General features: G+C 41.9%; 55 protein-coding genes (1 of these 55 running past the window's edge). 34 read left to right on the plus strand and 21 right to left on the minus strand.

What is annotated here, in order from left to right; genetic code table 11:
* A partial coding sequence (locus tag F8S12_RS25315) for a hypothetical protein (RefSeq protein ID WP_196519060.1) occupies positions 1–395 on the minus strand: 395 nt, incomplete at its 3' end.
* Positions 396–952: 557 nt separating this feature from the next.
* On the minus strand, positions 953–1,849 hold the full coding sequence (locus F8S12_RS25320) for an alpha/beta fold hydrolase (protein WP_196519061.1): 897 nt from the start codon (positions 1,847–1,849) through the stop codon (positions 953–955).
* A gap of 452 nt (positions 1,850–2,301) precedes the next feature.
* On the opposite strand from F8S12_RS25320, the gene F8S12_RS25325 reads away from it, so the two are divergent.
* Together F8S12_RS25325 and F8S12_RS25330 are read left to right on the plus strand one after the other, a co-directional pair.
* Positions 2,302–2,910: a hypothetical protein gene (locus tag F8S12_RS25325; protein WP_196519062.1), complete on the plus strand. Its 609-nt coding sequence runs from the start codon at positions 2,302–2,304 to the stop codon at positions 2,908–2,910.
* Between the two features lie 249 nt (positions 2,911–3,159).
* Entirely contained in the window at positions 3,160–3,921 is a 762-nt protein-coding gene (locus F8S12_RS25330; RefSeq protein ID WP_196519063.1) for an armadillo-type fold-containing protein, read from the plus strand.
* Positions 3,922–4,077: 156 nt separating this feature from the next.
* Here F8S12_RS25330 and ftsE read toward each other — a convergent pair whose 3' ends face one another.
* Both ftsE and F8S12_RS25340 read right to left on the minus strand, forming a co-directional pair.
* A complete protein-coding gene (gene ftsE / locus F8S12_RS25335; RefSeq protein ID WP_196519064.1) occupies positions 4,078–4,827 on the minus strand; it encodes a cell division ATP-binding protein FtsE in 750 nt (249 codons plus the stop codon).
* Positions 4,828–5,351: 524 nt separating this feature from the next.
* Positions 5,352–6,107 (minus strand): WecB/TagA/CpsF family glycosyltransferase, encoded by a 756-nt coding sequence (locus F8S12_RS25340; protein WP_196519065.1) that lies wholly within the window; start codon positions 6,105–6,107, stop codon positions 5,352–5,354.
* 661 nt (positions 6,108–6,768) lie between these two features.
* On the opposite strand from F8S12_RS25340, the gene F8S12_RS25345 reads away from it, so the two are divergent.
* From F8S12_RS25345 to F8S12_RS25355, 3 genes are all read left to right on the plus strand, one after another.
* On the plus strand, positions 6,769–7,488 hold the full coding sequence (locus F8S12_RS25345; protein ID WP_196519066.1) for a response regulator transcription factor: 720 nt from the start codon (positions 6,769–6,771) through the stop codon (positions 7,486–7,488).
* 131 nt (positions 7,489–7,619) lie between these two features.
* Positions 7,620–9,293: a SpoIIE family protein phosphatase gene (locus tag F8S12_RS25350; RefSeq protein WP_196519067.1), complete on the plus strand. Its 1,674-nt coding sequence runs from the start codon at positions 7,620–7,622 to the stop codon at positions 9,291–9,293.
* A 3-nt stretch (positions 9,294–9,296) separates the two neighbouring features.
* On the plus strand, positions 9,297–9,722 hold the full coding sequence (locus F8S12_RS25355; protein WP_196519068.1) for an ATP-binding protein: 426 nt from the start codon (positions 9,297–9,299) through the stop codon (positions 9,720–9,722).
* Positions 9,723–9,826: 104 nt separating this feature from the next.
* Here the strand turns inward: F8S12_RS25355 and F8S12_RS25360 are convergent, their stop codons facing one another.
* On the minus strand, positions 9,827–10,258 hold the full coding sequence (locus tag F8S12_RS25360; protein WP_196519069.1) for a ketosteroid isomerase family protein: 432 nt from the start codon (positions 10,256–10,258) through the stop codon (positions 9,827–9,829).
* A gap of 236 nt (positions 10,259–10,494) precedes the next feature.
* On the opposite strand from F8S12_RS25360, the gene queG reads away from it, so the two are divergent.
* Together queG and F8S12_RS25370 are read left to right on the plus strand one after the other, a co-directional pair.
* Positions 10,495–11,442, plus strand: coding sequence for a tRNA epoxyqueuosine(34) reductase QueG (gene queG / locus F8S12_RS25365; protein ID WP_196519070.1), 948 nt, complete (start codon positions 10,495–10,497; stop codon positions 11,440–11,442).
* A 202-nt stretch (positions 11,443–11,644) separates the two neighbouring features.
* Complete coding sequence (locus F8S12_RS25370) at positions 11,645–12,289, plus strand: HAD-IA family hydrolase (RefSeq protein ID WP_196519117.1); 645 nt, start codon at positions 11,645–11,647, stop codon at positions 12,287–12,289.
* Between the two features lie 104 nt (positions 12,290–12,393).
* Here the strand turns inward: F8S12_RS25370 and F8S12_RS25375 are convergent, their stop codons facing one another.
* Positions 12,394–12,768, minus strand: coding sequence for a hypothetical protein (locus F8S12_RS25375; protein ID WP_196519071.1), 375 nt, complete (start codon positions 12,766–12,768; stop codon positions 12,394–12,396).
* A gap of 219 nt (positions 12,769–12,987) precedes the next feature.
* On the opposite strand from F8S12_RS25375, the gene F8S12_RS25380 reads away from it, so the two are divergent.
* The gene (locus F8S12_RS25380; protein ID WP_196519072.1) at positions 12,988–13,518 is read left to right on the plus strand and encodes an orange carotenoid protein N-terminal domain-containing protein; all 531 of its coding nucleotides are present in this window, start codon (positions 12,988–12,990) and stop codon (positions 13,516–13,518) included.
* An 84-nt stretch (positions 13,519–13,602) separates the two neighbouring features.
* Here F8S12_RS25380 and F8S12_RS25385 read toward each other — a convergent pair whose 3' ends face one another.
* The gene (locus F8S12_RS25385) at positions 13,603–14,367 is read right to left on the minus strand and encodes an ABC transporter ATP-binding protein (RefSeq protein WP_230968263.1); all 765 of its coding nucleotides are present in this window, start codon (positions 14,365–14,367) and stop codon (positions 13,603–13,605) included.
* Between the two features lie 1,058 nt (positions 14,368–15,425).
* Here F8S12_RS25385 and hepC point away from each other — a divergent pair.
* The 9 genes from hepC (at position 15,426) to F8S12_RS25430 (ending at position 26,010) form a co-directional block, all read left to right on the plus strand.
* Positions 15,426–16,157 (plus strand): heterocyst development glycosyltransferase HepC, encoded by a 732-nt coding sequence (gene hepC / locus F8S12_RS25390; protein WP_196519073.1) that lies wholly within the window; start codon positions 15,426–15,428, stop codon positions 16,155–16,157.
* 130 nt (positions 16,158–16,287) lie between these two features.
* Complete coding sequence (gene hepA, locus F8S12_RS25395) at positions 16,288–18,138, plus strand: heterocyst formation ABC transporter subunit HepA (RefSeq protein WP_196519074.1); 1,851 nt, start codon at positions 16,288–16,290, stop codon at positions 18,136–18,138.
* Between the two features lie 149 nt (positions 18,139–18,287).
* A complete protein-coding gene (locus tag F8S12_RS25400; RefSeq protein ID WP_230968264.1) occupies positions 18,288–19,436 on the plus strand; it encodes a glycosyltransferase family 4 protein in 1,149 nt (382 codons plus the stop codon).
* Positions 19,437–19,500: 64 nt separating this feature from the next.
* Positions 19,501–20,493 carry a glycosyltransferase family 2 protein gene (locus F8S12_RS25405; RefSeq protein WP_196519076.1) on the plus strand — a complete coding sequence of 331 codons (993 nt, stop codon included), beginning with the start codon at positions 19,501–19,503 and terminating at the stop codon, positions 20,491–20,493.
* 133 nt (positions 20,494–20,626) lie between these two features.
* Positions 20,627–21,829 carry a glycosyltransferase family 4 protein gene (locus F8S12_RS25410; protein WP_196519077.1) on the plus strand — a complete coding sequence of 401 codons (1,203 nt, stop codon included), beginning with the start codon at positions 20,627–20,629 and terminating at the stop codon, positions 21,827–21,829.
* Positions 21,747–22,691 (plus strand): glycosyltransferase family 2 protein, encoded by a 945-nt coding sequence (locus tag F8S12_RS25415; protein WP_196519078.1) that lies wholly within the window; start codon positions 21,747–21,749, stop codon positions 22,689–22,691. Before F8S12_RS25410 ends, F8S12_RS25415 begins: the two co-directional genes overlap by 83 nt.
* 118 nt (positions 22,692–22,809) lie before the next feature.
* Positions 22,810–24,252, plus strand: a complete 1,443-nt coding sequence (locus tag F8S12_RS25420; RefSeq protein WP_196519079.1) for an O-antigen ligase domain-containing protein — start codon at positions 22,810–22,812, stop codon at positions 24,250–24,252.
* Positions 24,253–24,366: 114 nt separating this feature from the next.
* Positions 24,367–25,488: a glycosyltransferase family 4 protein gene (locus F8S12_RS25425; protein WP_196519080.1), complete on the plus strand. Its 1,122-nt coding sequence runs from the start codon at positions 24,367–24,369 to the stop codon at positions 25,486–25,488.
* A gap of 60 nt (positions 25,489–25,548) precedes the next feature.
* On the plus strand, positions 25,549–26,010 hold the full coding sequence (locus tag F8S12_RS25430) for a GMC family oxidoreductase (protein ID WP_196519081.1): 462 nt from the start codon (positions 25,549–25,551) through the stop codon (positions 26,008–26,010).
* Between the two features lie 102 nt (positions 26,011–26,112).
* Here the strand turns inward: F8S12_RS25430 and F8S12_RS25435 are convergent, their stop codons facing one another.
* The 3 genes from F8S12_RS25435 to F8S12_RS25445 all read right to left on the minus strand — a co-directional run bounded on the left by F8S12_RS25435 (position 26,113) and on the right by F8S12_RS25445 (position 27,395).
* The gene (locus F8S12_RS25435; RefSeq protein WP_196519082.1) at positions 26,113–26,310 is read right to left on the minus strand and encodes a type II toxin-antitoxin system HicA family toxin; all 198 of its coding nucleotides are present in this window, start codon (positions 26,308–26,310) and stop codon (positions 26,113–26,115) included.
* Positions 26,311–26,556, minus strand: coding sequence for a DUF1902 domain-containing protein (locus F8S12_RS25440; protein ID WP_196519083.1), 246 nt, complete (start codon positions 26,554–26,556; stop codon positions 26,311–26,313).
* A 104-nt stretch (positions 26,557–26,660) separates the two neighbouring features.
* The gene (locus tag F8S12_RS25445; protein WP_196519084.1) at positions 26,661–27,395 is read right to left on the minus strand and encodes a DCL family protein; all 735 of its coding nucleotides are present in this window, start codon (positions 27,393–27,395) and stop codon (positions 26,661–26,663) included.
* Between the two features lie 494 nt (positions 27,396–27,889).
* Here F8S12_RS25445 and F8S12_RS25450 point away from each other — a divergent pair, with 494 nt between their 5' ends.
* Positions 27,890–28,810, plus strand: coding sequence for a DUF928 domain-containing protein (locus F8S12_RS25450; RefSeq protein ID WP_230968265.1), 921 nt, complete (start codon positions 27,890–27,892; stop codon positions 28,808–28,810).
* A 63-nt stretch (positions 28,811–28,873) separates the two neighbouring features.
* A complete protein-coding gene (locus tag F8S12_RS25455) occupies positions 28,874–29,158 on the plus strand; it encodes a hypothetical protein (RefSeq protein ID WP_196519086.1) in 285 nt (94 codons plus the stop codon).
* 79 nt (positions 29,159–29,237) lie between these two features.
* On the opposite strand, the gene tsaB is transcribed toward F8S12_RS25455, so the two are convergent.
* On the minus strand, positions 29,238–29,894 hold the full coding sequence (tsaB, locus tag F8S12_RS25460) for a tRNA (adenosine(37)-N6)-threonylcarbamoyltransferase complex dimerization subunit type 1 TsaB (RefSeq protein ID WP_196519087.1): 657 nt from the start codon (positions 29,892–29,894) through the stop codon (positions 29,238–29,240).
* A gap of 359 nt (positions 29,895–30,253) precedes the next feature.
* Positions 30,254–30,892, minus strand: a complete 639-nt coding sequence (locus F8S12_RS25465; protein ID WP_196519088.1) for a 6-aminohexanoate hydrolase — start codon at positions 30,890–30,892, stop codon at positions 30,254–30,256.
* 675 nt (positions 30,893–31,567) lie between these two features.
* Here F8S12_RS25465 and F8S12_RS42450 point away from each other — a divergent pair.
* Positions 31,568–31,699, plus strand: a complete 132-nt coding sequence (locus F8S12_RS42450) for a hypothetical protein (RefSeq protein WP_442946829.1) — start codon at positions 31,568–31,570, stop codon at positions 31,697–31,699.
* 537 nt (positions 31,700–32,236) lie between these two features.
* Here F8S12_RS42450 and F8S12_RS25470 read toward each other — a convergent pair.
* On the minus strand, positions 32,237–32,485 hold the full coding sequence (locus F8S12_RS25470; RefSeq protein WP_196519089.1) for a Ycf34 family protein: 249 nt from the start codon (positions 32,483–32,485) through the stop codon (positions 32,237–32,239).
* A gap of 86 nt (positions 32,486–32,571) precedes the next feature.
* On the opposite strand from F8S12_RS25470, the gene F8S12_RS25475 reads away from it, so the two are divergent.
* The 4 genes from F8S12_RS25475 to F8S12_RS25490 all read left to right on the plus strand — a co-directional run bounded on the left by F8S12_RS25475 (position 32,572) and on the right by F8S12_RS25490 (position 36,989).
* A complete protein-coding gene (locus F8S12_RS25475; RefSeq protein ID WP_196519090.1) occupies positions 32,572–33,849 on the plus strand; it encodes a CCA tRNA nucleotidyltransferase in 1,278 nt (425 codons plus the stop codon).
* A gap of 83 nt (positions 33,850–33,932) precedes the next feature.
* The gene (locus F8S12_RS25480; protein WP_230968266.1) at positions 33,933–35,141 is read left to right on the plus strand and encodes a carbonate dehydratase; all 1,209 of its coding nucleotides are present in this window, start codon (positions 33,933–33,935) and stop codon (positions 35,139–35,141) included.
* Between the two features lie 645 nt (positions 35,142–35,786).
* Positions 35,787–36,269 carry a tetratricopeptide repeat protein gene (locus F8S12_RS25485; protein ID WP_196519091.1) on the plus strand — a complete coding sequence of 161 codons (483 nt, stop codon included), beginning with the start codon at positions 35,787–35,789 and terminating at the stop codon, positions 36,267–36,269.
* A gap of 21 nt (positions 36,270–36,290) precedes the next feature.
* Positions 36,291–36,989 carry an ABC transporter substrate-binding protein gene (locus F8S12_RS25490; protein WP_196519092.1) on the plus strand — a complete coding sequence of 233 codons (699 nt, stop codon included), beginning with the start codon at positions 36,291–36,293 and terminating at the stop codon, positions 36,987–36,989.
* Between the two features lie 134 nt (positions 36,990–37,123).
* Here F8S12_RS25490 and F8S12_RS40950 read toward each other — a convergent pair whose 3' ends face one another.
* Positions 37,124–39,178, minus strand: a complete 2,055-nt coding sequence (locus F8S12_RS40950; protein WP_230968267.1) for a DNA adenine methylase — start codon at positions 39,176–39,178, stop codon at positions 37,124–37,126.
* A 106-nt stretch (positions 39,179–39,284) separates the two neighbouring features.
* Between F8S12_RS40950 and F8S12_RS25500 the strand changes: the two genes are divergently transcribed.
* The 6 genes from F8S12_RS25500 (at position 39,285) to F8S12_RS25525 (ending at position 44,122) form a co-directional block, all read left to right on the plus strand.
* Positions 39,285–39,488 (plus strand): ABC transporter permease subunit, encoded by a 204-nt coding sequence (locus tag F8S12_RS25500; RefSeq protein ID WP_230968268.1) that lies wholly within the window; start codon positions 39,285–39,287, stop codon positions 39,486–39,488.
* A gap of 90 nt (positions 39,489–39,578) precedes the next feature.
* Positions 39,579–40,919, plus strand: coding sequence for an FAD-binding oxidoreductase (locus F8S12_RS25505; protein WP_196519093.1), 1,341 nt, complete (start codon positions 39,579–39,581; stop codon positions 40,917–40,919).
* Positions 40,920–41,000: 81 nt separating this feature from the next.
* The gene (rtcA, locus tag F8S12_RS25510) at positions 41,001–42,047 is read left to right on the plus strand and encodes an RNA 3'-terminal phosphate cyclase (protein ID WP_196519094.1); all 1,047 of its coding nucleotides are present in this window, start codon (positions 41,001–41,003) and stop codon (positions 42,045–42,047) included.
* Between the two features lie 65 nt (positions 42,048–42,112).
* On the plus strand, positions 42,113–42,781 hold the full coding sequence (locus tag F8S12_RS25515) for a DUF488 domain-containing protein (RefSeq protein WP_196519095.1): 669 nt from the start codon (positions 42,113–42,115) through the stop codon (positions 42,779–42,781).
* Positions 42,765–43,211, plus strand: a complete 447-nt coding sequence (locus F8S12_RS25520; RefSeq protein WP_196519096.1) for a DUF488 domain-containing protein — start codon at positions 42,765–42,767, stop codon at positions 43,209–43,211. The genes F8S12_RS25515 and F8S12_RS25520 overlap by 17 nt, the downstream gene beginning before the upstream one ends.
* On the plus strand, positions 43,199–44,122 hold the full coding sequence (locus F8S12_RS25525; protein ID WP_196519097.1) for a dual OB domain-containing protein: 924 nt from the start codon (positions 43,199–43,201) through the stop codon (positions 44,120–44,122). The genes F8S12_RS25520 and F8S12_RS25525 overlap by 13 nt, the downstream gene beginning before the upstream one ends.
* Before the next feature lie 355 nt (positions 44,123–44,477).
* Here F8S12_RS25525 and F8S12_RS25530 read toward each other — a convergent pair whose 3' ends face one another.
* Entirely contained in the window at positions 44,478–45,929 is a 1,452-nt protein-coding gene (locus tag F8S12_RS25530) for an MFS transporter (protein ID WP_196519098.1), read from the minus strand.
* 98 nt (positions 45,930–46,027) lie between these two features.
* Between F8S12_RS25530 and F8S12_RS25535 the strand changes: the two genes are divergently transcribed.
* Positions 46,028–46,546, plus strand: a complete 519-nt coding sequence (locus tag F8S12_RS25535) for a phosphoribosyltransferase (protein WP_196519099.1) — start codon at positions 46,028–46,030, stop codon at positions 46,544–46,546.
* A gap of 64 nt (positions 46,547–46,610) precedes the next feature.
* Here F8S12_RS25535 and F8S12_RS25540 read toward each other — a convergent pair whose 3' ends face one another.
* Complete coding sequence (locus tag F8S12_RS25540; protein WP_196519100.1) at positions 46,611–46,874, minus strand: hypothetical protein; 264 nt, start codon at positions 46,872–46,874, stop codon at positions 46,611–46,613.
* A gap of 205 nt (positions 46,875–47,079) precedes the next feature.
* On the opposite strand from F8S12_RS25540, the gene F8S12_RS25545 reads away from it, so the two are divergent.
* From F8S12_RS25545 to F8S12_RS25555, 3 genes are all read left to right on the plus strand, one after another.
* The gene (locus F8S12_RS25545) at positions 47,080–49,119 is read left to right on the plus strand and encodes a GAF domain-containing protein (RefSeq protein WP_196519101.1); all 2,040 of its coding nucleotides are present in this window, start codon (positions 47,080–47,082) and stop codon (positions 49,117–49,119) included.
* Positions 49,120–49,216: 97 nt separating this feature from the next.
* Positions 49,217–49,600: a response regulator gene (locus F8S12_RS25550; protein ID WP_196519102.1), complete on the plus strand. Its 384-nt coding sequence runs from the start codon at positions 49,217–49,219 to the stop codon at positions 49,598–49,600.
* Positions 49,601–49,749: 149 nt separating this feature from the next.
* Positions 49,750–50,340, plus strand: a complete 591-nt coding sequence (locus F8S12_RS25555) for a Uma2 family endonuclease (protein WP_196519103.1) — start codon at positions 49,750–49,752, stop codon at positions 50,338–50,340.
* 22 nt (positions 50,341–50,362) lie between these two features.
* On the opposite strand, the gene cheB is transcribed toward F8S12_RS25555, so the two are convergent.
* From cheB to F8S12_RS25580, 5 genes are all read right to left on the minus strand, one after another.
* Positions 50,363–51,493, minus strand: coding sequence for a chemotaxis-specific protein-glutamate methyltransferase CheB (gene cheB / locus F8S12_RS25560; RefSeq protein ID WP_196519104.1), 1,131 nt, complete (start codon positions 51,491–51,493; stop codon positions 50,363–50,365).
* Positions 51,494–51,551: 58 nt separating this feature from the next.
* Positions 51,552–53,861 carry a hybrid sensor histidine kinase/response regulator gene (locus F8S12_RS25565; RefSeq protein ID WP_196519105.1) on the minus strand — a complete coding sequence of 770 codons (2,310 nt, stop codon included), beginning with the start codon at positions 53,859–53,861 and terminating at the stop codon, positions 51,552–51,554.
* Positions 53,862–53,921: 60 nt separating this feature from the next.
* A complete protein-coding gene (locus tag F8S12_RS25570) occupies positions 53,922–55,502 on the minus strand; it encodes a HAMP domain-containing methyl-accepting chemotaxis protein (RefSeq protein WP_196519106.1) in 1,581 nt (526 codons plus the stop codon).
* Between the two features lie 21 nt (positions 55,503–55,523).
* Positions 55,524–56,930 (minus strand): HAMP domain-containing methyl-accepting chemotaxis protein, encoded by a 1,407-nt coding sequence (locus F8S12_RS25575; protein WP_230968269.1) that lies wholly within the window; start codon positions 56,928–56,930, stop codon positions 55,524–55,526.
* Between the two features lie 600 nt (positions 56,931–57,530).
* Positions 57,531–57,671: the 3' end of a CHASE3 domain-containing protein gene (locus F8S12_RS25580; RefSeq protein ID WP_196519107.1), read on the minus strand. It continues 1,314 nt past the right edge of the window; the window shows 141 of its 1,455 coding nt (coding positions 1,315–1,455); the start codon falls outside the window, past its right edge — the gene reads right to left on this strand; its stop codon occupies positions 57,531–57,533.

Genomic DNA, 57,671 nt, shown 5'->3' on the forward strand with positions numbered 1-57,671 from the left:
ATAGCGTTGTCTACCGATCCATCGAGATCACGTAGTTTGTATGAAACATTTATATTTGTTACACCCGTAGTATTCAGATGAATTAGCAGAAAGGGTGCATCTGCTGTACCTGAACCATTAAGGGCAACTACTGGGTTAGAGAGTTCAAACTCCGCAACACCACCAGTGTTAAAAGTATTGGGATTAGTTTGGCCAGCATTGACATCTACAGGACTAGATGTGCCATCAGCAACAACTGTTTGCGGATCTACACCTGTAGCAGATGTTAAAGTGTCTCCACGATAGCCAATAATGCTGGAAACACCGCTCCAATCATCATCTATTGTGATTAGTGCTGTATCTGTCCAATCTTGTGTAAAGGCACCTTCAGCCAAGTTATGGTATTGATTCCCCATTTTGGTAAATCTCCAAGTATTTAAAACTTTGTCAGGATAATGCTTGTTTCGGTTCTTTAGTTGGTTAATAACACCATCCATTCTCTAGAGCAGTTAAGCTGTACTTAACTTCCAACACTTATTGCTGAAAACACTAATGCAGCACGGCGTAATTCATAATTCAAAATGAATACAGCGCAAGCGTTTCATTAATTTTGAATAGGTGGTTTATTTGTACCGTAACTTAACTAGTCAAAGAGTTTTGGAGCGGATTCATAATTTCTGCAAAAGTTATGCTCTGTATCCTTTACAAAAAGTGATTTTCATGCACAGCATAATTATTTAGATTTTTAGCTACTTGCTTTTTAAGTATACATAAGTCAACTATAAGTAAGTTTAAGATTCGATAAAGGGCGTTGAAAAATCTAAATATGATTTAGCAACGCCCTTTATTGAATTTAGTTAAGCCTCGACACTGAAAAATCCAGTTACACAATTATGGTTGAAATTAGATGAGTGAAAAAGACAGCTATGCAGAAGGCAGGAAATTAGATGAGCTTTAACTACTGAAGAAAATACTAATTCAGCAAAGGCAAAAATTGGCGAATTAACCCAATTGTCACTGCTGGTAATTCCAACTGCGGTGTTAGCCCCACATTTTCCAACTGTTGAAAAAATCGGATCGCTTGAGGATTCATTTCGGCGAGGCGACGACCAATTGAGGGGCCTGTAAATTCTGACTTTTTTCCCCAAATAATAGCAGTGGGAGTTGTTAGTTGTTGAATGTAAAGGGATAAATCGAAGCACAAATCACCACGGACAAAAGACAGTGCTGCATACTCAGCATTAGGCTGTTGGGCAGATTCTAGGTAAGCATCTACAATTTCTTGGTAGACTCGATTAGACTGGGCAAATTGCCGTTGTTCTAAAAAGCTGCGAATACCGCCACTGGTGGCTACTCCAGTGCTGTATAATAAGCGGTCAACAATGGGAACACTGACTAACTGGGCAAAAAAGCTGCGGGAGTAGTCTTCTCCAAAGTCGGAAAGTCCGGCGGGGGTAGTGAGAATTAAAGACTTGAATAAATCAGGATGAGCGATCGCTACTCGAATTATAAATGCTGCGGTCAGAGAAGAAGCGATCGCTGTTACGGGTCCCGTACAAGTCTGCTCAAAAAATTCCCGAATCGTTGTCAAATAATCTTCAATCTTATAACTTTGCGCCGGATGCTCAGACCTACCCCAACCGATCAAATCTGGCGCAATAACCCTATATTCGGCGGCAAAGGCCGGATAAACTTTCGACCACTCATAAGCAGAAGATCCACCACCAAAGCCGTGCAAGAATACCAAAGTTTCTTGGTCATCTTTGGCACTCACATCATCCTGCCAAGGTGAACCAGTGGCAGTATAGTACACCATTTTACCTAGTGAGGTCATTACGGATCGTTGTTCAAATCCCAATGGCTGAAACATAAGTATTTTTTGTTCCCTGTAGTGATTAATTGGCATCAGTGACACTCGCATCACCTTGGAATGATTACTTGTTTAGTTCAAACTCTCCACTCATTGATTATTATCGGCGAACTAATCACTCTAAGACATCTCACTATCGTCATATTAAGTAGATATAAAATCACTGGATTGCTTGTAAAGATTTGGTGATTTTTTCTCACAGAAAACAGTGGATTAACGTTACAATTACTGTTTTTTAAGGTTTTTACGTGGTAACGGGTATCACTCAAGCGTGCATCTAGGATGAGTTTTTATGATAATCTATGAAGAAAGTCATAAATACTTTTTAACGTCAAAAATAATCAAAACGCTAATTTTAATGAGCTATTAATTGTAGTTATACATATATAAAAAATAGCTGTTGATGTATTATTAATCTGATTCTTTTCTAAGTAATAGTAAGGCGGGATGTCATGGTAAAGCAGGCTATTCTTCAATCAAACAAAGTACCAAGGATTGGAGACGCTAAATTTGCGCTTGACAACTTTAATATACAAAACGAAATCACAACTTCAGCTTGGCGTGGCCAGTCTGAGTCAGCGATTGAGGCTGCCGGAGTGACTGTACCTACTTGTATTAGTTTAGACTTAGAAGACTTAAAGTGTTTTGAGGCAGTAGAGCGTCAGTATGAGCGCTGGGGAGTCATTTTTCATAATTGTCTAGCAATAGAGCCATCAAATCCAGCATTTCCAACTCATTCAGGGCTAACAGTTTTAATAGGAGCGCCCAAAAGCGGATTTTTAGAAGCTACTTTCTTGCATCCGGTTAACTCGGTTGGTGTCTTTGTCACCAGTTCGCAACGGCTAGTACTTTCCGCCTACGATAGCGATCGCCAATTGCTGGGACAAAGTATACTACCAGGCGCTAATCTTGCCAATTCTGACTCGGCAATTTCCCCCAATACCTTATTATCTATAACTGCGAATAACATCCACAGCGTTACCTTCTGTGCTTTTGATGGTCAATTCACCCTCAATAACTTTCGTTTTTGTCTTGAACTTAAAACGTTAAAAACTCAGTGATAAAATTGAGCCTACTCGCCCCAGTCCTAATAGGGTTCAGTTAAGGCTAAAAGTCTCCGACTTTACTCAAAAAGTCTTTATTCCCTTGCTCTGAGCAATTTAAAATGGTATCTTAGTTTCCGTTATCATGTACCAGCCTAATCTACTGTCCGTGAAAACCGAGCATATCGTGGCTTCAGCCTTCATATTTTCATGATCTCTGGTAAAACTTATACATTAAGTAGTTTCATCATCAAGAAGCTAAACACTGTGGCACAGGCTTCGTCTCCTTGGCAGAAATTGATCAACCAGATCCCCAACTGGTTCCTTCCCAAGTTCAAGACAAAAGGAGCTACAAAGCAGCAAACTTTTAAGCGCTTCTCTGGGACTGGGGGCTTTTTTGGCTTTCTGACAATTGTCGTTGCTATGCTGTTGTGGAACTGGAAACTGCTATTAGCTCTGTTAATCGGCGTTGGGGTAATGCTATTAATTTACTCAATGCAGGAGTGGGACTGGCAATTACGCTGGTCTAATATACGCAAGTTTTTAAAGGGTTCAAACCGTCGGTTAGCTTTAGCGGTCGTCAGTGGTGGTATTGCTACTGTCAGCAGTTACATGGCAGCTACAATTTGGGTGGAATCTCACAGTCCTTGGATTGCTGCTGGTGCTATTGTGCAAGGTATGGTAACACTATTAACTTTAATGTTATTGGTATGGCAAATTGTCAACTTCTATGGAAATCGAGAAGAAGACCACCTCGATCAGTTGTTGGTCAATTTAACAGAAAAAGATCCATTGAAACGGTTGATTGCCCTACGTCAACTAACTAAATTCATCACCCATAAGCGAGTTGATTCTTCAGTGCAGCAAGATGTAGTCGAATGCTTGCAACTCCTAGTCAGTCGAGAAGAAGAAGTTGTGATTCGAGAGGCAGCTTTTAAGAGTTTGCAAGCTTGCGATCGCCTACAAATGCTACCACTCAAAACAGCAGCAACTTTCGTACCCGTATCCGCAAAAGTTAACCACACTTAGGTGAGTTATGAGTGCTGAGTTATGAGTGCTGAGTGCTGAGTGCTGTTAGCGGTAGCGGGGCGTTTAGCCCGTACCGAGTAGAGAACCTCACTTTTTTACTCAGAACTCTGAACTGTTTTGCCCAATGCCCAATGCCCAATGCCCAATGCCCCATGCCTATTTTCGAGACAGCCGTCCATTGCAAACTTGCACTACTGGATGATTGCACCGCCGCACCAGTTGTTCATCGTGGGTGGTAACAATTACCGTAGCCCCAAAGGTATTTAACTTCTGGAGAATCTGTATTACTTGCCAGGAATTATCTGGATCGAGATTTCCAGTAGGCTCATCCGCCAAAAGTAGTGGTGGTGTACCGACGATCGCACGGGCAATACTCACCCGTTGTTGCTCTCCTCCAGACAGTTGATCTGGAAAGCAGTCAGCCTTATTCAGCAAACCCACTAGTTTCAACGTTGGTTCTAAACGTCGTTGAATTTCTTTACGGGTATACCCTTGAGCTTGCAGCACAAAAGTCACATTTTCCGCTACTGTCCGTTGGGTAATAAGTTTGTAATCTTGAAATACAATACCAATACGTCGCCGCAATAATGACAAGCGATCGCCCCGTAAACCCGCTACATTACATTCATCAACAATTACTTCTCCCTGTGTGGGTAACTCCTGTCCATACAGTAATTTCAAAAGCGTAGATTTACCAGAACCGCTTGGCCCTGTGATAAAGAGAAATTCTCCCTTTTTTACCTCAAGGTTTGCATTCAACAAGGCATGAGTGCCATTAGCATAGGTTTTGGTTACAGATTGCAATTGCACTTTTATAGCAGTATTGCTAGTGTGCTGTTGAGTTTCACAATCCTTTGTATGAAAAGATTTGTCTGTCTTTGCTTGAGTTTTGATGGCGGTTGTCATTTGAATAAGATACGAACTGGGTTATGACACACTAAGCTCTGAGCTAAATATCTAATTAGGGTTCTAATTTTAGGAAAGCTACTTTGTATTGATTCCTATTAGGGATAGGAATGACGCAAAACTACACCCTGTAAAGACAATTCATGAATTGCCTCTACCTAAAAATCAGAGTTTCGGCTATTGTTTACAAACTCAGTGCTGAGTGCTGAGTCCTGAGTGCTGAGTGAAGAAAAGTACTCAGCACTGATGTACTTGGGTTTTAGCCCCGCCCCTTGTGGGCGGAATCTTCTTATAGGGAGAAGGTTGATACCCGCAAGAGTCTGGGCGGTCTTTCAACTCAGCACTCAGCACTTGTAACTCAGCACTCTTCATGTAAGTCCTGAGAGATAGAAATGAAATTTAGATTTGATATACCCCCCAAAATAAGAATTCCCAGGTTTTGCCTGGGAATTTCAAATCCAACAAAGAAAAATTAAGATTTTTTGAAGACCTTAGTATCAACTAAGTAATAACACCCAACACTCTTAACTAATTGCTCCCCTTGCAGTCAACCGATAAACAAAAGCTTTCACGGCAAAAGCTGGCAAAGCCAACATCCGCCGCCAACGCCAAGGTTCTTGATACAACCGATACAACCATTCCAAATTATTATTTCCCAGCCAAGCAGGAGCGCGAGTTTTAGTTCCCGACCAAATATCAAAACTACCACCAACGCCAATCCAAATTGCTTGGGGACACAAATGTCGGTTTTCGGCAATCCATAACTCTTGACGTGGCACTCCCAAACCGACAAAAATCACTTGTGGCTGCAATTGGGCGAGAGTTTGCCGCAATTGTGCTTCTTCTTCTGGGGAATGGTAGCCGGAGTGAGTGCCTACTATACTCAAATCTGGAATTTGCTGCTGCCAAAAATCTGCCACTTTTAAAGCCACTCCAGGCGCCGCTCCATAGAAAAATACTTTTGCCCCTGTCTTCTTTTGCCCAAGTTCTTGCAAAAGTTTTTCTGCTAATTCAATCCCCGGAAAACGCTGCACTTTTTGCCATAACAGCCAGCGCAAATACAGAACAACCCCGGCTCCATCTGGAATCACTAGTTCAGCATTTTTAATCACCTGAGCTAGGAGTTTATTTTGCTCTGCCTGCATAGTCATTTCTGCATTGAGCGTTACCACATGAATTCCTTTGCCTTGTTGGAGGCATTCTATCAACCAGCCTGGATAGTTAGTCATCACATGAACTGGTATTCCCAACACCGAAAATGCTTGATTGCGTTCAGACATAGCCTATTCTTAATCAACCTCACACCACATTTCCTTGATCGTTAAGTCTATCAAATTTTTTATATTAGGATTTACACAGAAGAGATTCATTAATGGTAAATTCATTCACAAACTCACAAATATCGAGTGTGGTTTTTGCAACCTCGCTATATAAAGTTGCAAGAGCTGCAACAAGAGAAAGCATAACTAAACTAATTAGTCTTGGCACTTGTATTTGGGCTGAACCAGTCCCAATTTTATTGTTTAAGAATTGTTCACAAGGCAAGTGAATGGCAGTGGTAATGCGCCTATATGTTAGCTTTACTTAAACTGGATTTGTACAAATGTCTTTAATCTGCGCCTCTTAGAGGATGTTTGAAAAGTCCTCTTGTCGGTATCAAAAGTTTTAGATCCCTCTAAATCTCCCGATAAATTGGGAGACTTTGATTCCGGTTCCCCCCTTTTTTAGGGGAGCCACTGCGGTCTTCTCCCAAGGGGAGACGCTAAAAGCGATAGCGAGTCATCGAGCGTCTGGGGTCTCCCCAAGTTGAGCAAGTGGCGTGGGTTAGGGGGGATCTAAAAGTGCCCAAAGTCACAGCGAAACACTTTTCAAACAACCTCTTAAAACTTTTTAGAAAACTCGACTTTACAGTTAAGGTAGTGTAACGGGCTGAAGTTGGCTATGAGTAAAATTCGGATTGCGCTAATTGAAGATCATGACCTGACTCGTGTGGGTATTCGGACAGCACTACTGCAAAAGGATGAAATTGAAATTGTAGGGGAAGCTGGTAATGCTACTGAGGGATTAAAAATGTTAAAAATGGTACAACCAGATATCGCTATCGTAGATATTGGTTTACCAGATAAGGATGGCATTGAGTTAACACGGGAGGTAAAATCTACTACTAAAGGCCAGGAGCTAGCCACAAAGGTGTTAATTTTGACGCTGCGGGATAACAAAGAAGCTGTGTTAGCAGCTTTTGCTGCTGGTGCAGACTCATACTGTATGAAGGATATCAAATTCGATAATTTGCTGGAAGCAGTGCGAGTAACTTACAATGGCAACGCTTGGATCGATCCCGCGATCGCCAGAATTGTATTACAACAAGCACAACAAAATCCCCAAAAGTCGGAATCGGCTTTTGTAAATATCAAGACTGTTGGTTCTAACCATGATTCTCTGGGGAATTTGGAAGGAATTCAACCCTACACCCTGACAGAAAGGGAATTAGAAGTGCTACAGTTGATTGTCGAAGGTTGTAGCAATGCAGTAATTGCGGAAAAACTTTATATCACTGTTGGAACTGTTAAAACTCACGTTCGCAACATTTTGAATAAGCTATGTGCTGACGACCGTACCCAAGCGGCAGTTCGCGCCTTGCGTTCTGGGTTAGTGGGATAAAGTTAAATTTAGTAAACAGTGATTAGTAACTAATAACTGTTGAGAATAATTACTTCCTAATTTGTTTGCTTGTCAGGTCGGATAAATATCACATTATCTTCTCATTCAAGTAGCTAAAAATTAAGTCAAATATGGCTGAGATAGGAGTTGAGAAACTTAAGCTCATGGTGGTAGATGATGAGCCGGATAACTTAGATCTACTCTACCGCACTTTTAGGCGAGATTTTCAAGTATATAAAGCCAATCATGCCTTTGGCGCTCTGGAAATCTTGGATCAATTTGGCGAAATGGCGGTGATTATTTCTGACCAAAGAATGCCAGAAATGAATGGCACCGAATTTTTTAGTCGCACTGTAGAGGGCTTTCCAGACACGATTCGGATTTTGTTAACTGGTTTTACTGATGTTGAAGATTTGGTAGATGCAATTAATTCCGGTCAGGTATTTAAGTACATCACCAAACCCTGGAATCCAGAACGGCTCAGGGCGTTAGTTGAGCAAGCCAGTGATACATATCGCATAGTTAAGAAGCGCACGCAAGAATTGCGTCGGGCTTTACGGCGAGAATCTTTGTTTAATGAGGTAACGACGGCAATTAGGGAGTCTCTAGACTACGATAGTATGCTGCAAAAGATTGTAGCAACTATTGGACAAACATTTGAAGCTACCAGTTGTTTGCTCAGACCAGTAGAGGGCGATCGCCTCATACAAGATCAGTTCTTCTACCACGATCCTCAATCAGATGTATTAGATTCTTTCTTCGACCCCAGTCTTTTAATTGAAAAAGTTCTGGAAACCCGTCATTATCAACTCGCTCAAGAAACACACGACGGCAACCTCAGTCACCACCTGGTTGTGCCACTTAGCTACCAGCAGCATCTGCTCGCTGTGCTAGCCCTCCACCAATGGGGACGCGATCGCCCTTGGCAAGACGAAGACATCCAACTGATTGCAGGTGTTGCTGAACAAGCAGCCTTAGCCCTCTCTCAAGCAAAATTCTACCAGCGCCTCCAAGAACAGCAACAGCAGATTCACAATGAGTTGGAAGTAGCCCGCCAAATTCAATACAATTTGCTACGCCAAACTTTACCTGACATCAAAGGTGTGAAGGTGCAAGCCTGCTGCTACCCAGCGCGGGAAGTAGGAGGTGATTTTTTTGAAGTGTTTGTCCATCCCAAAGGCGATTTGTGGTTAGCAGTGGGTGACGTTTCCGGCAAGGGTGTGCCAGCTGCTTTATTTATGGCTAGTATTATTTCAGTTTTGCGCCGGGAATTATCTCAAGAAACACCAGCCGAGCCAAATGTGGTCATGCAAAACCTTAACCACGCTCTCAGTGAAGACTTGATCAGCAACAATTATTTTATCACCCTTGTCTTAGTTTGTTATACCCCTAGCACTAAGGAACTCGTCTACACTAATGCCGGTCATATCTATCCACTGTTATGGTCACGCCAAGGTGCTTTAGCCGACAATCCCAATTACCTCAAAGTCCGTAGCATTCCTTTAGGAATCTTGCCTAAGTGGCAGGCACAGTCTGGTCGCTTAGTTCTTGATGCTGGAGATACATTGTTACTAGCCAGCGATGGCATTACAGAAGCAATGGTATCAAATAATTTAAATCCATCAGTAAAAACCGTGTCTGGCGGTGAGCCACTCAACCGTTCTATGCTGAATCAGGATGGTCTTTGGCAACTGCTACAAGAAGAGGAACAACCACTTTCTCTTAACCATTTACTCAGTCGCATCCAGGCAGATAACCACATTCAAGAAGACGATCAAACTATACTCTCGCTGGAGATTTTGTAAGTAATGAAAAGTGAGCTTCATGTACCAAGTGATTTGGATTATCTTAATATTGTTGAAAACTGGTTGCTAGGATGTTTGAAACTCCAGCTAGGAGAATCTGTAGATTGGTCGCGGCAATCAAGTCGTTTGAGACTGGCTTTGGTAGAAGCCTACTCAAATGCAGTCCGTCATGCCCACAAGGACAAACCAAATTTACCGATTTTACTGCGTTTAGAACTGAAAGACCGGGATCTTGCGATAGAAATTTGGGACTACGGCGAAGGCTTTGATATCTCTAACTACTACGCTCCAAACCCTTTGGAAAAACAAGAAGGTGGTTATGGCTGGCTAATTATGAGTCGTCTCATGGATAAAGTAGATTACCAGTTGCAGATTAATGGCGCTAACTGTCTCAAGTTAGAAGCTACTTTACCCGAATTAGTCAAATAAATAAAAGTTACTGTTTTTCAAGTAATATGATTTATCTGGATTTTAGATGAGTATATTTTGTTTTGGGTATTATTCAGATAGTGCCTAAGTATTATACTTATTTACTACTTTTCCTGACGTAAAGAAAGTAACTCTTGAGGAGAAGCTAAAAGTTTGATTCTAGTGTATAAAATTTGCTGCTGTTGGTTGAGGATAAATAACCACAAGACATTGACACCACACCATGAGGTTTGTGCTTTGCCTGTCACTTGGACTTGAATTGTAGCATTTTCCAAAGTCTCGCTTATTCCAGCATTGGGGTAAGCTTTAATGTTTTGGGCTTCTTGTTTTAAGTAGGCTGCGATCGCATCTGTCCCAACAATATCAGATTCAAATGGTGGACGCATCACACCATCTTTGGCAAATAAAGCAGCAGTTACCTCAAATTCTCCAGCATTTAACGTTTCAAAATAGCGCAGTACACTTATTTCTGCAATTCCCTCAATCTGAAATTCTTCTTTCGGCTGGGCTGGGGATATAAATTCAGTAGAAGTCATATAATTACCTGTATTATGTTAACTGAATATTAATTTCAATACAAAAATAAGTAAAAAGAAAGCTGCTGTTGATATAGATTGCTACAGATCTACAAATCTTCCTCACGATGGAAGTTTTAATTGGTATCTTCTAAAAAACTTATATATATAAAGTAATTAACAAATGTTAATAAAAAGTGTTGATTACGTAATGTATAATTGAGATGCCTTTAGGTAGGCAAAATCTAGATAAAAAAATGAATCAGTATTCCGTAACCAGCAGCAGTGTAGTGAAAGAAAGAGCCAGCGAGTTGGGCTTTCACAAAGTTGGAATTGCTGCTGTAGATAGAGTAGATGATACAGAAGCGCAGAGGCTGCAAGCATGGATTGAACTGGGTTATCATGCCGATATGAAATGGATGGCTAACCCGAAGCGTCAGGATATCCGCTTAGTGATGCCAGAAGCGCGATCGCTAGTGTGTGTAGCACTAAACTACTACACACCACATCAACGTCCCGAAAGCGAAGAATACGCCAAAATTTCTCGTTATGGCTGGGGAAGGGATTATCATAAGGTGATGCATAAAAAACTCAAGCAGCTAGCCAGATGGCTGGAATCACTTGATGAAGGCGTACAAGCTATTTATTATGCAGACACTGGCCCAGTGCAAGATAAAGTGTGGGCACAACAAGCCGGAATTGGTTGGATTGCCAAAAACGGTAATGTGATTACACGGGAGTATGGCTCTTGGGTATTTTTGGGAGAAGTGTTAACAAATCTGGAATTAGAAAGCGATCGCCCGCATACACAACATTGCGGTAGTTGTACTCGTTGTCTTGAGGCTTGTCCCACGGGTGCAATTACTCAGCCATTTGTGGTTGATGCCAATCGCTGTATAGCTTATCATACTATTGAAAATCGGGACGACAAATTGCCAGAGGCACTTACACCCCATTTGCAAGGCTGGGTTGCTGGTTGTGATATCTGTCAAGATGTTTGTCCTTGGAATCAGCGTTTTGCCCGCACAACTGATGTCGCCGAGTTTCAGCCTTATCCTGGGAATATTGCTCCTCAACTGCTAGAATTAGCCCAAATTTCAGATCAGGAGTGGGATAAACAATTTGCAGCATCCGCCTTGCGGCGGATTAAGCCAAAGATGTTACGACGGAATGCTCAAGCTAATCTTGACCGAAATAGGGGATAGGTTATAGGAAATAGAAAACAGGGAAATAACAGAGATATTAAATGTGGTTTCAAGAAGAAAGTTTTTAAGCATAAATTCATCAAAAAGAATTTATGCCAAGATATGTAGTACAAGACACAAAACCTCTTTGTTAAGTTAAGAAGCTTTGAAGTATGAGTATTTCTCTATGTCCTATCAACTGTTTAAGCATCCAAGCGAAAGAATGACCCAGAAAGTAATTATTTTTGATTTTGATGGCACAATTGCTGATACAGTAGATGCCCTTGTGAGTATTGCTAATCGTCTAGCTGTAGACTTTGGTTATAGACAAATAACTCCAGAGCAATTGTCCCTCCTCAAGAACTTAACATCTAGGGAAATTATTAAGTATTCAGGAGTTTCTCTATTTAAAATACCTTTTTTAGTTAAAAAAGTTAAAGGAGAATTAAAAAGTAAAATCCCTGAATTAAAGCCTATTCCGGGAATTAAAGAAGCATTAATAGAACTCCAAAATCAAGGATATAAGCTGGGAATTATCACTTCTAATTCCAAAGAAAATGTTACGCAATTCCTCACAATTAATGATTTAAATCACCTGTTTGATTTTATCTACTCAGGAATTACAATTTTTGGTAAAACAACAATAATCAATAACGTATTAAGACAAAAGCAACTCAAACCTCAAGAAGTTATTTATGTCGGAGATGAAACCAGAGACATAGAAGCCTCAAGAAAAGCAAATATCCAAGTAATTGCGGTAACTTGGGGCTTTAACTCCCCAGAGGTACTAGCCAAGCAAAATCCAGATTATTTAATTCACCAACCTAGCGAACTATTAGAAGTGATGAAGTTAGGAGTTAGGAGTTAGGTTTTTATTCTGATATTATGAATAACTGTTAATTAATCAATAGTCAAAAGTCCATAGTGAAAACATTAGCTATTGACGATTGACTATTGATGGCTAGGGAAAACTTACTTTTTCGGTTGACCCTTTTCTATAGCTTGTTTTACTAAATCATCAGTGACGCTAGTTATACCTTGAGTCTTAGAATTCCCAACTTCCTTAGCTAACTCTAGAAAATCATCAGGATTACCAGTTGGCTGTGCTTGAGTTTTTGTCTCTTGTGGTTTAGAGATTTCATATTTAGGTGCAGTCGCTGCTTCAGCTGCTGCTGCACCTTCGCCTGTGCGATCAATTTCACTGACACTGAATTGCTGTGCAGCTGCATAATCAGCTTCAAAATCAACCTTTGGCGCTTTTTCTTCACCACTAGCAATGTTTTCGGCAGCTAATTGAGCGTCATGGGTGGGAGCTTCATTTAAATTGGGCTTTATTTCATCAGGCATACTAAAACCTTAGGTAAATTTTTAATTGCTTACTGGGGAATCTTAGCAAAGCAATTCGCTACTTACTTACCTCCTTGGGAGAGAATTTTACCTCTATTAAAAGGTAGATAAAATCTGCAATATCTAATTAATAGAACTCTTTCTATAGGAAGTAGAATCAAATTCTCAAATTCTGGTAAGCCTTAGCTTGGCCTGTTAAATTACCTTGGAAACAAATTTATGACTGCAAGTTACGATAAAACCATTTCTCAAGCCCAGAGCAATGAAACTCAAAAAGTAGTGGACGCGTTTAACGGCTTAGACACCGATGCCAAACTAGCTTGGTTTTATTTTGTTTATAAAAAAATGGGTGATTCCGTCACTCCAGCTGCTCCAGCTGCTGCAGAACCAGAACTAACACCAATTCTATTTGGAGACTATTTTGAATTGTCAGATGAGCAGCAACTAGCAATTATGCGGGATATAGTGAACCGTAAAGATACAGAATATTCTCGTGCCTATGGAGCAGTAAAAGAAAATAACCAACTGTTTGTTTGGTATGCTTGGGCGGTAGCTATGGGAGATACGGTAGTTGATTTACCAGGCAATTACCAAGCAACTAAAGCGATTAATGATTTGCTTTCCCAAATTGAAGAACTAGATTTTGAAGAGCAAATGTCGGTGTTGCGGACAATAGCTGGTGAAATGGGTTACACCGATGTTAAGCCGATCGCAACGCAAGCAGAAACAGGCAAAACATCGAGTTTATAATCATATCAAAACCGGATTTATCAGCCTTGGCGAATAAAATTCGCGGGTACACAAACTAAGTCCGCGATCGCGGACTTCAATAACTCATAACCCAGCAAGGTGATTTAAATCGGCTGGTGTCAAATTAGAGTGTACCACTTGACCATCACGGAACCAAACGATGCGCTGGGTTTGACGGGCAACTTCTGGTTCATGAGTTACCATGACAACGGTGATCCCACTGGCATTAAGTTCGCCAAAAATATCTAATACTTCTTGGGTTGTGCGCGAATCAAGGGCACCAGTGGGTTCATCGGCTAGGAGAACTACGGGACGGTTGACGATCGCACGAGCGATCGCTACTCTTTGTTGTTGCCCGCCAGATAGTTGAGTTGGTTTGTTGTTGAGGCGATTTGCTAAACCGACTCGCGTCAGTGCAACTGTGGCGCGATCGCTTCTTTCTTTTTGGTTCACACTAGCATACACCATTGGCAGCATCACATTTTCTAGTGCTGTTAGTTGGGGCAATAGATGGAATTGTTGGAACACAAACCCCAACTTTTTGTTACGGATATGTGCTAAGGATTTATCATCCATTTGTGCGACATCGATGTTATCTAAATAATAATGTCCTTTAGTCGGGCGGTCTAGACAGCCGATAATATTCATGGCTGTGGATTTACCAGAACCAGAAGGCCCCATAATTGCACAATATTCGCCTTCTTGGATGGTCAAATTTACATCATTTAGGGCTTTTACTTCAGTTTCACCACTCCCATATATTTTAAAAATATTCTCCAACCGAATAATTGTTGATTTAGGGACGGGACTGGGAATTAAAGAATCGGTAATTGAAATAGTGTTTGCCATAACGATTTAGTTATTAGTTGGTAGAGACGCAATTAATCGCGTGTTTAGAGGATGTTTTAAAAGTCCTATTGTATGGTATCAAAACGTTCTAGATCCTCCTAAATCCCCCGATAAATTGGGGGACTTTGATTCCGGTTCCCTGCTTTTTAAGGCTACAGTGTACACACAAACAAAATCAAAAACCTCACCCTGTCCTGACGGACATCCCTCTCCTTGGTAAGGAGAGGGACAGGTTTTGCGTAGCAAAAGCAGGGTGAGGTTTCTTTGGACTATTCGATAAACCGTAAATTGCTTCAAGAGAGACTTATGTGTACACGGTAGCTTTTTAAAGGGGGTTAGGTGGTATCAATAAAGTGCCTAAAATCATAGCCAAATACTTTTCAAACATCCTCTGACAAGATAGACGCAATATCTACGACGGGCGTAGATGCAGCACCGCTACTAAAGCCTATGCCTAATACTTGTATTGTATATTCTAAGGAGCGATCGCACTTGATGAACAAAATTTAATTTTTTCGCTATCAGGAAAAATTCAGTATATTTATGCTATCTTTATAGGCTTTCAGAGAAATCACTGGCTCTTTAAAGAGTAAATAAAGAATTTATTTGAGCGATCGCTGTTTCTACATAGTCTTATACTCTAGAGATTAAAGCATCTTCAAAAAGGCTAGAAGATTAAGAGAGGACTGATTTTGTTAAATCTATTGACACAATAAACACCTCAGCCCAATTAAACATAGATATAGATTCATGGGTAATTTGCCTCTACACTTTTCAACTTTCAATAGTTCCCGGAAAATCCTGATTTGCCCATGAATATTGATAGTAACGTTGATTGCTACCTATGTAATTAGTATCTGTCTAATTTAGATATCTCTACACCAGCAGAATTCTATACGATATGTGCTTGGCTGAGTGGCAAATAGTAACAACATGTTTTTGCCCTCAATTATCTCCAACTTTTTGGACTTAGAACAAGATGCGGATTTGGGTCTTTGGCATTGATAGCCTTTGATAACTCTTCAGCAATTCACTTCTGTATAATCCCAAAGACATTTATGACAACTTCAATAATTCCAACTCTACAGGATTTATATGATGTAACTGGGCAACACCAAGATAATCGCTCTGGGTACTGCACACTCCAGTGGCGACGGGGTAAACTGTTGGTGAAGCTGCCTGGACGAGTTAAACAACCATATCTGCCTTCGTTAAATAATCAGCGATCGCTAGTAGAATGCTTACAACATTCTCCTGTAAATTTGGTAAGCATAGATCCAAAACTAGGTGAGGCTTTGCTCCGATTTTGGGCAGATGCATGTGAACAAGCTCATAAGCCAATATTCCTACACATACCCCCTGGCAATAAACTGCCGAAACAAGCCAATCAACCCTTACAACGACTAATTGATTGGATTGCTGCTTTAATGTTGCTGTTATTAGTTAGTCCAGTAATGCTGGGATTGGTTGTGTTGATGCAGGCTTACTCGCCAGGGTCACTTTTTTGCCGTGAGTGGCATGTTGGAGAACGAGGTAGACTCTTTCGAGCGATTAGGTTCTGCTCAACTACAAAGCACAATATCACACCGCTAGGGCGTTGGATGCGTAAATACAGTCTCGACAATCTACCGCAGTTGTTTAACGTGCTGCGGGGTGACATAAGTTTGACCGGATCTCGTTCTTGGACTTTAGAAGATGCAGTACAGCTAAATAAACTACCAGAAATTACAGCTTTATGGGAAGTAGAAGCCCAGCCCCACCTGTTACATCTGGATAGCCAAACACTTTGAGAATTCTTAGACCAATTCTTTGTGAAACTGCACAAAATCAGGCTTAGTGAAACAAGGGGCTTAAGCCTCTTGTTCTATGCAACCTCACAGGTAATCGGTATTACATGTCAAATTATTATTAGAAGAATCCATGCTTTTCAAACTTCCTCAATCATTCCGCAATCTGCTCAAAGCTACCAGCTTTTGGCAGGATAACTATTTAATATTGCAAGAATTTAAACACTTTCGCAAAATTGCAACTTTAGCTCTAATATTTTCAGTTCTGGCGGCAACTTTTGAAGGTGTAAGTATTGGTTTCTTGCTTTCCTTTTTGCAAAGCTTAACTAGTCCCAATGCTCAACCTGTCCAAACAGGAATAGGTTGGTTTGATATTTGGGTTTTGGGAGCAAAGACATCGGCAATCAATCGTCTGTATCGCGTATCTTTGCTGATTTTATTAAGTACTTGGTTACGTGCAACCTTCAATTACTTTTCCCAAGTCTACACCGAATTATCTCAACTACATCTTGCTGATCGTTTACGTAAGCAAATTTTTGAACAGTTACAATCATTATCGCTAAGTTACTTTGCCAAAACTCGTTCTGGTGAACTGATTAACACAATTACTACAGAAATTGAAAGGATCAGACAGGGTTTCAGTGGTGGAGCCTTTTTAGTGACTAGAGGATTGACAACTCTTGTCTACTTAATATCAATGTTTTTGATATCATGGCAACTAACACTGATTTCAGCATTACTATTTACACTTTTAGGTGTAGGGTTGTCTACTCTAAACGCTAGAGTCAGAGAATCAAGTTTTGGCATGACAACTGCCAATTCTAATTTTACATCAACAGCCATAGAATTTATTAATGGCATTCGCACTGTTCACTCCTGTGGTACTCAAGAATTTGAGCGCCAGCGTTACTACAAAGCTAGCAATAAGGTAGTAAGTACTACAACTAAAGTTGTATTTACCTGGACACTTGTCAAGCCAATTGCTGAAGGTGTAGCTACTACAGTATTGGTCGGAATGATTATTTTGGCGTTCACTAGTTTGGTTACTAATGGAACGCTACAAGTTTCTTCTTTGCTAACCTTTTTCTTTGTACTATTTCGCTTTATTCCGTTTGTTCAAGATATTAATGGTACAAGAGCATTTCTCAGCACTCTACATGGTTCAGCAGATAATATTAAAAATCTGTTAAAAAGTGATGATAAATATTACTTTCAGAATGGCACAATTGAGTTTAAAGGTTTAAAAAGGTCAATAGACTTAATTTCTGTAGATTTTGGCTACGATGATCAGAATTTAGTGTTGCATAATATTACCCTGACGATTGAAAAGGGAAAAATGACAGCATTAGTTGGAGCATCTGGTGCTGGTAAAACAACCCTTGCTGATTTAATTCCTCGATTTTATAATGCTACAGAGGGATATCTTTATATTGATGAAGTTGATATCCGGCAGTTTGAAATTAACTCCCTACGCCGTAAAATAGCTGTCGTTAGTCAGGATACTTTTATCTTCAATACTAATGTTTGGCAAAATATTGCTTACGGGACTCCAGGAGCAACTAATGATGAAATTAAAATAGCTGCTGAACTAGCGAATGCATTAGAATTTATTTTGGAAATGCCGGAAGGTTTTGATACCCAATTGGGAGATAGAGGTGTTAGATTATCTGGAGGACAAAGGCAGCGAATTGCTATTGCGCGCGCTCTACTACGTAACCCAGAGATTTTGATTTTGGATGAGGCAACTAGTGCATTAGATTCGGTATCTGAGCGCTTAATTCAAGATTCATTAGAAAAGCTATCTGTTGGTAAAACAGTGATTGCGATCGCTCACCGTCTTTCTACTATTTCTAAAGCAGATAAAGTTGTAGTTTTAGAACAGGGACGGATAGTAGAGCAAGGTAATTATAAAGAACTACTTGATCTCAAAGGTAAGCTTTGGAAATATCATCAAATGCAGTATGAAGTGAGTCAACCAGATTAGAAACAATCCCCAAACTTTCGTTAAAATTAAATCAATTTCCAAAAATATTTGTAATAGATCAATCGACTGTAGGGGCATAGCTATGTATCTATATCAGATATTTGATGAAATGGTATTGCTGAACAAGAACGGAAAACATGGATCAGAAAATGTTTAACAAAGACCTAATTTATCAATGCTCTAATTTTGAGGAAACTGGGGGCGGAGGTGTTGAAACTTATTTAGCTTCTTTGTTTGAACATCGACCAACTGATGTTAGCGATCGCGTGATAAAATCGCTCAATAATGTTGATCAAAGTCAGTTAAAGTTGCTGCACATCCACAGCCCAGATTTACTATTGCAGCTGACAGGCGAATGTCCTACTGTCTTCAGCGTTCATAATCACTCATTGTATTGTCCTAGCGGTACAAAATATTTAGCAGGGCAGCGCACAATCTGCGATCGCAACTTTTCTTATTTAGGATGTACTTGGGGTAAACTAGTAGATAAATGTGGTAGCCGTAGACCTTTAAGAACTGTTAGAGAATTTCAAACCACTCATCAGTTCTTAGATGTCTTAAAAAAGACAAAAATTACTTTTGTTGCTAATAGTGAATATGTGCGGCAACAATTGATTCAAAATGGTGTTCCCCCAGAGCAAACTGTAACTCTACACTGTGGTATCTCTCTACCACAAATAGCAACTACACCTCTGAGTTTAGAAGTCCACCAAAATCATAGAATTTTGTTTGCTGGACGGATTGTTTCTGATAAAGGTCTGGAATGGCTACTCAAAACCTTAATACATACAGACCCGCAAATTAAACTTGATATTGCAGGTGAAGGATGGGAACGACCCCGCTTAGAAAAGTTAGCAAACACCCTCAAATTGAGTAATCGAATAACTTGGCATGGTTGGTGCGATCGCGATAAATTAAATCAACTTTATCAACAGTGTTTTGCCGTCATCTTTCCCAGTGTTTGGCCTGAACCTGCGGGTCTTGTAACTTTAGAAGCTTATGCTCGTTATCGACCTGTAATTGGTAGTGCAGTCGGAGGAATTCCAGAACATTTACAAGATGGAGAAACAGGTATTCTTGTTCCAGGAAATGATATCAAAAAGCTGGCCGACGCTATTCATGAATTGTATATAGATCATCAAAAAAGCCGATATATGGGTGAACAAGGTCATGCTTTATTGATGAAAGAATTTACAATGGAGGCTCATATAAATAATCTGCGAACAATTTATGCAAAAACAATAGCAGAATTTCCCTCCATAGCGAAAAAATCATATAGCATCTCTCAAATTAAATAAGCTTAGTTTGGTCAAAACATCAAATGGTGCATCTTTTACTTAGAAAAATCGAAAGAGAAAAAATATGTCATTGCATCAAGAATACCAACAACCTTTAGTTAGCGTTATTATCCCTACCTATAATCGACCAGAGTATCTCAAGCAAGCGATCGCTAGTGCTATTAAACAGACTTATCAAAATATTGAAATTATTGTTTCTGATAATTGTAGTTCAGAAAATCCTCAAGCACTTGTGGCATCTTTTGGTGATTCACGCATCAGATTTTGGCGGCATCAGCAAAACGTAGGCATGTTAGCTAATCAGCAACACGCCTTCAAAATGGCGCAAGGTAAATATGTTGCTAGTCTCCATGACGATGATATGTGGAATGAAGACTTTTTAGCAAAGCTTGTACCAGTACTAGAAGAAAACTCTGAGTTAATTCTCGCTTTTTGTGACCAATATATCATAGATGCAAATAGCATAATTAATCATGTTGGAACTGAAGAAAATACACATGGTTATAAGCGGGATAAACTAGCAAAAGGAATTCATCAACCTTTCTCCAAAATTGGATTGATAGATAAAAGCATACCCACTGCCGCATCTTGTGTAATTCGCAATAATTTTATTGATTGGGATAGTATTCCCTCAGAAGTTGGCGGGATGTGGGATTTATATTTAACTTACCTTTGTTGCATATCTGGTCGTGGTGCTTATTACTATCCAGAAAGATTAACGCGATATCGCGCCCATGAGCAAACTGATACTATGCTTAGTGGTAGTCGAGATGTGCAGGCAAAAATCCGCAAAGCTAAAAGCGAAATTTTTTGTTATCAAGTCTTTATGCAAGACACTCGTCTACAGGAATTTCAGAAATACTTTGAACAGAAATGGTTAGAAGCTAATACAACTTTGGGAATTGGTTTGCTCCGAAGTGAACAAATATCAGCAGCACGTCCTTATTTTTGGCAGGCATTGAAAAAACAAAAATTTAATGTGCGAACTATAGCCGCACTTGGTCTTAGTTTTACTCCGCAAACTTTAGCGAGTAAGCTAATAAGAACATCGAAATAGTATAGCAACCATATCTGAGTTGTGAAAGTTATTTTTAAACAACCCGCAAAGGAAAGAAAAGAAGATTATTTTTAAACTCTTTCTCTGCGCCTCCGCGTCTCTGCGTGAGCTTTTATCTTCAGGAAGTTAGTGTATGAAACTTTGTATTGTTACTCATAAAATCAAAAAAGGCGATGGTCAGGGACGAGTAAACTACGAAGTTACTCAAGAAGCAATCCGTCGTGGTCATCACCTGACATTATTAGCTAGTGAAGTCGCACCAGAACTAGAAGACAATAGCCAAGTTAATTGGATTTCAATTCCAGTTAAAAGCTATCCCACCGAATTTGTTCGTAATTTCATATTTGCCCAAAAAAGTGCAGATTGGTTGCATCAAAATCGCTCTGACATTGATTTAGTTAAAATCAATGGAGCAATTAATATGGCTGCGGCTGATGTGAATGCTGTACATTTTGTCCACAGTTCATGGTTGCGATCGCCTGTTCATATTTCTCGCAACCGTCGAGATTTGTATGGTTTTTACCAGTGGCTATTTACGGCTTTTAATGCTCGTTGGGAAAAACAAGCCTTCCAAAAAGCGCAGATTGTCGTAGCTGTATCGGAAAAAGTAGCCCAAGAATTAGTCAACATTGGTGTACCACGTTCTCACATTCGCGTAATTGTCAATGGCGTAGACCTAGAAGAGTTTACCCCTGGTGAAAGCAATCGCCAAAAATTAGGTTTACCAGAGAATGTCACCCTAGCATTATTCGCCGGAGATATCCGCACACCAAGAAAGAACTTAGATACAGTGCTGCACGCCTTGGCGAAAGTTCCCGATTTACATCTGGCGGTGGTAGGTCATATCGAAGGTAGTCCCTTCCCACAACTAGCCGCCTCTTTGGGATTAAGCGATCGCGTGCATTTTATCGGATTTCGCCGTGATATCCCTGAAATTATGCGAGCAGTAGATTTATTTGTTTTTCCTTCCCGATACGAAGCTTGCAGCCTCGTATTGTTAGAAGCACTTTCTTCAGGACTGCCAGTGATTACAGCCACGGCAACCGGGGGTGCAGAGTTGGTGACATCAGAATGTGGCATCGTCTTATCCAACTCAGATGATATCGAGGCTTTAGCTGTGGCGCTGATGTCCTTGGTGAGCGATCGTCCGCTAATGCAGCAGATGAGTCAAGCCGCTCGCTCTGTGGCAGAACAACATAGCTGGACTACTATGGCACAAACTTATGTGGATTTATTCGAGGAGTTAAGCAAGAATGCGGAACACCGTTCTTATACCGACTTATCGCCGTCCACAAGACCTATCACGCTGCCTTTTGGCGCTACAGGAGCAAACTAAACCAGTTGATCAGGTGATAGTGGTTGTCCGCGATACAGATGCAGAAACTTGGCAATTCCTAGCGCAATTCAAAGCGCACAATCTGCCACTGCATACTGTAAAAGTGACACAATCGGGGGTAGTAGCAGCCCTCAACGCCGGACTAGCTGAGGTGGAGGGCGATATTGTTTCCATTACTGATGATGATGCTGCACCCCACCCAGATTGGTTACAGCGCATCGCTGCCCACTTTATCTGTGATAGTTGCATTGGCGGTCTTGGTGGGCGTGATTGGGTACACCACGGCAGCAAATTAGAAGACGAATCCCGTTTAATAGTCGGACAGTTGCAATGGTTTGGGCGAGTGATTGGCAACCATCACCTGGGAGTAGGACAACCCCGCGAAGTCGATGTTCTCAAGGGCGTAAACATGAGTTTTCGTAAAGAGGCAATCGGGCAATTGCGCTTTGACGAACGGATGCGTGGTACTGGTGCACAGGTACACTTTGAAATGGCATTTACTCTAACATTAAAGCGGGCTGGTTGGAAGATAATTTATGATCCTAACGTTGCCGTAGATCACTATCCGGCACAACGTTTTGATGAAGATCAGCGAAATAACTTTAATGAAATTGCCTTTATTAACTTAGTCCATAATGAAACTTTAGTTTTACTAGAGCATCTGCCATTTATCCGCCGGATTGTATTTTTATTCTGGGCAATATTCGTGGGTACATGCGATAGCTTGGGCTTAGTACAATGGCTGAGATTTTTACCCAGTCAAGGGCAGTTTGCGGGTAAAAAGTTGATAGCATCCTGGCGTGGGCGTTGGCAGGGATATAAACAATTCAAAATTCAAAATTCAATTTCTTCTTATCTCTAGTGGTCTGTCAAGTTGAAATTGATGGGTAAACAAGTTTGTAGTAAGGACTTTAGTCCTTATTTTCTAAGCACTAAAGTGCTTACTACAAACCTTTGGTAAATCCAAAATCTAAAATTGAATGAATTCTAAGCAGATACTTTACAATAGTTTTTTACAAGAAAACTATTCTCCCGAAGAGCGATCGCTACAGGGTTGGATGGCGATCGCAGGCTTCCTATTACTAACTGTAGTTTGCTATTTTGCTGGTGCTACTGCTGCATTACGTCTGATTTATCCAGTAACAGCTTTAATAGTAGCCGTATTTTTATACTTGCGGCATCCCATTCTCTACATCAGCTTTACTTGGTGGATCTGGTTCCTTACCCCCTTAGCTACCCGCTTAGTTGACTATCGAGTGGGCTGGGATGCTACCCGTCAAATGCTCATAGCACCCTATTTAGTGGTATTTGTCACCATAGCAACATTCTTGCGACACTTTCCTAGCGCTTCTCGTAAAGGGGGATTGCCGTTTGTTTTGGCTTTTATCGGAGTGTTCTATGGCTTTCTAATCGGTCTGATTTATAATCAACCTATCCCTGTAGCACGCGGATTAATGGATTGGCTCAGTCCGATCATTTTCGCTTTTCACTTATTTATGAACTGGCGAGATTATCCCAGTTATCGCCAGAACATTCAGCGAACATTTCTTTGGTGTGTGTTGATTTTAGGAGCTTATGGTGTATATCAATTTGTGGTAGCTCCTGAGTGGGATAGATATTGGCTCATCGAATCAAAACTATTCATGAGTTCTGGCAATCCTGTGCCTTTCGGGATGCGCGTATGGAGTACGTTGCACTCAGTCGGCCCCTTTGGTTCCGTCATGCAGGCTGGTTTGCTGTTGTTATTTACCAGTTCAGGAAACTTAATTTTTCCTGCTTCTGCTGTTGGTTACTTATCCTTCCTATTGACACAAGCCCGTACTAATTGGGGAGGCTGGTTATTGGGAGTAATTATGATTATGGGTTCAGTCAAAACCCGAATTCAAATGCGCTTAATTACCATAATTGTAGTGATGGCAATTTGTGTTGTGCCATTAACAACTATCGAGCCAATTGCTGGGGTTGTAGCAGCCCGTTTAGAAACTTTTTCTAATCTTGAAAAAGATAATAGTTTTAAAGATAGATCGGGAAGTTATGACAAAAACCTTGGTTTAGCTCTTTCTAATGGTCTAGGTAACGGCTTAGGAAATATCTGGAAGGTCAATGAAAAAACTGGTCAAATCGAAGTTGTGGTGATTGATAGTGGCATTTTAGATATGTTTTTCACCCTTGGTTGGTTTGGAGCTATTTTTTATATGGGTGGATTAATTTTGTTGATTATTAGTGTTAGCAGCTATGGCGAAGGTCGTTTTGATAGTTTTATCAGTGCTGCCCGCGCCATTGGTATCAGTTCTTCTACACAGCTAATTATTGGTAGCGGGATGTTGAGTGTGGCAGGCATGGTTCTTTGGGGATTTTTAGCTATGGCTATGGCAGGACATAAATATTATCAACATCAAGAAATTACAGCAAAAAGGGCGTAAGAGAAGATTTTTTGTCTAAAACTCCTGATTCTTTCTTTGCGTCTTTGCGCCTTTGCGCGAAACAAAATTCATACATCTATTTCTAGTGAATAAACTTAAACAAAGGTTGAAATTATGAAAGTAATTATTGTAATGCCACTAGCCGAGCAACGAGGCGGCGGTGAAATGATGCTTTGGGATTTGGTACAGCAGGGACGTAATGCCGGTGTTGAGTGGCTGGTGATATTTTTAGAAGACGGCCCGATGGTAGAACAAGTAAAGTCCCTGGGTATTGATGCGCGAGTTGTGGAAAGTGGACGTTTACGCCAAATCCACCGTTTTATTGGCGCTGTTTTTCGGATAGCTGCGATCGCACGCCGCGAACGTGCAGATATAATTGTCAATTGGATGTGGATTACGCATATATCTGGAGGTTTGGCGGCAATGTTGGCGGGGTTGCCTGCTGTGTGGTATCAACTAGAAGTACCTAGTGACAAAACTTGGTTGGTACGAATTGCTACTTTAATACCCGCTCGTGCAATTATCACTCTCTCGCAAGATGGTAAGCAAGCACAGGCAGAGATTTGGCCCCACAGACCAACACCTTTGGTTTATCCTGGTGTCGCACTAGACCGATTTGAGCCTAATGCTTTGCCTTCTCCTGAAGAAACACGGCGGAAACTGGGCTTACCTTTACATGGGCCGTTGATTGGAATTGTTGGACGATTGCAACGATGGAAGGGAATGCACGTATTGGTGCAAGCAATGCCCAAAATTTTACAGAAGTATCCTGATGCTCATTGTGTAGTGGTTGGCGGTAAGCACGATTTAGAACCAGATTATGAGGACTTCTTAAAAGCGGAAATCGCCGCCTTGGGCTTGAAAGACCAAGTAATTATGGCTGGGTTACAGCGTAATATTCCAGAGTGGGTGCAGGCGATGGATGTATTTGTCCATGCCTCAGATAAAGAGCCGTTTGGGATTGTAATTATTGAGGCGATGGCGCTGGGTAAACCTGTGATTGCTGGCAGTGCAGGCGGCCCAACAGAGATTATTACCGATGGCATGAATGGACTATTAACACCTTACGGCGATGCAGAGAAATTAGCGATCGCAATTCTCCGCTATCTGGACGAACAAGAATTTGCCCAAAGTGCGGGAATGGCTGCCAGGCAACGCGCCCTCGATTTCTCAACGCAGAATTATGCCCAAAATTTTATTAGTGCAATTCGTTCTGCGATGCCGAGTATTTCTTAAAGTTCCTACAAAAATCGTTCTTTTACACTCTTCTCTGCGCCTCTGGGTGAAACAAAAAATATGTTGATTGATAGCCGGAAATTGCCAATAGATGAAGTTATTAATGCCGAAGTTTGTATAGTTGGTGCTGCCCCAGCAGGAATTACACTCGCAAGAGAATTAATTGGGCATCAAGCAAAATTAACTAATCATTGGAGCAAAATAGATATTTGTAGTGTGAAGCGATCGCAGCTAGTATTTGCAGAAGAATTTGCTAGTGCAGGACTGGGTAAATTGCAGATTGAATTAGATGGAGATCGTCCAGTTGCTTCTCTTAGTACTCATCATAATATGGGAACAACACGTATGCTTCATGACCCAAAACAAGGAGTAGTAGATGCAAATTGTCAAGTTCACGGCATCTCTAATTTATTCATAACAGGTAGCTCTGTTTTCCCTACAGGAGGCTATGCTAATCCTACGCTTACTATTGTCGCTTTAGCAATTCGATTGGCAGACCATCTGAAAGCTGAATTGTTTTAATAAGTACAACTTTACATAAAATCGTCACAGTTTTAAACGTAGCGATCGCTATGCTCAACGAGTTGTCCAGTATTCAATATCTCGACACAAAAATTATCAAAATTAAAAAGCTTTAGACAGTCCTGCTTGTTTCAAAACTGTGTTAGCTGTATGTCGTGACTTAATGAAACTATCTACCACAAAACGACGGTCTGTGATTGGACTATACCAAATTTCATGGTCTCCCTTGCCTTGCCTTTCAAAGTAGCACCCAGCTTCCAAAAGCATCTTTTTCAACTCAGGAGTAAAAGACAAACCCATTTATGAAGCCACCTCTATCAACTCTTCTCGATGGCTGGTTAATTCAAAGCTGATAGAACCCACATAATCAGAAGGCACAATTCGATTCAAAATAAGGAGTTCTGGTATCATTTCTTTGAGTTTTTGCGTAAGAGACTCAATCGTAGAAGCTTCTGTTACCAATCCTGGCACGTTTTCACTACTTGCTACCCAAACTTCTGCATCTTTATCCCAAAATGCTTGAACCTTAAATGTGTTTTGTGTCATGTTCGAGCGTTACATACAAATTTACTACAGTAATTCAAGTTTAAAACAATTGAATAGCTTCTTGGGTGAAGTATGGCATCGTCCCAATATTGAATGAAATATTATCAATCATCGAATAATTCTTTTGGAATAATTACTGGTTTCTTAGACTTTAAGATTCTCTCAGAACCTCCAAGACTAAGATTTAGTTCAGTTTTTATTATTCTTAGATCAGCTATCTTATGGTGATAGCGCTTGAATTTATCTTTAATTTCAATATCTAAAAAGGTAGTTTGGAATTGAGCATCCTGAGACAGAGAAAGCATTTCAGGCTTAATCTCAATTTCATTAGCAGCAAGAAATGTATTTACAATAACTTGGAGTGTTAAAGGCTTTTTGTGGTCGAGATGACTCTCGTAGATAGCGACTTTTTCGCCTGTAATGTCACATTTCACTTTGCCAGTCTCATCAGCAAATTTACCAAAAAATTGTTCTTTAGTCTTCTTGAGGTCGTCTTGAACTGCATTTCGACAAGCCTCAAAGAATTCTTGATATAGTGACTTTTCTCTTGCAGCTATAGCTGTTGGGTAGGAGAAGTCAGTCTTACTGCCATCTTCACGCTCTATCCAGAAACAACTTGTAGGCATATCGGTTCTATCCTTATAGAGGCGCTTTACACCACATCCAATCTTTTTGTCAGCTTCAGGATGACGCTCAATGAGGGCGAGAAGCATTTCATGATCATCAGTATTAACCGTCTGACCATTACGATACCTTTCAAGCATTTGCTTAAAGTATTCTTTGGCGTTCTTCTGAAATTTGAACTCTTTGCCATTCAGAACAATGGGCTGTCTTGCCATTAGCTTTTCCTAAAGATGTTACCTGATACGTAACTAATAATTACACTTACGTTATACAAGCTATATTGTATATGTAATTACATAGTTTTTATAGACATTCCAGTGTCCGGCAAGGGAGAGGCTATATTTGTGTGATTCGTGAATTTTCTGTCTAGCTTAATGTTTGTAACCAGGAAGCACCCGTGAGATTGGTATCGACTGTAGCCAATGTCAACTAGTGGTAAACTGCGGTAGCTGCAATAAGGCGATCGCTTCAGCTAAAACAACCAAGTACAGACACAGAAGGGCAAATGCTCGCCAACAACATCGACGAGGCTATGCAACTTTTGGATATGATCATTGCAAAGGGTAAAACTCAGGAATCTTGTTGGATAAAAATCAGAAGGCTAGCTCAACCTTCCTACAAAGTAGCACACATAAAATCTTGCAACTGTCCAGCTTAGGCTACTGTATTATATAGATTCAAGCAATGTAGTACAAGTGGTATGGACATCATGAAACATAGATATTGGGCAAGCTATCTGCTTGCTGCTTTGGCATTTCTTCCCTTAGATCATGTAATCACTGCTCAGGTTTTGGCAACAGAGTCGGTTTTTCAAGTGGCACAAGCCAAATCTGCTTACACCCAATATATGCAACTTGGCTATAATGAAACCAGACGGAGAAACTATCGAAAAGCTTTAGGATATTTTCAGCAAGCAGAGCGGGTACGTCCTGGTGATCGGTATGCTACTGCTGCAATTAGAAATATTACAGGTTACATTCAACGTGGAAGTAGCAGAAATCGTATTGCCTTCGTCCCAGGTAGACCTGGTAGAGTAAGGTCAGCAGGAACACGGGGAAATTGCTTTCAAACTGGACAATTTCTCATTCCCCTGACACCAACAGATAAGGAAGCTCAACGAACCACAGCAGAGCATCCCACATTCTTTTTCTACATTCCTCAAACCTCTGTACCAGTACAAGCACTGGAATTTGTTTTGCAGGATGATGACAACAGTGACCCAGTGTATAAAGAAACTTTTAAACCTGCTGGACAAACTGGTATTGTTAGTGTAGGTTTACCTGCTAATCAGCCATCTCTACAAATTGGTAAAGAGTATACTTGGACTTTTTCAATGATTTGTGATCCTCGTAACCGCGATAAAGACTCATACGTAGAAGGCAAAATAGTGCGATCGCAAGATGAAAACCTATCTCTTCAGCTAAAACAACCAAGTACAGACTTAGATCGCGCAGTCCTATTTGCAACAGCTGGGTTTTGGGAAGACTCTCTGAGAACTTTGGCTAATTTACGCCGCCAGCGTCCTAATGACCCCGAAGTTCAGAAATATTGGGAAGATTTGTTGAATTCAGTAGACATTAAAGAAGTTGTAAACAAGCCTTTATTGCCCTGTTGTACCGCCCAGAAATAAATTCAGGACTTACACACTACGCTTCGAGAAAGTAACCAAACCAGAAACGGGAGAAGAACAAAAATGACACCTTATTTATGCGATTTAGCAATAGAATTTGATGCTCAAGTTAGTTACGAAGCTAAAGATATTGAAAATTTAATAAAGCAAACTAAGATAGCGTTGTCAGAATCAAGTAAGACAAAAGTAGTTGTCATACTCAAAAACGCTCATTATTTAACAACCAAAGCTTTTTCTGTTTTGTATAACTACATACGCGAATCGAACTCTAGCTTAATGCTTATATTGGTTTCTTGCGAAAAAGCTAAGATTTTCCCACCACTGCTGGATTATGTTCAGACAGCGTGAATGCGCGATCGCTAAAATGCTGGAGGCAATTACTAAGGTTTATGTCCAATGATTTAATTTCAAAACTTAAAACATCCTCTTAAATTTCTACCGGATGTTGCCCATAATAGGGCAAAGCCTCTGACCAATTAGGAGATTTGCCCTCTTGCCAATCGAGATTAGCTAGTTCCAAGATACTCGTCACCGTCGCTGCTAACCCAGATTTGGCTTCAATTAGCTGATCACTGGTATTCCAATTAGCTAAAGTTTCTTGCCATCCTTCTGGTGTCATAACTGTATCTGGTAAACACGCTCTTAGTCCAGAAGCATCTGGCTCAAACTGATAAATAGCAACAAAAAATTGACCCCGTTGTGCTGGCATTTCCACAGCAATAGTTTTTGGATTTTGACTTTTACCGGCTTCTGACCAAGCTACTGCTGCTAAAGTTGAAATCGCAAATACAGGAATATCTAATTGTTGTCCCAAAGTACGAGCGGTGACAACACCAATACGAGTACCCGTAAAGCCGCCAGGGCCTTTTGCAACTGCGATATAAGACAAATCTGCCCAAGTTTGGGGTTTGATAAATTCAATTAAATGTTGATGTATTAAGCTAGATAAATCACGTCCCAAATTCCAAACTTGAGAGCGAGTTTCGCCTGCAAAATTACTAATTGCTAGTCCTAATTCGGGAGTGCTGGTGTGGAGTGATAAAGCGTATTTTGTGGTTGTGAGGTGTTTTAGTTCTGTGGTCAAAGTTAATTAAAATATATATTTTTATAGAGTTAATGTGATTTATTCAAGCATATAATATCAAGTTCGGCAAATCACTTACGATATGTCATTGCGAATGCAACGTTCGCGCTTGCGTCTCGTAGAGAAGTGAAATGTTCGCGCAGCGTCTCGTAGAGAAGCAATCGCAAGGTTTTGGGATTGCCGCGCGACCCTCGCAATGACATAAGTATTAAGTCGAACATGATATAACATAGCGGTTCTTAATTGAAAAGTATAATCAACTACTTTTATAAGGTTTTACTGAATAATTAAAAAGTAACAAATCAGTTGAGTAACAACCAGTCAAACGGGTTTTTTGCAAGGTTTGTGAGAGATCGCAGTTAAGATGGGGGATTTGGATTACCGCCTTGCTGTCTCAGTAGATAGTCTAAAACTCGGTCAATTCGCTCTAAGGCAGCACCCGTAGTAAGTTTAAACTCCTGAAACTGAGATTTTTGTTCCTCATAGTTTCGGTCAAGCCTGATCATGAGTGCTTCTAATCGTTCAGTTCGTGCCTTTGTTTCCTCTATCTCACTACCTGTCTTTGTAAATAGGCGTTGTGTGTGAGTGATAAAACTATCAAGCTTATCAGAAACTTGGTCAACATTTCCCCCTATCGGGTCAACACGTGTCCCTAGTTGATCAAGGTGAAATTGGGTACGGTCTTGTTTGATGGTCAACTGATCAAGGTGAAATTGGGTACGATCTTGTTTGATGGTCAACTGATCAAGGTGAGATTGAGTACGGTCTTGTTTTATGGTTAACTCGTCAAGCCGCACCCCTATCTGATCAAGATGAACTTGGGTACGGTCTTGTTTGATGGTCAACTGGTCAAGATGAACTTGGGTACGGTCTTGTTTTATGGTTAACTGGTCAAGCCGTCTGCTTGTTGATTCTCCGTAGCTGGCAGTAGACACTAGCAACTGCTTAACAGTTTCGAGTTCATCTTCTACATTGTCTAGTCGCTGTGCGTTGGTCATACTGTTTTCTCTTGGTTGGCTTCTTTATATTATATGATCGCCTTATCGCCTCCCTAATAGGACTACGCAAAAACCCTCTCAAACTCTCATTCCTCCGTGATCTCTGCGTCCTCTGCGGTTCGTTTTCCGGATCGCCTTATCGCCTTCCTAATAATAACTTTTGTTAGTTGTGGGACGCTTAAAAATTCTCTTGTCACCCATCGTTATCTCCATCTGTATAATACATTAGCCTCGCGTATTTTTTGGTTGTGAGGTGTTTTAGTTCTGTGGTCAAAGTTGATTAAAATATTGATTTTTTAGAGTTGACTTGATTTATCTATTCAACCACATCATAGTCAAGTTTCCATCCCCGTGAGGGGAAGTGATTGAAAAACTGTTCCAGAATGGAGGTTCGACACTATCTAAGGCGCAGTTTCCATCCCCGTGAGGGGTAAGTGATTGAAAAACTCACGTAACAATTGAGAAGAAGGAAGACAAAGATGGGTTTCAATCCCCGTGAGGGGAAGTGATTAAGTAAACTTTACGAGTGTCGGTCAATATGTGATCATAATTGCATATTGTTTCCATCCCCGTGAGGGGAAGTAATTGAGTAAACAATTCTGGACTGGCAACCCCGACCTCAATGCTGAATAGTTTCCATCCCCGTGAGGGGAAGTGATTGAGTAAACGATTTTGATGACCGTAGACCTGAACACTCAAGGATTTAGTTTCCATCCCCGTGAGGGGAAGTGGTTGAGTAAACAAGAATACAGTGTTGTAGATATTGTATCCAGTCCAGAAGGTTTCCATCCCCGTGAGGGGAAGTGATTGAGTAAACTGAGAGAAATGAAACTCGCGGATTGTCGAGCAGGGGGGTTTCCATCCCCGTGAGGGGAAGTGATTGAGTAAACTGGGACGTATAACTGTATTAAATACTGTAAACAACAAAAGTTTCCATCCCCGTGAGGGGAAGTGATTGAGTAAACTGTAACGTTTAGTTGCGTCTGGGAGACTTCTAAAAGGTTTCCATCCCCGTGAGGGGAAGTGATTGAGTAAACCCCACCCTTCTAGAACCCTTACTGTGACTGGTCTTCAAAGGTCATTTTCGAGTGGGTCTAATTTACTTGTCAATAAGCCTAAATTATTGACAAAAATCTAATAGTACATCCGCTCAAACGCTTACACAGCAGCTTGTCGAGGGGGTCAACGAAAGAATCAGGGTTTGAGCGATCGCCATACCCCCCCCACAAAACTTACGTGTCCAAAGTCAAAATAAATACTTTTGCTTTCATTAGGAAACTTGTGATTCAATTGTCAAGGTTCTGTTACTAATGGACATGAACTTAACATACTACTGTTAAATTGTCAAGTCGGCACTAATTCACCAGGACGCAACTTCGACCACTTACCCATTTCCCGCTTAAAGCTCAGACAACCAACAACATCCCATTCCATTTCAATTACATCATCTTTAGTCCGAATGTTGACATTGATAGAAGGTTCATTCGGGTCAAAATCTGGTGTTTCAGTCAAGTGAGGCTGTTGGTGCTGCCCTTCAACGGCATGATAGGTAAAACAGCTGTCTACATAGTGGCAGTTCACGCAAATACACATAATAGAACCAACTCCAGACGCCTTTATTGTTAATCTAGCTTAAGCCCAACTGTTATTCATGAGTTGCTGGGTTGATTTTTATTACAATGCGTGAATCAGTTTTTTCTACCCTCGCTCCCGAAAATTGGCCTTTTAGCTTGGAATGGCTGCCACAACCTGCTTACATGGTAGGTGGCGCTGTCCGAGATGCCATCCTGGGCAGAACTCGTGAATACCTGGATCTAGATTTTGTTATACCATCTAACGCGGTAAAAGTTGCCAGAGCGATCGCTCATCATTACCAAGCTGGTTTTGTGTTACTTGATCGAGAACGACAAATTGCCCGTGTGGTTTTTCCCCACGCTACAGCTGATTTTGCCCAACAGGAAGGAAATAGTTTAGAAGTTGACTTGCACAGACGAGATTTTACAGTCAATGCGATCGCTTATAATCCGCATACGCAAGAAATTATCGATCCTCTGCAAGGTGATGCAGACTTACAACAGGGTATTTTGCGAATGATATCACCCGCCAACCTAGAAGATGACCCTTTGCGGTTAATGCGTGCTTATCGCCAAGCCGCCCAACTAGGTTTTACCATTGAGCCAGCTACCCAAGCCGCAATTCGTTCCTTAGCATCACATATCAGCAAAGTTGCCGCAGAACGAGTTAGGGTAGAAATCGGCTATCTGCTGGGAAATTCTCAGGGTACTCCCTGGATAACAAGTGCTTGGGAAGATGGTTTAATTGCCCCTTTCTTCAAAAATGCCACTCGTGAAAGCTTAATCAAACTAGCAGCAGTTGACAATGCAGCTGTTTCACTAACCCAAAATTGGCCACAATTAGGGACACAATTACAAGAGTATGTCCGCGATAGTATTAAAACCACTTGGTTAGGTATTGCTAAACTTGCTTGTCTTGTTAACCCAAATCCAGAATTAGCAGAGATAGAATTACAGAAACTAACCTATAGTCGTGCCGAAATCCGGGGTGTAACCACTGCGATAAAAGTGTTACCACAGCTTCAAGTAATCGATATGTCATTGCGAGAACAGTACTTTTTGTTCTATAACGCAGATATTGTTTTTCCTGCTACAGTAGTGCTAGCTGTAGCATTTGATAATTTGGTAGAGGCGATGTCTGGCGACAAGGCGCTGCGATCGCTTATCTTGCCATTTTTGATCAACCGCTACCTGAACCCTGATGATCTGGTCGCTCATCCCACTCCCTTAGTGAGCGGGAAGGAATTAATTATAACATTAGATATTCCGGCTTCGCCAATAATAGGCAAACTGCTCTCAGAAATTGCCGTAGCGCAAGCTGAGGGGAAAGTCTCAACATCCACAGAGGCGATCGCATTTGCACGTCAGTTACTTGAGGGTTAAATATACCTGAGCAATTTGCTTGATGATTATGATGATAATGCCACTATTGCCAGCCCAAAGAGTGAGATGATTAGGGAAATTTTATGAGCGATCGCAAAGCTAAAAAAGGAATAAATATGATTGTGAAGTCGAGAAAAAAACTCAAATTTTTAGTGATTGGATGCTTTTTATCCGCTTTGATACTAAGTCTTGCCCTGGTATCTCATGATAGCAGTTTTGCAGCCGCAGCAGAAAAAAGTTCATTAGTTCGCTTACAGAATTTACAAAAGATCGTTGTCAATTCCAGCTTCATCAGTCCTTTGGTTGAACTATTTGGTAACGTATTTATTGGTAAAAAAGTTTTTGTTGCGTCTAATACTACACTTAGTGCAGATCCGGACACTCAAATCTGTCTTGGTAATGAAACAAACCTTCAGGACAACATTTTATTATTAGCATTACGAAATACCCCAGCTCCTTCATCCAACTGTGGAAAGCGCTCAAGCAGTACCGGAGAACGAGTCAGCATTGCACATCAAGCAAAAATAAAGAATTCCAAAATTGGTAACTTTACATTTATAGGTTTCCTTGCTGATTTAAACAATGTTGTTTTAGAAGATGGCGCTTTTGTATTGCATGGTGCAAAGATTTCAAACGTACGCATTGGCAAAGACCGTTTAGTGCCAATTGGTGCTGTCATTACAACCCAAGCTCAAGCCAACGCTCTATCATTAAAAACGAAAGCTAACGCTGAATTTCAGGAGGAGGTGTTGAAGGTAAATGAAGAGTTTGCCGAACACTATGGTCAACTTTATAAAAAATCGGGTTTTGATGCGGTGACAGGAATTGGTATTGCACCTAAAACGTCCTGGAATTCCAATCCAGTTAAACCAACTATTGGACAGAATGTGCAGTTTGAAGAATTTACTCGAATTGTTGGAAATGTCCAACTAGGTAGTAACAGCGTAGTAGGTAGACGAACCTCAATTCGTGCGGACGAAGGCTCGCCCATTGTCATTGGTGACAATGCGAAGATCGAAGATCGTGTTACTTTCCACGCTTTGAAAGGTACTAGTATTCGTATTGGTAAAAACTTGAACACAGATGACAATATTGTTTTTCACGGCCCATTGGAGGTTGGCGATAACCTGACTATTGAAGACGACGTTATATTGTTTCGCTCCAAGGTTGGCAATAATGTAACCATTGGTACCGGAGCGATTGTCGTTGGTGTAACTCTTCAAGATGGAGTCAAAGTTCCAGAAGCAGCAGTTGTTACAACTCAAGAGCAGGCAGATGCATTAAAAGCTTGAACACAGGACTAAAGGTGAAATGAGCTGTCGATGCTGTTGACAAAGTGAATTTGAATTCACAGGTAGCAAACTATAACGATATATTAGGAATTATAGTTTGCTACCTGTGAGGTTGCATAGAAAAAGGGGCTTAACTCACATTTCTCATAAAGCCTGATATAGGACTGCGATTTGATTTGTGAAAACATCCTGAGACTGAAAAGCCCGTTTTATCAGAGTTTTATCTGAAATCTTGTTCAGAAATCAGACAAGAGTCCTATAAATCGAAGTAATAAGAGGGCGATGAGGAGATGAGAGGAGAATTAGAACTTAAAATTTTAACCTCAGTGTCTCAAGTTTAAGCTCAAATGCTTTGGCATAGTCATTGTTTTTTTGTAATGTTTTTATGAACTATTAGTCACTAGGGATGTGTCAACTACTTAGTACTCAGTTTTTATTTTTAAAAGTTTGGTATCCTCATAACCAATACTTAGGACTCTAAATGTCGAGTCTAGGATTAGTCGTATTGCTGAATTAAGTAAAAAATACAGAAATTTCATAATTAACAATTAATCACCGTAAATTTAAAGATGACTTTAAAAATGATTTTGTAGATATATTTTGTGAGAAAGTTAAAAGAAGGGTATATTCACTGATTTCAAATTTATGGATTCTTTATCTATTAATTCCTTACTGGAAGAGTTGAAAAATCCCAATGCCACAGTCCGCGAAAAGGCAACCAGAAAAATCTGGCGGATCTGGTTTCAGCAAAAGGGAATTTATGGGCTGGAAATAATTGACCGTAGTCAAAAGTTACTGGATGCAGGTGAAATTCCTGAAGCCGAAACAGCACTGACGGCACTCATCAAAGACCAGCCAGATTTTGCCGAAGCTTGGAATCGGCGAGCTTTTCTATATTACAGTATTGGTGATTATCAAAAATCTCTGGCAGATTGTCAGATGGTTGTGCAGATAAATCCGATACATTTTGGGGCGCTTCACGGTATGGGCTTGTGTTATGCGGCACTAGGAGAGTATGGTCAAGCTATCCAAGCTTTTAAACGTGCTTTAGAAATTCAGCCCTATTCCTTAGTGAATCAAAAGTTGATTCTAGAATGTACATTTAGATTCAGCTACAACGGCAGATAGGAGAGAGGATTATACTGTTTTATGAATCCGTCATCACCCTCATCAACAGCAATTCATCGCCTTAGTCGCCGCAGTTTTATTCAATACGGTTCTATCTGGATTAGTGGTAGCGTCATTGCAGCTTGTGCTAACAACAACCAACCGTTAATTAGCAGATCTCGATTAGATAAAGTTATATTTGGCACAAACTGGATAGCGCAAGCAGAACACGGCGGATTTTACCAAGCGATGTCTACGACGGGCTGCGCCTACGCCACTGGTATTTACAAAGACTACGGTTTAGATGTCACCATCAAAATGGGTGGTCCCCAGGTTCCGAGTGGTACTCAATTGTTGATGGGGGGTGCGGTAGATTTCTTCATGGGTTATGGCATTGATGCTGTCAACGCCATAGCACAAAGTATTCCCAAAATTACAGTCGCAGCAATCTTTCAGAAAGACCCCCAATGTCTCGTTGCCCATCCTAACACAGCAACTAAAAGCCTTGCTGACCTCAAAGGCAAACCAATTTATGTCTCTGCTGCCGCTAACGTCACCTATTGGCCTTTACTCCAAGCAAAGTATGGTTTTACCGATGATCAAAAGCGCCCTTACAACTTTAATCCTGCTCCCTTTCTGACTGACAAAAACTCAGTTCAGCAAGGTTATATCACATCTGAACCCTTCGCAATTGAAAAGCAAGGCGGGTTTAAGCCAGTGATATTTTTATTAGCAGATTAGCATGGTTAATACCAAGATTTCCAAATCCAATGTTAATTACAAGGATGCATACACCTTGCGATTTGTCAATAAAGGGGTAGGCTATTACAATAAGTAAGCGATCGCTTGCTATTCTCCAGATTTTTAGCTACCTTTCAAAGTGGAGTATCTAATTCAGTCTCAACATCTGAGTTTATTTCCACTTCAACGCTTTCAACAACTTGGCGTAATGCTAAAAAAGCCTCCTTTAAGGGTTGACTAACTGCACTGTCGGGTTCTGCAAGCACAAGCTTTTGATATTCCTCCACAAACTGCATCCGTAAGCGATGAAATAAGTGCAGAAAATGCCGTAAAAAACCAAGACAATCAAGCACTACAATTTCTATACCTTCTGTCTTTTCATAGAGATTGGTAGCATAATCTTCTACATCTTTATCTATAGTTTCAGTCGTTATAAATATGTAGTTATCAATTTTATATCCAGTTTTTTCTACTCTTCGTGTAATTTTTTGAAGGGCATTATTGATGTCATTTATAGTAATACGTTTCATTTTCATCTCGTAGCTGGTTACTAAATTGTTACCATTTATAAGCCTAATTTCAATATTACCTAAAGAACCAGTTTGTTTATCAGCTGCATTGTGGCTTTCAAGGGGTAAACATCGTTCTCCTAAATGCTCTGAGGCTGATTGATAAGCAGCAGCCACAATAAGTACTGGTAAACGACTTGCTCTCGGACAATCCAAATGCTGTCTAATAAGTTTTACAATTGCTTCAGCAGAAAGAGGAATTGCCTGATCATCTAGAGTGTTTAAATTAGCAATAAGACTTTGAATTCGTTGGTCTTTCTCTTTTTTAATAATCAAAAGCCATTTTATAGTTTCTACAAGAAGGTCTTCTGTTGCTACACGCTCTGTATAAACATCGTCAAATAGCTGAATAACAGTCTCGTATAATATTAGAGGTTTTCCTATCAACTTAGCATCTAAAGTTAGAGGCATTGCTTTAGTACGAAGCGCGGGTGTAAGAAAAGCAGTTGTTGGATTACATACATCTTGTAAGTTACGTTCATTAATGAAAAAGGCTATGTATGATTCATCGTAAAAACGACCTGAGTAAGAATCTTTTGTGCCAATTTCAGTGAATGGCTTACGAATATCTAGATGAGGTTGATGAACTTTTGCTAATAAGCAAGCTAATAAAAGCCTTATTCCAGCCTTATTTTGAGGGTGTCTACATACAAATTCAACTCTATCAATAATTTCTGGAGCAATCATCATTGAATTGCCCATTCTAATGTATTCGGATGCTCTATCAAAGGCTGAGTTAAGAATCTCTGGAGGCATTGACATAATAGCTTTTTTAGATTTTTTGGACTTACTTTGAGATATTTGTACAAATTTAAATTCTAGGTCATAGTTTATCCAGAGAACTTCTGTACGTAACTTTTTGACAGAGTGACAGGACTTCGACGGTGCTGGAATACGTCGCCAATCACCATATAATTCCTCCATCAGCGTACAGTCGTATCCTGAAATAGCAACTTTAGCATTGACATTGTGAAGGACATGAGCTAATTTACGATGTTCTTCATCTGTCATCTCGTAGCCATAAGCATTACTGTCTCCACGGGAATCATGTGGATAGGGAGGGTCACAGTAAAAGAGTGTTTCTTCGCTGTCATATCTTTGAATAACTTCAATTGCTGGACAGTTTTCTATTTGAACTCGCTGAAATCTTTGAACTATTTTAGAAAGGTCATCTATACTTCCTAACCATCTTGAGACAGCCCCAGCCATACCTGCACGACTTGTTAACAAACAGTGTGCCCATCTACCGTAGCTTGCTGTCTGAGCTAATCCTGTTCTCACCTGTCTAGCTCGGACAAAAAATCGCCTAGCTCTCTCTAAATTAGATAACTCTTTAGTTGGTTGAGAAATGGCAAGTTCAAATTCACGTCTTGAGAAAGGAGTGAAAGTGATAGCCCTGATGAGTTCATTTTTCTCATCCCGTAATACGCGAAAAAAGTTAACTAGTTCGCCATCAATATCATTGTAAGTTTCTACAGGTGATGGTTCTTTGTTTATTAGAACTGCTGCTGAACCTCCAAAAGGCTCACAGTAATGAGTAGTTGTTGACAAGAGTGGTAGAAGCCAGTCAAGATGACTGTATTTACCTCCATACCAACCGAATGCTATCAGCTTACTCATAAGTTTGCTATTTTATGTAACCCTCTACTTTAACACTAAGTGGTTTAGTTAAACTTTTTTTTCACTATTAATTACATTACAAATCACAATCGTTCCCTTTATTGCTGTGGCAATTTTCGGTTTACTAATTGCAATTTTGTTCACCCAAAGTAAATGGACTGAACGCAGTTTATTTCCTTATGCAGTAATTTTACAAACAACTCCGATAATTGCGATCGCACCTTTAATCATTCTCTGGTTAAAAAATAACACCTTCTCTGACTTTATATTAAGTAAGTGGTATGAAAGTGCTGTTAAAGAAGAGAATTAGGTTTAGATTTTCTCACGCAGAGAGTTGACCCCTCAGCGAACCTTTGCGCTTTCCTTAGCGTCCCTTTGCGTTAAAAAAAGGATATAAGCTATGACGACAACATTAGATGCCCTAATTAATTCTCTAGAAAGTATAGAAATTATCACTGACTCCGCCCAAGTCGCAAAATTATCCCACGATTATCACACCTTTAGCCCGGTGCTAGTGCCAAAACTAGAGGGAAAAGTCGGGGATATTGTAGCGCGTCCCGCCAATGAAGCAGAGGTTTTAAAAGTTGCAGCCGCCTGCGCGAAACACCGTGTACCTGTGACAGTCAGGGGTGCAGGTACCGGGAATTATGGGCAATGCGTACCGTTGCATGGTGGCGTAATTTTAGACATGACGCGGATGCAAGAGATTCCTTGGGTGAAACCGGGGATGGCGCGGGTAGAAGTTGGGGTGAAGTTGGCAGCTTTGGATAAAAAAGCCAGAGAAATTGGCTGGGAAATCCGCATGGCACCTTCGACGTACCGCACAGCCACAATTGGCGGATTCATTGCTGGCGGGAGTGGGGGCATTGGCTCGATACAATATGGGTTACTAGGCGATCGCGGTAATATCCTAGCATTACGAGTAGTAACTGTAGAAGATGAACCCCGTGTCATCGAATTACGCGGCGACGATGTACAAAAGGTGAATCATGCTTGGGGAATTAACGGTATTATCACTGAAGTAGAAATCCCTTTAGCGCCAGCTTATCCTTGGGCAGAAGTCATTGTTACATTTGATGAGTTTATGACAGCAGCAAAGTTTGGTCAGGCTCTTGGCAATGCTGATGGGATGATTAAGAAGTTGATTTCTGTCTTTGCATCCCAAATTCCGCAATACTTTCACGCCCTACAACAGTACATTCCTGAAGGTACTCACCCAGTATTTTTGATAATTGCTGAATCGAGTTTGGAATTTTTACCGGGTTTGGTGCAGCAATACGGCGGCCAGATTACTTATCAAAAAGCAGCGCAGGAAGCAGGAAAAGCTACACATTTAGGAGAGTTTACCTGGAACCACACTACTTTACACGCTCGGAGTGTAGATACTACAATTACCTATTTACAAAGTATGTTTCCTGTGGATAAAAGTCTGCAACTGGTAGAGCAGATGTATAAGCATTTTGGTGATGAGGTAATGATGCATTTGGAATTTTTTCGGGTGAACGGTGTCGTAATTCCTGGTGCTTTACAACTTGTGCGCTACACCACAGAAGAACGTCTCAACGAGATTATCCGCTATCACGAAGAACAGGGTGTGATGATTGCCAATCCTCACACCTATATTATTGAAGAGGGAGGAAGAAAAGTTATTGATCCTGAGCAGTTAAAATTTAAGGAAATAGTAGACCCTTATGGGTTAATGAATCCTGGTAAAAGCAAAGTTCTCCAATTAAAAATTTAATAATTCTGAATTCTAAATATTATCTGTGGTTTGATTTCCAAAACCGGGGGGAGAACCCAAAACAACATCCTAAAATCACCCATGATTGAAATTGATGGTTCTTACGGAGAAGGAGGTGGACAAGTTCTTCGCACTTCCTTAAGTCTAGCCGCTATCACTGGACAACCCATCTTAATTACAGGTATTCGCGCTGGACGCAAAAAGCCAGGATTAGCAGCACAACACTTAACAGCAGTTCGCGCTACGGCGAGAATTTGTAATGCCCAACTCCGAGGTGATGCTTTGGGTTCAATGGTGCTGGAATTCATCCCAGGTAGTGCTGTGCAAGCTGGAATTTATACCTTTGATGTTAGTAAAGCACAACAAGGTGGTTCTGCGGGTGCGATCGCTCTAGTTTTACAGACAATTCTCTTACCTCTGGCACTAGCAACTGGCAGTTCCCAAATAATACTAAAGGGTGGAACTCATGTAAACTTTAGCCCAACAGTGACGTACATTGAGCAAGTTTATTTGCCGATATTGCAACGCATGGGAGTAGAGGCAAAAGTCAAGTTAGGTGCTTGGGGGTGGTATCCCCAAGGTGGGGGAGAGGTAGAATTACAGGTGGATGGCGGTGGTAAACTCAACGAAATCAACTTGCTGGAACGGGGAGATTTACAACAGGTGCGAGTACTAGCAGTGGTGACGGAATTGCCTTCGCATATTCCCCAACGAATGGCGAATCGTGCCGAAAGTTTGTTAAGGGAAGCCCATTTGAAAGTTGCTGTACAAACCTTGCGAGAAAGAGGTGTGGCACCAGGGGCGGGTATTTTTTTAACTGCTGAATATCAGAATAGCTTGACTGGCTTTGGTGGATTTGGGCGTTTGCGGTTGTCGGCGGAGACAGTTGCAGAGATTGCTTGTCAGCAACTACTCAAGTTTCATCAAACAGGTGCACCAGTGGATGAACATTTAGCAGATCAGTTATTATTGCCAGCTGCTTTAGCTTCACAGGAAAGTCAGTATCGAGTGGCTGAGGTGAGTGGGCATTTGACGACAAATGCAGCCGTAATTGAACAGTTTGGACTGGCGCAGATAACAGTAAATGAAGTTGAGAAAATAGTGTCGGTGATGCGTTTGACTGGTTGAAATAGATTATAACTTATAGTAAAAGCTATACTTTTGGTAATTGAATCAGCAATCAGTATGATCTCATGGAACTATTTACTATTGGTCACTCTAATCACAGCATTCAAGCTTTTATAGAGCTTTTGCAAAAGTATGATGTAACTGCACTAGCTGATGTAAGGTCGTACCCTTATAGTCGTTATTTACCTCACTTTAACCAATTAACACTTAAAAATGCACTCTTAAGCGAAAATATCAGTTATGTATTTCTTGGGCAAGAATTGGGAGCTAGACCAGATAATCCAGAGTGTTATGTTGATGGCAAAGCTTTATATGAAAGGATTGCTGCCACTGAGCTATTTAGAAAGGGAATTCAGCGTGTACTTAAGGGTGTAAAAACTCACAGAGTTGCCCTGATGTGTGCAGAAAAAGACCCTATAGTTTGTCATCGTGCGATTTTAGTCTGCCAACATTTACGAAACCAGCATGATTTAGAAATTAATCATATCAAAAGTCATGGCAATTTAGAATCACATTATGAACTTGAAGACAGGCTATTAGCTAAACATGGCTTCAAGGAATTGGCCCTCGTACCAGCACCAGTTCAATTATCTCTTTTTACTGATAGTCTATCTAATATTCAGCCCAAGAAATTACCCTCCAAAGAAGAATCACTACAAGAGGTTTACAGATTGCAGGCTGATGAAATTGCCTATGTAGAAAAAAGAGGAGTTGGAAATGAGTCATTCCGTTAACTTATTCACGATTGGCTTTACTCAAAAAAGCGCCCAAAAATTTTTTGATACTCTGGTTAAGGCCGGCGTTAAGCGTGTCATAGATACGAGACTGAATAATGTCTCTCAATTAGCAGGATTTAGCAAGAAGTCAGATTTAGAATACTTTCTAAATAAGATTGGCAATATTGAATACACTCACCTAATTGAGTTAGCACCTACAAAAGATATCTTAGATGAATATAAGAAAAATAAAAGTGGTTGGGTAATTTATGAGCAGAAATTTCTGCAACTTATGGCCGAGCGAGAAATTGAGAAGAAAGTTAAACCAGATATATTAGATGGCGGATGTCTTTTATGTAGTGAAGCCAAACCCCATTACTGTCATCGCCGCTTAGTGGCAGAATATTTAAATGGCAAATGGGGTGATGTCAAAATATGTCATCTTTGAAGCGTATTATTTGTCTTGCCAACTCCTGGAAACTCAAAGAACGTTACATTGCGGGGATTGATTTGGATACAGATCAATGGATTCGTCCTGTATGTGACCGATTTCCTAATGATGGTCGAGTTCCGAGAGACATTCGACTTGTGGATGGGAGAGAACCGGAATTATTAGATATTCTTGCTATTCCTTTAGCAGACACAGGTGAAGACTTCGGGTTTGAAAGTGAGAATCTCACTATACTATCGGGAAAATGGCAACTATTAGGCAAAGCTATACCAACAAATTTATTTCCCTATTGTGGGAACCATCCTCATATTCTTTACAATTCTATCAAGTATGTCAACATTTCCTATCTACAATCTCTGCCTTTTCAGCAAAGACGTACACTACAACTAATTCATGTTATCAACTTTTCTGTACAGGCTCAAAGAAGTTATGGCGGAGTAATACAGTGGAAAGGTACGCTAGAAACCTCTTCTGGTCAAAAGTTAACAGATGCTAATATAACCGATCCAGTATTTGTCGCAAAATTGGAAGTGGGATACCAAACCACAGGTGAGTATCTAGTAACGGTTAGCTTGGGTATGCCTTGGACACCTGAGAATTGGGAAGGTGAAGCTCCTTCCTGGAAACTCATAGCAGGCGTGATAGAAATTCCTAAATCTGCCAATCAACAAAATTCTGTGGATTTAGTTGATAGGAGTGATTTAATTGCACAAACAGATAGAGAAATGCAGCGAATAGGTTTGAATGTAGAGCAAGGATGTAAGTATTTGCAGCAAAACTTTAATAAACGATCACGCCAACTTTTGACTTTAACTGAATTAGCCCAATTCTTGAGCTATCTCCAGTCTCTCTCCAATGCCCCTTCATTAAGTAAACCTGACGATGATGACTTCAATGACATTCCCTAGTAAAGCTCTTTACTTAAATATGGAACAGAGCATTTGAATTTACCTCTGCTAGGGCCATATAAGTAGTTGCACACAATTAATTACACACAATGTGGGCTGAAATTATTGTCTGGTCAAGAATCACTATGTAATTAATTCTGTTTGGTTACTTATTTAGGTTAAGTCAGTTTGCGATCGCAAATCCAAGAGACTGGGTATTGTTAGCTGTGGCTGTTCCCAATCGGGTGTAAGACTCTTGCACCTAGTGAATTATCCTCTTGGATAAGTATTAGAACTTTGCTAATAAACCTCTGAGCTTCGTCGATGCACCTCTGAGCTTGAATTGTTAATTACGAATTATGAATTATGAATTATTTTAACTCCCCCTCTTCTCTTGCCGTTCTTTGAGTTTCAGCATGATTTCTGCGTGCATCTCGCGGGTAATCGGGTAAAAATACGTTAAAACTAAGCCACAAATCAAACAAACTGTAGGTATGGGGCCAACGGCAATGCGAATCGCAAACAGTGCCAATTCCGGTTGGATGGGTGGTGGACTTCCGGCTACTGATTCTTTGAAACCCGATAATTGCAAAGCATTTCCCACCAAAAACAGCCCAAAAGCTAAACCAAATTTTTGTAGCAAAACCATAAAGCCATAAAAAATCCCTTCTCTGCGTTGTCCGGTTTGGAGTTCATCTAATTCAATCACATCTGGAATCATCGACCAGGGAATTAGATAAGCTGTGGACACACCAATACCCGCCATGACAGCCATAAAATACATCAAAACTATTTGACCAGGCTGTAAGAAAAATAGTCCGGCGGCGGCTATTATCCACAAACTCATTCCCAGAAAATAAACAACTTTTTTCCCAACTTTTTTACTCAGCGCTTCCCAGACAAATAGCATCAACAAAGCAGTTCCTTGGACTGCAATCAGCACTGGGGGTACGTCTTCAAATTTTAGACGCATACAATCGACTACAAAATAGGGAATAATGCTAGCTGTAATCTGCACACCTAGCCAGGAAAAAAGATATATACCAATAACAAATAGAAAAGGGCGGTTGCTGAAGACAATTTTTAGCTGTTCAAAGAAGGGGAGAGATGCAGGTTCCTCGACTTGGATGCGTTTGGCTTCAAAAGCCAGGATGCGATCGCGGACTCCAAAAACGCACCAATATAATCCTAAAATCGAAATTACAGTACAAACTCCTGCTAAAACGAGATATGCTTGTTGGCGATCGGGAATCTGCCAAAAAATAATTAGCGCTAAAATCAATGACAGAATGCTACCACCAATGGAAAATGTAAAGCGATAGCTGTTAAGGCTGGTGCGTTCGTCATAATCTTGAGTTAATTCTGGAGTCATTGCCGTATAAGGCAAATTTACAACCGTGTAAAAAGATTGAGATACTATCCCAATCGCTACGTAGTACCAGAACAATGGCCCAATATTATCACTCTGATTTGCACTAAATTGCGGTACAATCCACTGCAAGAAGAAGAAAATCCCAAAGGGGATTGCCCCATAAAACATCCAAGGAAGACGACGACCCCAACGCCGAGATTTCGTTTTATCAGTCAGGAACCCGACAAGCGGATCATTTACGCCATCCCAGATTTTGCCAATCAACAAAATACTGCCAGCTAAACCCGCAGGGATACCAGCGACATTGGTAAAGAAAATCAGCAGATAAAAGACGGAGATATTTGCAGTAATTGCTGGGCCTAAATCCCCTGCACCGTAAGCCAGTTTTGTTTTAAAGTCGAGTTTTTTACTGAGAGGATTTCGTTGAGCATCGCCATCAACAGCAGAATCGTTCATAATAACTTGCACCCATACTAAAATATAAAGTTTGCGTAGGCGTAGCCCGTCGTAGACATCGCCTTCTATACTAGCTATCTACCACTCCCGTTAGACTTATGCCAGACCTTTATGTTTCTTGGTCAGATTATCACCAAAAAATTGAACAACTGGCTATTCAGATTTATCAATCCAGTTGGGAATTCAACCAGATTATCTGTCTTGCTAGAGGGGGACTACGAGTTGGAGATATTCTCTCCCGTATATACCAGCAACCACTGGCAATTTTAGCAACCTCATCTTACAGTGGTCGTGGCAAGCAAGAAAGAAATAATTTAATTTTCTCCCGCCACTTGACGATGACTGCCGAAAAGTTAGGTTCGCGCATTCTCCTAGTGGATGATTTGGTAGATTCTGGGATCACACTCCAACAGACTATACCTTGGCTCAAGCAAAATAGTGATTCCCCCATTGAGGAAATTCGCACCGCCGTACTTTGGTATAAAGCCTGTTCAGTTATGGCACCCGATTATTATGTCGATTACTTATCTGACAACCCCTGGATTCATCAACCCTTTGAACACTACGAGCAGACGAACCTCGCAGAACTGGCAGCTAAAGTAAGTCAACTGGATTGACTCATCCCATTTCCCGAAATACCTAATACAGATATAAGCGTCCGGCAATCATCAGCAGGTTTGATCAACCAACGGCATGATCCGGGTTGTAGCGGTTGTGATTGATAAGTTGGAATTGATGGGAAGCGACATCCATAAATGGCATGAAAGCTGCGATCGCTAGTCCTGAACTGGTAGCCGCTTTTAATGCCGAAACTGATAGAAATACCGTTAAAGTCGCCATCGGCTCGGAGTGCGTCACAGATGGCCCAGATATAGGTGACTGCCCTTGAAATTTGTGAGTATGATGTAGACCAAACCAGAAAACTAAATAACCAGATTGGGGCATTAAGTATTATCGGAACAGAAAACTGGGATCAGTGACCTTAGATAAGCACTACAAAAGGTTTTCGGCGCTGAAACCCTTGTTTTTCCGTTGAGTGGTTGCTTGGATAATCGCCAAGCAACCACTCAATAAAATCCTTACATGATAAGACTTTTAACTTTAACCCGGTTTTGTATTCCAATGATTCTCTCTCCCCAATTAAAAAACTATGAAAATCCCTGAATTGCTACTTGATTCCATGCTCTCCTGCACAACGATGCCCTGCACCAACGAACTGGCACGACTCAAAGCAGTGTATCAGTTTCAGGGTTTGGAGACTTTACCCAATCAGGCATTGGATGACTTGACAGCACTGGCAGCTGATCTGTGCCAAACTCCAATGGCACTGATGAGTTTTATCGGAGCTGATCGCCAGTTGGTTAAGTCTAAGGTCGGCACCACATTGACAGAAATTCGCCGAAACCTCGCGTTTTGTAACTACACCATTGGCCAGTCAGATGTCTTTGTGATTCCAGATACCCTAGCTGATCCCCACTTTGCCACCCATCCTTTAGTCCTAAATGCTCCTAATATCCGGTTTTATGCTGGAGTTCCTTTAGTAACGGCTGGTGGTTGCGTCCTGGGTACACTCTGCGTCATGGACTCCGAACCGCGTGACCTGAACCAGAAACAACGGAAGGGATTGCAAACGCTCACCCAGCAAGTCATGGTGCAATTGGAGCTAAAGCGCAACACCACAAAGCTGCGTCAAATCATCCCTGAAATCAAACAACTCAAACAGCAGTTGATTACTCAGGAATTGCTCGGTCAACAAGATTCAATTTTGTTTAATTTGGCAAATCAAATCCGTAATTCTCTGGATCTGAACACGATTTTACAAACGGCGGTCAATGAGATTCATACTCTGTTGCAAGTTGATCGCTGTGACTTTGTGTGGTGTCTGCCCAACAAAGATCAGTTCAATTTTATGGTGACTCACGAAGCGACTAACCCAGAGATCCGCATGGCGCTGGGGGAACTTCCCCTTGGGCATGGCTCCGTTCTGGCAAAAGCCATCTTAAATCTAGATATGCTAAAGATTGAGGATGTTTCTGCTACCTCAGTGGCACTTACCCCGGAGGATTACACCCTGCTGCGCCAACTGGCAGTAACCTCGGTGCTGTTGCTGCCACTAAGAACCCATTCTGGTCAATTGGGTGCCATTATTTGCCATCACTGTCGCGGTTCTCGCCAATGGAATGATAGTGAAGTCCGGTTACTCAAAGCTGTCACCGATCAAGTGGCGATCGCCCTTGACCAGGCAGAACTGCTTGCCCAAACCCAAGCAACCGCTTTTGCTGCCCAAACTCAAGCAACTTATCTGGGGAACGCCCTGAGCCAGTTGCAGCAAACCCAAATGCAACTAGTGCAGCAAGAGAAGATGTCGAGCCTGGGGCAATTGGTGGCCGGAGTTGCTCACGAAATCAACAACCCGGTCAACTTTATTAACGGCAATATTGCTTATGCAACTGACTATGTGCGGGATTTGCTGGAACTATTGGGTCTTTATCAGGCAACCTATCCCAATATGACTGCTGCTATTCAGGAAAAGATGGAGACGATGGACTTTGATTTCTTGACGCAAGATTTGCCCAGTCTATTGTCGTCCATGCGAATGGGTGGAGAACGAATTCGGCAAATTGTCCTATCTCTGCGGAATTTCTCACGCCTGGATGAAGCCGAGATGAAACCTGTAGATATCCATGAAGGAATTGAAAACACGTTGTTGATTTTGAAGAGTCGCTTAAAATTAACCAGTGCCAAGTTTGAGATTCAGGTGATTAAAGCCTACGAAAATTTACCGCCTGTTGATTGTTATGCGGGGCAATTGAATCAAGTATTCATGAATCTTTTGGGCAATGCGATCGATGCCTTAGATGAAACGCCTAATCCGATCATTACCATTCACACAGAACTCATTAGACAAAAATCGGCTAATTTTAATCTATCCCAACCCTCCGACACCGATAGTGTAGTGATTCGGATTCGAGATAACGGTTCTGGGATGACAGAAACAACCCTGCAAAAACTGTTCAATCCATTCTTCACCACTAAACCCATCGGCAAGGGAACCGGGCTGGGACTGTCCATCAGCTATCAAATTGTGGTTGAAAAACATGGTGGCATTTTGAAATGCTCATCAGAACTGGGGAAAGGCAGCGAGTTCTGGATTCAAATTCCGATTGAGCCTTTGGTTAAAAATAGTTGAAGTGTGTATAAAGTTATCAAAATATCAATCGTTGAAGTCTTGCTTTGGGAATGCTAGGGTAAACGCCAACGATGAGTCAATCATCGACTTGTAAAGTATGTCAAATGGTACGACAAGCTCACTGATCGTTCTCGCGCTTGATGATAGCCCTGTAATTCATCAACTGATTAAACGAGCGTTAGAACCTGGCTATCAGGTGATGACAGCCGCTAACGCAGTTGATGCTTTGTCGATTATTTATTATCAACCGATTTCAGTGTTGCTCTTGGATGTGCAGATGCCGGATGTAAACGGGTTGGAGTTTTGTCGCACGGTGCGAAGTCTGCCCCAGTTTCAGCATTTGCCTGTGATTATGGTGACATCTCAAGATTCTCCCTTCGACCGAGTGAAGGGGCATCTGGCGGGTGCAACAGAATATCTGATCAAACCTTTTGATGCTGAACAATTACGCGAAGCTGTACGAAAATTTATTGGCACCTAATCTGCTTGTTCATCATCCAATTTGAGATATTAGATTGCGAATTTGTAGGATGGAGAAAACATCGGCGCAGAATGAGGATTTGCTAAGATTGGCACAGCCAGTTTTCTATCCTGACAGCCTTGCGGCAGCGATCGCAAAGATTCCTAACTATGACTCAAACAGCACTCAATGTCCCAAAGTTGATGACAATAGAGGAATACCTTGCCTATGACGACGGTACTGACACGCGCTATGAACTTGTAGATGGAGAGTTAGTAGAAATGCCGACTGAAAGCCAGGGCAATTTAGACATTGCTAAATATCTGCTATTTGAGTTGGCAAAACATTTTCCAATTGCATTAATTGCTGTGGGAACAGAGGTTGAAGTAACTGGGCGACGGGCAAAGTGTCGGTTGCCAGATATGCTGGTTCATACAGAAGAATCACAAACTGCCTTGGTAGGAGCAAGGCGGGCAACCTTAACACGGGATATGCCGCCACCTGCGATCGTAATTGAGGTGGTGTCACCGGGACAAGACAACCGTGATCGAGACTATCGTTACAAACGCACAGAATATGCGGCGCGAGGGATTGCAGAATACTGGATTATTGACCCGGAAATGCAGCAAGTGACGCTGTGCTTATGGGTGAACGGGCAATATGAAGACACGATTTATCCGGGTGACACTCCCTTGGTATCGACGGTCATTCCTGGTTTTAAGCTGAGTGCTGCTCAGATTTTGGCATTTGGACATGGATAGCATTGATGGGTTATGGCTACACCTAACTCAGCCGATAACTGGAAATGCGATTCAATAGCATGGGAGCAATTTCGCCGATCGCCAAAATATGTTGGGCGGCTCCCAGAGCGATCGCTTCTTTGGGCATCCCGAAGATAACGCAGGTTTGTTCATCCTGGGCAATGGTGGTGCTTCCGGCTTGGGCGATCGCTTGTAATCCATCTGCGCCATCCCGTCCCATGCCAGTCAGCAAAATGCCAACTGCCGATCGCGGGTAGCAGGTGGCAACGGCTTGAAACAACGCTGTAACGGAGGGACGATGCCCGGAAACGGCAGGGGTGCCGACGGTGATTAATCGCCCTTGAGTGTCGAGTTGCAGGTGTTGTCGTTCGGGGGCAAAGTAGACGATACCCGGTTTGGGAAATTCTCCCGCTTGGGCGATCGTCACGCGCAGAGAACATTCTGCTGCCAGCCAATCTACCAGTCCTTGCAGAAATCCTTCGCTGATATGTTGGACACACAAAATCGGTACGGGAAAGTTTGCAGGCAGTTGTTTCAAGATTGTGTGCAATGCCTGGGGGCCACCTGTAGATGCTCCGATCGCTACGACTTTCGGCAGGGGGAACGGGGAATTACGAATGGGGAATTGCGAGTTATTGACAGGTTTCGGGCTGAATGCTTCTGGCTGACTTTTAGGGCTAACAGGCTGGGTTTTGGGTTCTACCGTCGTAGTTCTGGAAGTGTGACGAGTAAAGACTGTAACCCCTGCCAGAACTTTAATCCGGTTGATTAATTCGTGCTTGACCTGTTCATAGTCTGAAAGTGAGTCGATGCTGGGTTTGGGGAAGACATCCAAAGCACCTGCTTGCAACAGTTTAAAAACATTGCGGGAATCTTCTTGGGTGTTGACGGAGGTGCTGATCACCAAAATGGGACGGGGATACTCTGCCATAATGCGGCGGGTTAGTTCCAGTCCATCCATTTTTGGCATGTGCAGATCGGTGCAGATTACCTGGGGCTGTACGGCTGGAATTCGCTCCAATGCTTCCACGCCATTGGGAGCAGTTCCCACCACATTCACTTCCGGGGAACTCGCCAAAATCCGCTTGAGGATGGTTAAGGCGACAAGGGAATCCTCCACCAGAAAGACGCGAATCGGGGCAGAGTTTTTCATCAGTTGATAGTAAGTTCACATCCTACGAGAAAATTATTCTTCATTCATCCGAAAACCCCTATACTAACCGCTTCAGAGTTGACAACAAGGCTTCTTGATTAAAGCTGCCTTTGATAATATAGGCATTGGCTCCGGCTTCAGCACCCCGACGTTTATCTTCATCGCTGGCAAGGGAAGTAACCAGGATAATCGGTAGATCGCTATATTCCTGATATTGGCGGATTTTGGCAGTTAACCCCAAGCCATCGAGATTTGGCATTTGCACATCGGTGACAACGGCATCAACTGTATGCGATCGCAGTTTCTTCAATCCATCCAAACCATCCACAGCCGTAATCACTTCATAACCTGCGGTTTCTAAAATCCGCTTTTCTTGGGTGCGTGTGGCAATGGAATCTTCGACTAATAAAACGGTTTGTTTTGGGGGCGCAAGTTGACGAGTTTGGGTGTGATAGGTGGACTGCGATCGCGATCGGGCTGACTTCACCAAATCTTGGGCATTCAACACCATACACACATCTCCAGTGCCTAAAATTGTTGCTCCAGACACATTGCGGACTCGTTTAAGTAACTGACTCTGAGGTTTAATCACGACATCTTGCTCATCCACTAAGGCATCTACCACCACACCCAGTTTTTCTTGCCCAACCTGAAGAATGATACAGGAAAGCGCCGTTTGTTGAGTTAACCCAGATGTCATCGGGGGCAATTCTAATAGATCAGCCAATTGCACAATCGAAATGGGTTGGCTATCCCGAATTACTGTGTCATGTCCCTCTAAAGGAAAAATTTCTTCTGACTTGATTAGGCAGGCGGTTTGCACAAACTCGACTGGGATGGCGTAGGGCATTTCGTTCACCTGCACAATTAAGACATGGGCGGTTGCTAGGGTGATACTAAGATTGACGCGCAGCGTACATCCCCGTCCAGGAAACGATTCTACCTCAATCGTGCCTTTCAATTTCTCGACATTGGTTTGCACCACATCCAGCCCTACACCCCGTCCTGATACTTCTGTCACCAGGGGTGCTGTTGAAAACCCTGGTGTGAAGATCAACGCCTGGATCTGGCTGGGAGTCATTGCCTCTGATTCTTCCTCCCGGCAAATGCCCCGTTTCACTGCTATTTGTTTGATTTTATCCAATTCCAGCCCCCGTCCATCATCACTGATTTCCAGCACAATGTTGGTGGGAGTTTGGTAAGCCCTGAGCCGAATCGTTGCCGTTGTTGGTTTTCCTAGCCGTTCCCGTTCCTGTGGTGATTCAATCCCGTGATCGATCGCATTCCGCAGAATATGCATCAAAGGATCTTTCATTTCTTCCAACAGACGTTTGTCGGCAAGGGTGTCTTTGCCTTCTAGGATCAACTCCACCAATTTTCCCTGCTGCCGCGCCAGATCGCTTACCATCCGGGGGAAGAGGTTGAAGATGGTTGCAAAAGGCAGCAATCGCAGGGTACGAATCCCCTCTTCTAGATCGCCACTCAGTTGTTCCAGTCGAGTTGTGTCTTCGGAAAGAGAACTCCGCAGAGTATTCACCAAATGACCCAATTGCTCTAGTCGTTTTTCAGAGTGATGATGAAAACTTTCCAAACGTTGGAGGGCGACGTTACCCTGTTGCTCTCGGCTGAAGGCAAACCGATTAGTAAATAGCTCTCGGTTCCATTCTTCCCACAGATTGGCGATCGCCTCAATTTCTCCCAGCCGATGAGCAATCCGAATTTTGGTTACAGTTAATTCCCCTGCCTGCGTCATCAACGTATCCAGCTGGCGAGTGCCAACACGGATGGTTTCGATGCGGTAGCTATTGGATTTTGGATTTTGGATTTTGGATTTTAGATTTTGGATTGATCCGTTTTCCTCTTGCTCTTGATTTATGTCAAAGGTATTGTTTTTTACTGTATTTGTGAATTCAATACCGTTGACTTCTGGCTCCTGACTCCCTATCTCTCCCGCGTCTCCCTCTTTTCCCTTCCAAGCTCCCATCAATTCTGCCAGAGCATAAAAGGTGTCAACCCTGGCAGGTTCTCCGGTGACGGCTTCGTGAACGAGTTTGCGGATGGCGGCGATCGCATGAGCGAGGCGTTCATAGGGTGCGTCTATCGCATTATTCAACGAGGACACAGGGTTTTCTTGCCGCTTGAGTTGAGTCAAAATATGCTCAATCTGATGTGCCAGCGTGCCTACATCTTTAACTCCCAGCATATTGGCATCACCTTTAAGAGAATGCGCCTCCCGCATTAATGCTTCTAGGACAGCCAGATCATCGGGATGGTTTTCCAGATGCAGCAATCCATCATCCAGGTTTTGCAGGTGTTCTTCGCTGGCTACTTTGAAAACGGATCTCAGTTCTTCATCGTTGATCATCATAGTGTTATGGAATTTTAGATTTTAAATTTTGGATTTTGGATTGAAGTTTTTTTCTCTTCACTAAATAGTTGCCTTGAGTGCTTGCGCTGACTCGTTTAGTTGTTCAGTACCAGAGCGGATCTGGCTAATACCACTGGCAGTTTCACGCGCAGCAATATTCAGGTCATTCATGGCAGAGACAATTTGCTGAATAGCGATCGCCTGCTGGTTAATATTGAGTGAAATCTGTTGGCTGTTAAGTACGATGTTATTCACTGCATCTTCTACACCTGCAAAGGACTCTGATGTTTCCTGGGCAATTCGCGTCCCTTCTTCCACAGTTTTAGTTCCTTCATAGGTGACAACGACAGTGGTGCTGATGGCAGATTGAATGTCGCCTACTAGGGTGTTGATCTTTTCGGTTGATTTTTTGCTTTGGTCTGCCAGTTTGCGAATTTCAGCAGCAACAACTGCAAAGCCTTTACCGTGTTCCCCTGCCCGGACTGCTTCTACAGCAGCATTTAATGCCAGCATGTTGGTCTGACTTGCCAACTCACCCACCAGATAAGAGATACTGCCAATCTGCTTAGTTTGTTCATTTAAGCGTGTGATTTGATTGGCAATGGCTCCCACTTTCTCCCGTAGGGTTGCCATACCCTTCAGTGTGTGTTTTACAGCTTCAGTACCGTTGCCTGCAAGGGTCAATGCCTGCCGTGCGCCTGCTGCCGCAGATTCTGCCTGTTCAGCTGACTGCTGCGATGAAACTCCCAATTCATCGATCGTGATAGTGGTTTGATTCACGGAAGCTGCTTGTCTAGTAGCAGTCCGTTCTTGCTGCTCAACCGTCGCGGCGATTTCATTGGTGGAGGCAGCCATTGTTTGAACAATTTGAGCAATTTTGCCGCTCAACGGTTTAGCAATTTTGTTGCTCAGAAACAGTCCTAGCAAGATTGCCCCCAAAGGCCCGGCAATGATACCAGTAATCACCCAACCTGCTGTCAGCCGAGAATCGGTATTGGCTGCTTGAGTGGCATCATCAGCAACCGTATGATTGATTTTGATCAGTTGCAGCAATGATTCAGTTGTAACTGCAAATGAATCATCATTTTCTGCAATAGCGTTTTGGCTGATTTTTGTGAGTTGAGCGGCAGCAGCGATCGCCGCCTTCATTTCTGGAGAATTCTCTCGTCCCTGACTTAACAATTCAAACCGTCTGGCATTGGGGTTAATAATCCCTAAGCGGGCAAAGTCTTGGTAAGCCCGAAGATATGTAGAATGATCCTGCTTCCACTCCTGCCACTGTTGCTTAAACGTCTGGTAGAGCTTGTCTTCTTCGGGAGTGCGGGGCGCGGGTTCATATTCCTCAAAGCCCACGTCGATTTGCTTCCAGGCTACCTGTATCCGATTTAGCTCAGACTGTCTCGCTGAGGAGGCTAGCTCAGGGTTGACAAGCGCCCGCTCTGCCGCCTGGATCTGGGTCTGCCCTTCATAAATTCTCCACAACCCGTTAATACTGGGTAGGCTGGTATGGCTGAGGGTGTCGATATGTCTAGTTAATTGATGAGTACCCCGCCAGCCCACAGACCCTACAGCCAAAACGACACCGCCCATCAGCAAAAATGAACCCATCAATTGTCCATGCAAAGACATATTTTTCAACATACCTGTAACTCCAATACACTTTTAAACAACGGTTTTTAGCTCCTGGGCGGCATCATTCAGCCGTTGCGTACCGACTTTGATCTGACTGATGCCAGAAGCGGTTTCTCTGGCGGCAATGTTGAGCGAGTTCATCGCTTCTACCACTTGTTGCACCGCGATCGCCTGTTGATTGGAAGTCAGGGAAATTTGCTGACCATTCACCGCGATCGTTTTGATCGCATCTACAATCTTTTCTACGGTTTTCGTGCCTTCACCAGTCACCATAACAGTGGAATTGGTCGATTTTTGAATGTCATTGACCAGTACATTAATTTTTTCCGCCGATCGCTTACTCTGGTCTGCTAGTTTGCGAATTTCGGCAGCCACAACTGCAAAGCCTTTGCCATGTTCCCCGGCTCGCACCGCTTCCACTGCCGCATTCAGCGCTAGCATATTAGTCTGACTGGCCAAGTCACTAACTAGGGTGGAGATCGTGCCGATTTGATTGGTTTGTTCGCTCAGGTGAAGAATTTGGGTTGCAATGTCGCCTACTTTCTCACGCAAACTCGATTCGCTAGTCTGACCCTCTTGATTGCGACCGTCTACCAGCAACAATACCTGCCGCGCTCCTGCGGCTGAGGCTTCTGCTTGTTCGGCAGACTGGCGCGAGGAAGCCCCCAACTCATCCATTGTGGTGGTGGTTTGGTTGACAGAACTGGCTTGTTGGATGGTGGCGCGTTCTTGCTGCTCAATCGTCGTGGCAATTTCAGTTGTAGAAGTCGCGATCGCACTGGCAGAGGCGTTCATCTGTTGGGAAGTGCGGCTAATGACCCAGATGCCAATTAAAACAGATAGCACAAGGGAGAGTCCACTTGCTAGCATCACCGTGAACTTGAGGACATTGAGCGCCTCTTGCTGCTGTTTCGCGGCGGTTGCAAAAGTCTCATCTTCTCGCTGCTGCATTTCTTCAATCACGTCTACGACATCCTCAACCAGAGCGCTGACATTTCCCTTGCTCCAGGTTTCAATGGCTTCTTTGACTTTGCCCTGATCCACCTTTGTAATCAGGTCATCCTGAAAAGCAAGCAGTTTATTCAGCAGTTCCTCTACTTTGGTTAAAGATTGTCGCTCCTGTTCCGATCTGGCAAGTGTCATCAGTTTTGCTAGAAAGTCCCTGGAGTTCTTGTGAGCCTTCCGGTAGTTATCAAGCGACTGAGGATTTTTTTCTAACAAATAACCTCGGGTTGACTTAGAACCACTTTGCAGACTAACAGCAAGATCATCAATTGTTGAATTAATCTCATAAGAAGATAGTAAATTTTCTGATCGTTGGTTCACAGTGTTAATATTGATGACTGTCGCACCGGCAGAAACTAACAATGCCAGCACGGGAACGGCATACCCGGCAATAATCCAGTATCTTAATCTCCAGTTTCGTTTGCTTTGCATTTTGTGATCTCCTGTAAGTGAATGAGTTCGAGAATTTCCAGATATTGCTGTGACACAATTTTGGATTTTAGATTTTAGTTAGATTGACCCCAGCCTAAAGCTACGGTGAAACACAAGTATCTTGACCTGCATCTTAGTTACATCGACCTGCATCTTAGTTGCATCGACCCGCATCTTAGTTACATCGACCCGCATCTTAGTTACATCGACCCGCATCTTAGTTACATCGACCCGCATCTTGGTTACATCGACCCGCATCTTAGTTACATCGACCCGCACCTTAATTGCATCGACCCGCACCTTAGTTGCATTGACCCGCAAAAATTAACTTCATCAACGTTACGCATTCACTCTAAAAGATTTGTGTGACTTCACAGCAGGAGGAAGAGTCATTTCTCCCTGTCCCCCTGCCCCCTGCCTTTACTAAACTGAGTGCTGAGTCCTGAGTGCTGAGTGAAGAAAAGTACGGGCTAAACCCTAGCTTTCCGCTAACAGCACTGATGTACTTGGGTTTTAGCCCCGCCCCTTGTGGGCGGTCTTTCAACTCAGCACGGGCTAAACCCTAGCTTTCCGCTAACAGCACTCGGAACTCAGCACTCTTCATACAACACTCTGTAATTTGGAGGCTGCATCATTGAGTTGATGAGTAGTAACGCGAGTCTGACTGATGCCACTGGCTGTTTCTCTGGCAGAGCTATTGAGGGCATTCATTGCCTGTAAGATTTGCTGCACCGCCGTTGC

It is taken from the genome of Nostoc sp. WHI (genome assembly GCF_015714725.1).
Lineage (GTDB): Bacteria > Cyanobacteriota > Cyanobacteriia > Cyanobacteriales > Nostocaceae > Nostoc.

Excerpts from the sequence above, each read along its gene's own strand:
- F8S12_RS25320 (WP_196519061.1), bottom strand. The coding sequence starts at position 1,849 with ATGTTTCAGCCATTGGGATTTGAACAACGATCCGTAATGACCTCACTA.
- F8S12_RS25325 (WP_196519062.1), top strand. The coding sequence starts at position 2,302 with ATGGTAAAGCAGGCTATTCTTCAATCAAACAAAGTACCAAGGATTGGA.
- ftsE (WP_196519064.1), bottom strand. The coding sequence starts at position 4,827 with ATGACAACCGCCATCAAAACTCAAGCAAAGACAGACAAATCTTTTCAT.
- F8S12_RS25340 (WP_196519065.1), bottom strand. The coding sequence starts at position 6,107 with ATGTCTGAACGCAATCAAGCATTTTCGGTGTTGGGAATACCAGTTCAT.
- F8S12_RS25345 (WP_196519066.1), top strand. The coding sequence starts at position 6,769 with ATGAGTAAAATTCGGATTGCGCTAATTGAAGATCATGACCTGACTCGT.
- F8S12_RS25350 (WP_196519067.1), top strand. The coding sequence starts at position 7,620 with ATGGCTGAGATAGGAGTTGAGAAACTTAAGCTCATGGTGGTAGATGAT.
- F8S12_RS25355 (WP_196519068.1), top strand. The coding sequence starts at position 9,297 with ATGAAAAGTGAGCTTCATGTACCAAGTGATTTGGATTATCTTAATATT.
- F8S12_RS25360 (WP_196519069.1), bottom strand. The coding sequence starts at position 10,258 with ATGACTTCTACTGAATTTATATCCCCAGCCCAGCCGAAAGAAGAATTT.
- queG (WP_196519070.1), top strand. The coding sequence starts at position 10,495 with ATGAATCAGTATTCCGTAACCAGCAGCAGTGTAGTGAAAGAAAGAGCC.
- F8S12_RS25370 (WP_196519117.1), top strand. The coding sequence starts at position 11,645 with ATGACCCAGAAAGTAATTATTTTTGATTTTGATGGCACAATTGCTGAT.
- F8S12_RS25375 (WP_196519071.1), bottom strand. The coding sequence starts at position 12,768 with ATGCCTGATGAAATAAAGCCCAATTTAAATGAAGCTCCCACCCATGAC.
- F8S12_RS25380 (WP_196519072.1), top strand. The coding sequence starts at position 12,988 with ATGACTGCAAGTTACGATAAAACCATTTCTCAAGCCCAGAGCAATGAA.
- F8S12_RS25385 (WP_230968263.1), bottom strand. The coding sequence starts at position 14,367 with ATGGCAAACACTATTTCAATTACCGATTCTTTAATTCCCAGTCCCGTC.
- hepC (WP_196519073.1), top strand. The coding sequence starts at position 15,426 with ATGACAACTTCAATAATTCCAACTCTACAGGATTTATATGATGTAACT.
- hepA (WP_196519074.1), top strand. The coding sequence starts at position 16,288 with ATGCTTTTCAAACTTCCTCAATCATTCCGCAATCTGCTCAAAGCTACC.
- F8S12_RS25400 (WP_230968264.1), top strand. The coding sequence starts at position 18,288 with ATGTTTAACAAAGACCTAATTTATCAATGCTCTAATTTTGAGGAAACT.
- F8S12_RS25405 (WP_196519076.1), top strand. The coding sequence starts at position 19,501 with ATGTCATTGCATCAAGAATACCAACAACCTTTAGTTAGCGTTATTATC.
- F8S12_RS25410 (WP_196519077.1), top strand. The coding sequence starts at position 20,627 with ATGAAACTTTGTATTGTTACTCATAAAATCAAAAAAGGCGATGGTCAG.
- F8S12_RS25415 (WP_196519078.1), top strand. The coding sequence starts at position 21,747 with ATGCGGAACACCGTTCTTATACCGACTTATCGCCGTCCACAAGACCTA.
- F8S12_RS25420 (WP_196519079.1), top strand. The coding sequence starts at position 22,810 with ATGAATTCTAAGCAGATACTTTACAATAGTTTTTTACAAGAAAACTAT.
- F8S12_RS25425 (WP_196519080.1), top strand. The coding sequence starts at position 24,367 with ATGAAAGTAATTATTGTAATGCCACTAGCCGAGCAACGAGGCGGCGGT.
- F8S12_RS25430 (WP_196519081.1), top strand. The coding sequence starts at position 25,549 with ATGTTGATTGATAGCCGGAAATTGCCAATAGATGAAGTTATTAATGCC.
- F8S12_RS25435 (WP_196519082.1), bottom strand. The coding sequence starts at position 26,310 with ATGGGTTTGTCTTTTACTCCTGAGTTGAAAAAGATGCTTTTGGAAGCT.
- F8S12_RS25440 (WP_196519083.1), bottom strand. The coding sequence starts at position 26,556 with ATGACACAAAACACATTTAAGGTTCAAGCATTTTGGGATAAAGATGCA.
- F8S12_RS25445 (WP_196519084.1), bottom strand. The coding sequence starts at position 27,395 with ATGGCAAGACAGCCCATTGTTCTGAATGGCAAAGAGTTCAAATTTCAG.
- F8S12_RS25450 (WP_230968265.1), top strand. The coding sequence starts at position 27,890 with ATGAAACATAGATATTGGGCAAGCTATCTGCTTGCTGCTTTGGCATTT.
- F8S12_RS25455 (WP_196519086.1), top strand. The coding sequence starts at position 28,874 with ATGACACCTTATTTATGCGATTTAGCAATAGAATTTGATGCTCAAGTT.
- F8S12_RS25465 (WP_196519088.1), bottom strand. The coding sequence starts at position 30,892 with ATGACCAACGCACAGCGACTAGACAATGTAGAAGATGAACTCGAAACT.
- F8S12_RS42450 (WP_442946829.1), top strand. The coding sequence starts at position 31,568 with ATGACCGTAGACCTGAACACTCAAGGATTTAGTTTCCATCCCCGTGAG.
- F8S12_RS25470 (WP_196519089.1), bottom strand. The coding sequence starts at position 32,485 with ATGTGTATTTGCGTGAACTGCCACTATGTAGACAGCTGTTTTACCTAT.
- F8S12_RS25475 (WP_196519090.1), top strand. The coding sequence starts at position 32,572 with ATGCGTGAATCAGTTTTTTCTACCCTCGCTCCCGAAAATTGGCCTTTT.
- F8S12_RS25480 (WP_230968266.1), top strand. The coding sequence starts at position 33,933 with ATGAGCGATCGCAAAGCTAAAAAAGGAATAAATATGATTGTGAAGTCG.
- F8S12_RS25485 (WP_196519091.1), top strand. The coding sequence starts at position 35,787 with ATGGATTCTTTATCTATTAATTCCTTACTGGAAGAGTTGAAAAATCCC.
- F8S12_RS25490 (WP_196519092.1), top strand. The coding sequence starts at position 36,291 with ATGAATCCGTCATCACCCTCATCAACAGCAATTCATCGCCTTAGTCGC.
- F8S12_RS40950 (WP_230968267.1), bottom strand. The coding sequence starts at position 39,178 with ATGAGTAAGCTGATAGCATTCGGTTGGTATGGAGGTAAATACAGTCAT.
- F8S12_RS25505 (WP_196519093.1), top strand. The coding sequence starts at position 39,579 with ATGACGACAACATTAGATGCCCTAATTAATTCTCTAGAAAGTATAGAA.
- rtcA (WP_196519094.1), top strand. The coding sequence starts at position 41,001 with ATGATTGAAATTGATGGTTCTTACGGAGAAGGAGGTGGACAAGTTCTT.
- F8S12_RS25515 (WP_196519095.1), top strand. The coding sequence starts at position 42,113 with ATGGAACTATTTACTATTGGTCACTCTAATCACAGCATTCAAGCTTTT.
- F8S12_RS25520 (WP_196519096.1), top strand. The coding sequence starts at position 42,765 with ATGAGTCATTCCGTTAACTTATTCACGATTGGCTTTACTCAAAAAAGC.
- F8S12_RS25525 (WP_196519097.1), top strand. The coding sequence starts at position 43,199 with ATGTCATCTTTGAAGCGTATTATTTGTCTTGCCAACTCCTGGAAACTC.
- F8S12_RS25530 (WP_196519098.1), bottom strand. The coding sequence starts at position 45,929 with ATGAACGATTCTGCTGTTGATGGCGATGCTCAACGAAATCCTCTCAGT.
- F8S12_RS25535 (WP_196519099.1), top strand. The coding sequence starts at position 46,028 with ATGCCAGACCTTTATGTTTCTTGGTCAGATTATCACCAAAAAATTGAA.
- F8S12_RS25540 (WP_196519100.1), bottom strand. The coding sequence starts at position 46,874 with ATGCCCCAATCTGGTTATTTAGTTTTCTGGTTTGGTCTACATCATACT.
- F8S12_RS25545 (WP_196519101.1), top strand. The coding sequence starts at position 47,080 with ATGAAAATCCCTGAATTGCTACTTGATTCCATGCTCTCCTGCACAACG.
- F8S12_RS25550 (WP_196519102.1), top strand. The coding sequence starts at position 49,217 with ATGTCAAATGGTACGACAAGCTCACTGATCGTTCTCGCGCTTGATGAT.
- F8S12_RS25555 (WP_196519103.1), top strand. The coding sequence starts at position 49,750 with ATGACTCAAACAGCACTCAATGTCCCAAAGTTGATGACAATAGAGGAA.
- cheB (WP_196519104.1), bottom strand. The coding sequence starts at position 51,493 with ATGAAAAACTCTGCCCCGATTCGCGTCTTTCTGGTGGAGGATTCCCTT.
- F8S12_RS25565 (WP_196519105.1), bottom strand. The coding sequence starts at position 53,861 with ATGATGATCAACGATGAAGAACTGAGATCCGTTTTCAAAGTAGCCAGC.
- F8S12_RS25570 (WP_196519106.1), bottom strand. The coding sequence starts at position 55,502 with ATGTTGAAAAATATGTCTTTGCATGGACAATTGATGGGTTCATTTTTG.
- F8S12_RS25575 (WP_230968269.1), bottom strand. The coding sequence starts at position 56,930 with ATGCAAAGCAAACGAAACTGGAGATTAAGATACTGGATTATTGCCGGG.